Here is a 54857-nt window from a genome sequence, read left to right on the forward strand (position 1 = left end):
GGTCTCCGGTTCCGCCGCGGCGGCGCGCGCGCCGGCATCGGCGTCGCCGGCCGAACCCGGGACCGTCGGGTCGCCTTCCTGGGCGGCGGCGGCCTCGTCCGGCGTCGCCTCGAGGCTCGTCGCCTCCGGATCTTCGCCGACCTCGAGGGTGGCGGCCGGGTTCGAAACCTCCTCGGCGAGCATGTCGGCGCCGGCTGCCACCTCGATCTGGTCCGGCACCGTGCCGGCGATCTCGTCCGCCCGCGGATCGGCCAGGCGGGAGGTCTCGGGCTCGTCGGCCGCGGCCTCGATCGGCTCGTCCTGGATGCCCGGATCGGGCTCGTCGGCAGCGTCGACCACGGCCGCATCCACGTCATCCTCGCCCGCGGGCGAGCTGTCGGCCTCGGCGAGGAAACGATCCGCCGCTTCCTCGAGCGCCGGATCGACCAGGCCGGAACGCGCCGGCTCCGCAGGGTCGTCCTGGACGCCCGGATCCGGATCGTCCGCGTCGTCGATGCCCTCGGGCTCCCCTTCCGGACCGGCCGGAGGCGGCTCGATATGGGTCGTATCTTCCGTAGTCTGGTCACCCGCACCCGGCTCGACCGGGACGGTGGGAACGGGCTCGATGCCGGGGCCATCCGGGTTGGTGGGCCGTCCTGCCTCGCCCCCGGCCGCCACGACGGCGGGCGAGGTGGCGGCAGCGCGCGCAGGCACGAGCGGGACCGTAATCGCGGGGCCCGGCCGGTTCTCCGACACATAGCCGAGCGACTTCAGGATGGAGCCGAAATCCTCGCCGGACGTGCCGACGAGGGACGTCATGGCGGGCGTCTGGACGAAGGTCTCGCCATCGGCCGCCCCGGCCGGCGGCTCGCCCGGCGTCACGCCCGGCCGGTAGGCGATCGCGGGGCGGATCAGGTCGGCGAGACGCTCCAGGATGTCGACGCGCACCGCGCGGGCGCCGCAGACCCGGAACCCGGCCGCGCGATAGAGGCCGCGCGCGATCTCCGGATCCGCCGCGAAGGAGGTCCGGCCGGATCCCGCCAGATGCGCGATCTCGTCGATGCCCTTCTGGTCGAGCCCGCCGTTCCGCAGGGCCCAGAGCTGGGCGGCCAGGATACGGGGCGCCGGCTTCACGAGCGCCGGAAGATAGACGTGGTAGGCGCCGAACCGCACGCCCTTGGAGCGCAGGGCGGCGCGGCCGGTCTGGTCGAGGCTGCGCAGGTCCTGCGCGACCTTCGACCGCTCGAGGATGCCCTGCGCCTCGGCGACCTGGAACGCGATGCCGCGGGCGAGCCCGGTCAGGGTCGCGTCGTTCTCCAGCTCGATCAGGGAGCCGAGGAGGCGCGTCACATAGGCCTTCAGCCAGGCCTTCAACCGGGCGTCGACCTTGTCGCGCGCGGGGCCCGTGAGCTGCTCGTCGGCGATGATGCGGAAGCCCGGCTCGAAGAGCTTGTCGCCCGCATCGAGCTTCGCGACGGGATCGCCCGTCCAGCGGATGGTCCCGTCATTCGACAGGACGATGGTGGCGTCCGGGGCGGCCGAAAATCGCTCGGCCCGCGCCTCGATCTCGCCCGCGAGAGCCTTCTGCGCAGCATTGCGCAGCGCACGGGCTTCCTCGCCCGTCGCACCCGGGTCCGGGACGAAGTGGAACCCGTGCAGGTGTCCCACATGCTGGCCTTCGACGGTGACGTCGCCGCCAACGTTGATCTCGGCTTCCATCGTGGCGTTCTCTCTCAGGCGCCGCAGGAGGACGCTTGTGCGGCGGTCCACGAAGCGAGCCGCCAATCGTTCATGCAAGGCGTCGGACAGCGTGTCCTCTACTCGACGCGTAACGCCCTGCCAATGCTCAGGATCGGCAAGCCAGTCAGGCCGGTTCGCCACGAAGGTCCAGGTCCGCACATGCGCGATGCGGTGGGACAGGGTGTCGATGTCCCCATCCGTGCGGTCGACCATCTTGATGTGGCGGGCGAACCAGTCGGCCGGCACGCGCCCATCCGTCATCAGGAAGCGATAGAGCGCCGAGACGAGGTCGGCATGCGTGGCGGGCGAGACCTTGCGGTAATCGGGAACCTGGCAAACCTCCCACAGCCGCTCGACCGCGGCGCGCCCCCGCGCCAGATGCCGGATGTCGTCCTCGCGCGCCAGGATGTCGAGCGCCGCCACGTCCTCCCCGATCGGTGCCCGCGTCAGGCCCTTCTCGTTCGGCACCTCAGACAGGCTGCGCTGGAGAGCCCCGACGGAGCCGAACTGGAGATCCGGATTGCGCCACTGGATGACCCGGATGGGCTCGAACCGATGGGTCTGCAGCGCATCCACGATCTCGGGATCGAACGGGTCGCAGCGCCCGCTCGTGCCGAAGGTGCCGTCGCGCATGTGCCGGCCCGCCCGGCCCGCGATCTGGCCGAGTTCCGCCGGGAAGAGTTTCCGGAACCGGAACCCGTCGAACTTGCGGTCGGACGCGAAGGCGACGTGGTCGACGTCGAGATTGAGCCCCATGCCGATCGCGTCGGTGGCGATCAGGTAGTCGACGTCGCCCGACTGGTAGAGCGCCACCTGGGCGTTGCGCGTGCGCGGCGAGAGCGCGCCGAGCACGACGGCCGCGCCGCCGCGCTGGCGCCGAATCACCTCGGCGATCGCGTAGACCTCCTCGACCGAGAAGGCGACGATGGCCGAGCGCGGGGGCAGGCGCGAGATCTTCTTCTCGCCCGCATAGAACAGGTTCGACAGGCGAGGGCGCGTGACGACGTGAACGCCCGGGATGAGCGCCTCGACCAGCGGGCGCATCGTCATGGCGCCGATGAGGAGCGTCTCCTCGCGGCCGCGCTGGTTCAGGAGCCGGTCCGTGAAGACGTGGCCGCGGTCGAGATCCGACGCCACCTGGATCTCGTCGATGGCCACGAAGGCCACGTCGAGGTCGCGCGGCATCGCCTCGATCGTGCAGATCCAGTAGCGCGGGTGCGCCGGCTTGATCTTCTCCTCGCCGGTGACGAGCGCGACGGCTTCGGGACCGACCTTCTCGACGACGCGGTTGTAGACCTCGCGGGCGAGCAGCCGCAGCGGCAGCCCGATCATCCCGGAGGAATGGGCGACCAGCCGCTCGATGGCGAGGTGGGTCTTGCCCGTGTTGGTCGGCCCGAGCACGGCGGTCACGCCGCGCGCGCGCAGGTTTGGGGGAAGGGAGCGACGGGCCAGCAAAGGCGGTAACGCCTCCGTGTGCGGCGCCTGGAGCGCGCCGGGAGGAAGTTGTCGGGAGGACTACCGAGCTAGATAGGAAGTTCGAGCGCTCCTCGCCAGAGTGGCGGCGGGGAGCGGGGAGGAGCAAGCCGTAGCGGCCGAGATAGGCAAGCCGAACTCCGCTGTTCGAGATCTCGCGCTCACTCCAGCGCCCATTTCTCCGCCTCGACGACGCTCATGCCGAAATAGGTCATGAGATTGATCCGGATGGGGAGAAGAGCGCGCGTTCCCTCGACCGGGGCGAGCCAGACCGAGATGTCGCGGTTGTCCTGCATGAACTTGACGGCCCAGCGCTGCGGGCGATGCCCGGCCACCGGCACATAGCGCGCGTTGCAGATGAGGGCGTTTCCGGAAAATCCCGGTTTCTTGACCGGCGTCGTCCCGGCGTAGCTCAGGACGACGTTGAAGCGCTGCGTGCCGTCGAAGACCGGTATCGTCCGGTTGCAGGCGGCGGGATCGTCCGGCTTGCCCTTCGCGGGAGCGACCGCCAGCACGGCGGAAAGCGGATCGATGATTCCCTTCTTGTGCGTCTCGTCGAGAGGGATCCGGTCGGGCCGGAGCTCGAAGGGCGGCTCGATCCTGACCTCGGAGGCGTTGCCGGACGTGAGCCCGACCTGGACGGTACGTTCGGCGCCGCCCGACCGGCCGGTCGCCGAGAAGCCGGCCGTGAGGGGGCGGTTGCCGGCGAGCGTTCCGGTCGCCACCGCGCCTCCCCGCCCGCTCGCCGTGAACAGGCCGGCAAGGCCCGTCAGCTGCGCGTTCATGCGGAGGTCGTAGCGATCGCCGTTGAGCTTGGCTTCGAGGTCGGCCTTTCCGAGCGTCAGGCCTGCCAGCGTGATGCGGTAATCGACCTTGAGGTCCGTCGCGGCTGCCGGCGCGGTCCAAGAGGCCGCCGCGAGGCACACAATCCAGGCTTTCAGCGGCCGCATGGAGATCCTGGCGCAGGTTCGAAGCGGATTGTTGTGCCACGTTTCGCCGGAATCGACGAGGCGGCCCTTCGGCGCTCACCCTTGCGCGTGACCGAGCGGGGCGGTCATGCCGCGATCCGCGCCAGCACGGTCGCCGTCATGCGGGCGCAGCGCGGGCCTCCGAACGGGAAGGTGTCGCTGAGCGCGTTCGACAGCCGGCTGCCGAGTTCCGCCCGAAGCAGCCGCTTGGCGCGGTGCAGGCGCGTCTTGACCGTTTCCGGACGAATGCCGAGTTGCGACGCGGTCTCCTCGACGCTCATGTCCTCGACTTCGCGCATCACGAAGACCAGCCGGAACATATCCGGCAGGGTGTCGATCGCATCTTCCAGGAGAGTGCGGATCTCGGCGCGCGCGGCCGCCATCTCCGGATCCCCCGGCATGCTGATTCCGGGGAACATGATGATGCGGGCGCGGGCATCCTGGTCCTGGCTTTCGAGCACGGTCAGCTCGTCGGTCGGTCGGCGGCTCCGCATCCGGCCCGCCGCCTCGTTCAGGACGATGCGCGTCAGCCAGGTGCCGAGGCCCGCCTCGCCCCGGAAGCCGGGGAGAGCCGCGAAGGCGCGCAAATACGCAGCCTGCACTACGTCCTCCGCCTCGACGTCATCCCGGAGCATCGCCCGTGCGACCCGGTAGAGGCGTCGATTGTAGCGCTGCATGATCGTCGCGAACGCGTCGGTCGCGCCGGCCCGGACCCGCGCGACGACCTGATCGTCGGGGAGCCCGGAGATTTCCGCCACTGTGGCGCCTGGAGCGGCCATCATCGCGTCCTCACGGCTCGACCACGATCTCGGCGGTCATGTTGGGATGGTACCGGCAGATATAGGCGTAGGTGCCCACCGCCCCCATCGTGGCCGTCCCGCTACGGGCCGCTGGAGCATCCACGTCGAAGCTCCTGTCCCGGGCGCTGGCCGTATGGTCGATGATATCCTGGTTCTCCCACCGGATCGTGTCGCCGACATGCGCCCGCACGGATCTCGGCTCGAACGCGATCCCCCGCATCTCGACGACGTGCTGCTCGGAAGCGGACAGCGATGGGCCGTGCCCTGCAGGGGCAAGCAGGGCCGCCGAGGAAATGGCCAGGGCGCTGGCCGCCAACGAGAGCGCCTTCACTTGAGGCTCTCCGCGAGATGCTCGGCATGCTGCTGATGGCCTTCGAAGATCTTCAGGCCGGTCTGGAGCAGCGATCGCAGCTCGCCATTGTTCGCAGCCGGGATCAGCGTGCCCTGCAGCGCGCCATTGACCGTCCGGTGGTAGGCCACCTCGTTCTGCGCATAGGCCTTGTCGAAATCCCCGCCCTTGAGGCCGGCGAGTTCCTTGGCCTTGGCGTCCGCCTGCTTCACGAGGGCCCGGCTCGTGTCGTTGTCCTCCGGGGTGACGTTCAGCTTCTTCACCAGCGCCAGGGCCTGGTCGTTCACGGCCTTGTGGTCCCGCAGCATGTCGCGGGCGAAGGCCTGGACCTCCTTGTTCTTGGAGCGCTTGGCCGCGAGTTCGGCCGCCTTGATGTCGATGATCCCCGCCGTGTAGGCGATATGGGCGATCTGCGGGTCCGAGGGCTTCGCGAGAGCCTGGGCGGTGGCGATGCCCGGAGACATGATGAATCCGGCGGCGAGTGCGAGCCAGCTGTATCGGGACATGGCATCCCTCCTCGAGATTGCGCCGGGCCAGCAGCATCGCGGCGTTCACAAGGATTGGATGCGGGAACCGCTCTGCGGTTCCCGACGATGGGCCCGGGGCGCGACAGGCGGGCCGATCTCGGTAGCGGCGAGCCGTCAGTACCGTTCGAGGTCGCGGCCCTTCACGGCTCCGAGCGAGGCCGAGGCCGGGTCCGGCGTGTAGTAGCCGGCGGCCTTCTTGGCCTCGATCTCGACGGAGGCGTCCGGCGGGACGAGCTCGGGCGGGATCGGGACCCGCTCGGACACCTCGATCCCGGAGCCGACGATCGCGTCGTACTTCATGTTGGACATCGACATGAGCCGGTCGATGCGGCGGATCCCGAGCCAGTGGAGCACGTCCGGCATCAGCTGTTGGAAGCGCGCGTCCTGCACGCCGGCGACGCATTCGGTGCGCTCGAAATAGGTCGCGGCGGAATCGCCGCCCTCCTGGCGCTTGCGGGCGTTGTAGACGAGAAACTTCGTCACCTCGCCGAGGGCGCGGCCCTCCTTGCGGTTGTAGACGATCACGCCGGCGCCGCCGCGCTGGGCCTCCTTCACGCATTCCTCGATGCCGTGGACCAGGTAGGGCCTGCAGGTGCAGATGTCGGACCCGAAGACATCCGAGCCGTTGCACTCGTCATGGACGCGGCACGCGATCGTGCGCTTCGGATCCGCGAGGGCCGCCACTTCCCCGATGACATAGACGGTCGCGCCGCCGATCGGGGGCAGGAAAACGTTCATGTCGGGCCGGGTGACGAGCTCGGGGAACATCCCGCCCGTCTGCTCGAACAGGGTCCGGCGCAGGTCGCGCTCGCTGGTACCGAACCGCTCGGCGATGCCCGGCAGCCACCAGACCGGATCGACCGCGATCTTCGTGACGGAGATGTCGCCGTTCCCGTGCAGGATGCCGTCATCCGCGGCCAGCCGGTGCGCCGCCATGGCGGCCAGGATCTCCGGCATGTTGAGCCGCGCCTTCGTGACCGCGATGCTCGGGCGGATATCCGTGCCGGTCGCGATCTCGCGGGCGAACACCTCGCCCGCCATGTGGCCCCACGGGTCGAGCGAGACGATGCGGCCGGGCTCCGACCATTGCGGGTGCGGCCCGACGGGTACGACGGGATGGGTGTTGTGCAGGTCGGGCCGGGCCAGCGGGTTCAGGGCGCGGGCCGAGATCGCGAGGGCCCGGTACACCGAGTAGGAACCGCCATGGGAGCCGATCACGTTGCGGTCGGCCGGGTTCGTCACCGTGCCGATGATCGGGCCGCGCTCATGCGGATCGGCCGCGCCCCAGCGGACCGGGAAGCGCGTGGTCGCCTGGCCGGGCTCGGGGTGCGAGGTGAGCCGAATATGGCTGGTGCGATTTGGTGCGTTCACGGCCGAGATCCTGCCGTCGCTGTGGATCGGCGGTTTTTGGGGCCGCCGACATGGTTGCCGGATTCTGCTCGACTTGGCTGCAACTCGTCAAATCGCCGGCGCTCTCGCCGTCCGGATCGCCGATATTAACTAAAACTTGACTATATCTCCAGAAACTGGGCCGGCCAGCAGGTCAGGGGACCAGATGGGTCAGCCAGCCTTCAAGATCGAGGACGAGTTCGAGGAGACGGCGTCCGCCGAGATCATCCCGCTGAAGATCGCGGGGGCAGCATCTCCTGCCCCGCGTCCGGCGCTTGCGGCGGGGTCGGCGCGAAGCGACGTGCCCGGCCTTCTCGGGATGATCTCGCGGGCCTCGTCGCTGCTGGGGAGCTACAAGGAGCGAGCGGACACCATGGAGAGCCGGGCGGTTGCCGCCGAGGAACTCCTGAAGGCGGCAAACCGCCGCATCGCCGAATCCGAGAGCAAGCTGCGCTCAGCGCTCGAAGAGGCACGGCTCGAGCGGGAGCGCGCGACCGAAGCGCAGCAACGCTCGGGCGAGGTCGTCGAGCGAACCCGCTCGATGCTGATCGAGGCCGGCGAGCGGATGCGGGCGGCCGAAAGCCGCGCCGACCGCGCCGAGAGCAAGTTCAACACCTTGCGGAACGCGCTCGAGCAGGGCCTCGGCGCGCATCTTGGCCTGACGGCCCCTCAGGTCTGAGGGCCGCCGAGCGGGGAGGGGTTCGTCGCCGCCGACTTCGCGCGGTCGATCCCCTCGCTGATGAGGCGCTTCGCCTCTTCAGCATCGCCCCACCGGATGATCTTGACCCACTTGCCGGGCTCCAGGTCCTTGTAGTGGGCGAAGAAGTGCTCGATCTGCTCGATCGTGATCGCCGGCAGGTCCTTGTAGGTGGCCACCGTCTCGTAGCGGCGCGTCAGCTTCGTCGTGGGGACGGCCACGATCTTCTCGTCCTGGCCACCGTCGTCCTCCATCAGGAGCACGCCCACCGGCCGCACGCTGATGACGGCGCCGGGCACGATCGCCCGCGTGTTGGCCACCAGCACGTCGCAGGGGTCGCCGTCACCCGAGAGGGTGTGCGGAATGAAGCCGTAATTCCCGGGGTAGCGCATCGAGGTGTAGAGGAAGCGGTCCACGACGAGCGTGCCGGCCTCCTTGTCCATCTCGTACTTGATCGGCTCCCCGCCGATCGGCACCTCGATGACGACGTTCACGTCCTCCGGAGGATTCTTGCCGATCGGAATTGCCTCGAGACGCATCAAACCTTCTCCGAAGCCCGCTCGAACGGGCCCGAGGCGTCTAGCGGCACGGGGCCGATGGGACAAGGACCGGGCGCCGCCGCGGCCCGTGGAAGCTACTTGAAAAGGAAACAACTCTTCGTCAGCGCCGAGCCGGAGAAGCGCTCCGTGGTCTCGGCGACGACGCGGCCGCCCATGCTGCGGTAGAAGGCGCAGCCGCGCTCGTTGTCGGCCAGGCACCAGACCGCGACCCGCTTGGCGCCACGATCCTCGAGGTCGTTGCGTACCGCCTTGAACATCCGCTTGCCGAAGCCGAGGCCCTGGTATTCGGGGGCGAGATACAGCTCGTCGACCTCGCCATCGGCCGGCAGGCCGCGGTCGCGGCAGCGGCCATAGGACGCGTAGCCGACGACCTTCTCGCCCACGTCGAGCACCACGAGCGGTCGGCCCCGGCTGATGGTGGACAGCCACCAGCGCGGGCCGCGCCGGCCGATCATCCGCTCCAAGGCGAGCGCGGGAAGGATGCCCTGGTAAGCCTCGCGCCAGGTGGAATCGAACACGCTGGAGAGGGCGGCAGCGTCCTCGGAGCGTGCCCGGCGGATGCTGATCGTAAGCTCTGACATGGGCCTTTCCGACATCCTCCGCTCCGGGGCGACGAATACAGGGACCGCCTCATCGTCGAGCAAGTCCGGGGCCACGTCGAGGGCGACTCGCTCGCTGAGCCGCCTGTGTGACCGAGCCGCAACTCCGCCCGAAACCGCCCTCCAAGATTGTCGGGCCGGGTCGTGGCTGCTATCGGGCCGGCTCCGCCGGCCGGCAGGATGATGCCGCTCCGCCTTCACTGTCCCGTCATCGTGCTTAACAGATTCCTAAAGCCGGAGCGCCGGTACGCGCGTCGCATGGCGCGCATCGCAAGATGGGACCGTCCCATCGCAGGCCCGGCGGCGCGCGCCCGCGCCTGGGCGAACATGCTGTTCTCCGACCATGGCGTGTTCCGGCTGATCTATCCGAACAGGGCTCGCGTCTCGGACGTGCTCTGGCGCTCGTCGCAGCCGAGCCCCGGCCAGATCGCCTGGTTCGCGGCCCGGGGCGGGCGGACCGTCGTGAACCTGCGGGCCGGGCGGGAATACGGGTCGTGGCCGCTGCAGCGGGAGGCTTGCGAGCGGCACGGGCTGAAGCTCGTCGAGTTCGTCCTGCGGTCGCGCGAGGCGCCGAGCCGCGAGACGCTGCTCGGCGCGCGGGCCTTCTTCGAGGAGCTCGAATATCCGGTCCTGGTGCATTGCAAGTCGGGAGCGGACAGGGCCGGCCTATTCGCCGCCTTGTTCCTCCTCGTCACGCAGGGTGCCACCGTCGCCGAGGCGAGGCGGCAGCTGTCGATGCGCTTCGGGCATTTCCGCTTCGCCAAGACGGGCATCCTCGATGCCTTCCTGGATGCATACGAGCGCGAGGGCGAGCGGAAGGGCGTCGCTTTCCTCGACTGGGTCGAGCGGAGCTACGACCCGGCGGCCGTGACCGAGCAGTTCAGGCCCGGCTTCTGGTCGACGCTGGTGGCGGACAGGATCATCCGCCGGGAGTAGGGAGCGGCTCGCCCGCGAGCTGCAGGCGCTGGAGGCGGGCATAGATGCCGGTCCCCGCGCGCAGCGCGCTATGGGTTCCGGTCTCGACGACGCGGCCCGCATCCATGACCACGATGAGGTCGGCCTCGCGGATGGTCGAGAGCCGGTGCGCGATGACGAGCGTGGTCCGGCCCTCCATCAGATGCTGCAGCGCGGCCTGGACCTGCATCTCGGCTTCCGCATCGAGCGCGCTGGTCGGCTCGTCCAGCAGAAGAATGGGGGCGTTCCGCAGGAACGCGCGAGCCAGCGAGACCCGCTGACGCTCGCCGCCCGACAGCCCCGCGCCGCCCGGCCCGACCCGCGTGTCGTAGCCCTCCGGCAGGGCGATGATGAAATCATGCGCCGCCGCGGCCTTGGCGGCCGCGATGATCTCGTCCCCGGTCGCGTCGCGCCGGCCGAAGCCGATATTCGCCCGCAGCGTGTCGTCGAACAGGACGATGTCCTGGCTGACCACCGCCACGGATCGGCGGAGGCTCTCCAGCGTGACCTCGCGGATATCCTGGCCGTCGATGAGGACGCGCCCCGCGGTCGGGTCGTAGAGGCGCGGCACGAGGGACAGCAGCGTGGATTTTCCCGAGCCCGAGCGGCCAACGAGCGCGGTCGTCTGTCCGGCCGGAACGACAAGGTCGATCCCTTCGACGGCCGCCTGGCCTTCCCGATAGGCGAAGCTCACGCCCTCGAAACGGATCTCGCCGGTCCCGACCGCCAGCGGCCTCGCGCCGGGGCGGTCGTGGATGGTGGGCTTCTCGTCCAGGACGGTGAAGTAGCGCCTCAGGGCAGCCGCCGCCTCCTGCAGGATCGCGTTGAGGTTGCCGAGGGCACGCACGGGCTGGGCCGCCATGATCAGGGCGGTGACGAAGCCGGCGAAGTCGCCCACCGTCGACTGGCCGTCCAGGATGCGCCAGCCGATGAAGGAGAGCACGAGCGCGACCGCGATGCCGCCACCCGCCTCGAGGAGGGGGTCGAGGCGAGCCCGGGCATTGGCCGATTTCATCTTGAGGCGGCGGATCTCCTCGAAGGTGTCGCGCGTGCGTCCCTTGAGGTAGCCCTCCAGGCCGAAGGTCTTGGCGATGCGGGCGCCGGCCAGGCTCTCCGAGACGAGGCCCGCCATCCGTCCGACCTGCTCCTGGTTCTGCGTGGCGTTGCGGCGCAGCTTCTTTCCGATCCGCGCGACCGGGCGGGCGAAGAAGGGCGTGGCCACCGCCGCCACGAGCGTCAGAACCGGATCGATCGCGAACATCGCGATGACGAGCGCCGTGATGGTCGCGGTCTCCCGCAGGAACACGGTCGAGAGCCGGGTCAGCGCCTCGCGGATGAAGGCGAAATCGGTCGTGAAGCGCTGGGTGAGCGAGGCGGCGCTCTCGCGCCCGAGCTGGGCGAGGTCGGCATCGATGAGATGCGCATAGAGCGCACTCTGCATGTCCGCCTCGGTGCGCGTGACCACCCGGTTGGTCAGGACCGTCATGGCGTAGAGCGCGAAACCCTTGATCGAGGTGACGAACACCACGAAGACCGGCGCCAGCAGGATCGCCTGCTCCCGGTCGAGCACGAACCGCGTCACGATCAGGTTGATCTTGATGGGCGCGCCGGTGCCCGAGCGGTTGGTGAAGGCCTCGAAGGCGGCCTTGATCAGCACCGGGTAGAGCCCGGTCGAGCCGGCGACGACGACGATCAGAAGGAGCACGAGCGCGAGGGAGCCCCGGTGCGCGCTGAGCCAGTCGCGCCAGAGCCTCGCCACGAGGGCGGCAGTGTTTCCCTCGAGCAGGCCCGCTTTGGCGGGGCCTGGCGTTCGACCTAGTTTGAGTTTCACCGACCGGGGATACTATCCCGGGGATCGACGCGCAATTTTCGCAGTCGCGGCACTCGGCGATGTTGCATCGCAGTACGAAAGGGTTATCCGCCTCCCATGAAAATTGCGCTCGTTGGAACGCGCTGGTTCGGCGCCGAGGTGTTTCGTCTGCTCCAGGAGGCTGGGCACGACGTGGTCGTAACCGCCACGAATGGCGAGGATACGCTGGCCAAGGCGGCGCGGGCCGCAGGCGTTCCGCTCGTCACGCGGGAGGAGCCGCGGCGCGTCACCGGCGAGGACATCCCGGCCGATGCCGTGGACGCGATCGTCGCCGCCCACACGCACGCCTTCGTGACGGCGGATGCCCGCAAGAAGGCGCGCATCGCGTCCATCGGCTACCATCCGTCGCTTCTGCCCCGGCACCGGGGGATGGCCGCCGTCGAGTGGACCATCAAGGAGAAGGATCCGATCGCCGGAGGCAGCGTGTACCACCTGTCGGGCGGCATGGATGCCGGCGCCCTCGCGGCCCAGGATTGGTGCTTCGTGTACCCGGAAGACGACGCGCGGACCCTGTGGCAGCGCGCGCTCGCGCCCATGGGGCTGAAGCTCCTTTTGAAGGTCGTGCACGACATGGAGACCCGCGGCGTCGCGGATGCCTGGGAACAGGACCCCAGGGCCGTCACGCTCGCGCCCCCGCTGGTCTGAGGCGCGACGCGCCGTCTCAACCCGGACCCCAGGCGGAGCAACCACCAGCCCTCGGCGTTGTCCCTCACACTCAGTGAGGGAGAAACAGATGGCGAATGCCAGCAAGACGCATATGGGCCCCGGCACTCAGGGCAAGGGCTCAGGCACGGGGGCGATGACCGACCTGCCGGACGGCGTGCTCGAGGAGAACATGGTGCTCTCCAATCGCGACAAGAAGCTGCACAGCGAGGAGCGCGGCTTCGACAGCAAGGCGGTCCAGACCGAGCAGTATCACGACCACGCGGGCAATCGCCTCAACCAGGGCGAGGAGAGCGGCGAAACCGGCAACGGTAGCGGGCTTGCCGGGCCGATGAGCAACGATTCGGGCGAGCTCAGCAGCCTCAAGTCGCAATCGGGACGCTGAAACCCTTCTAGGCCGCGGGCACGACCTCTCCGGGCGACACCTGGAACAGGTCGGCCCGCGTGCCGAGCCCGGCGAAGAGGGCCGGATCGGCCCCTGTCATCCAGACCTGTCCCCCGAGCACCTCGAGCGCATCGTAGAGGGCGTCCCGCCGACGCGGGTCGAGATGCGCGGCGACCTCGTCGAGCAGCATGAGGGGCGCGATGCCGCTCATGGCGCGCACCAGCCGCGCATGGCCGAGGACCAGCCCGAGCAGCAGCGCCTTCTGCTCGCCGGTGGAGCAGATCTCGGCCGGCAGGTCCTTCGGGCCGTGCCGCACGGCGAGATCGGTCGCCTGGGGGCCCAAAAGCGTGCGGCCGGCAGCGGCGTCCCGGGGCCGATTGTCCGAGAGCATCTGCCGGTAGCGATCTTCCGCATCCACGGCCGGAAGGCTCGCGACCAGCTCGTCCAGCTCGCCGACGAGCGCCAGTCGGGCGAATGGAAACGGCGACGCGTCGTCCCGCGTCGCGAGGAGCTGCGCGTCCAGGCGTTCCGCCGTCTCCCGCCGGGCGGACGCGACCGCGACGGCGAGCTCGGCGAGTTCACGCTCGACCGCGTCCAGCCAGGCCCGGTTGCCGTGCGGGTCCTCGAGCAGCCTGTTTCGCGACCGGAGCGCGCGTTCGAGCGCGTTGACCCGTGCGCCGTGCCGGGAATCGATCGCCAGGACAAGGCGGTCCAGGAAGCGCCTGCGGTCGCCCGCCGGACCCCGGAACAACCCGTCGAGATCGGGCGTCAGCCAGACCAACCGGACGTATTCCGAGAAGGAGGCCGCCGAAGACGCATCGGCCCCATCGATCCGGCAGCGCCGGACGGCGCGCCCGCCCTCGCCGGGCTCGAGGCCCACCCCCAGGCGGTGCTCGCCCTCGGGGCCGTCCAGGGTCACGGAGACCGCGAAGCGGTCCGTCTCCCGGCGGGCCATGTCGCCGAGATCGGCGCGTCGGAGCCCGCGGCCCGCCGAGAAGAGCGACAAGGCCTCGATCAGGTTGGTCTTGCCGGCGCCGTTCTCGCCGACCAGGGCCACGAGGCCCCGACCCACCCTGAGGTCGAGCGCCGCGTAGCTGCGGAAATCCTGGAGGATGAGCCGGGTGACGCGGGGTGCGGCGGCTTCGGCGATCACACCCGCATCGGCATCAGGACATAGAGGGTCGGTGCGCCCTCACGGTCCTGGATCACGGTCGGGGAGCCCGGATCGGCCAGCTTGAACAGGGCCGTGTCGCCGTCGAGCTGCTGGGTGATGTCCAGCAGGTACCGGGCGTTAAAGCCGACATCCAGCGGCGAGGAATCGTAATCGACGTCGAGCTCCTCGACGGCATTGCCGGAATCCGGGTTGTTGACGGACAGGGTCATCCGCCCCTCCGTCAGGGCGAGTTTCACGGCGCGGCCACGCTCGGACGAGATCGTCGACACGCGATCGACCGCGCGGGCGAAGTCGCCGCGTTCGACCGTCAGGAGCTTGTCGTTCCCGGTCGGGATGACGCGCTGGTAGTCGGGGAACGTCCCGTCGATGAGCTTGGAGGTCAGGACCACGCCGCCGGTCGCCTCGCCGCCGAAGCTGAGGCGGATCTTCGCCTGCGAAAGCTCGACCTTCACGTCCTCGGCGGTGTCGTCGATCAGCTTCTGGATCTCGGCGACCGCCTTCCGGGGCACGATCACGCCAGGCATGCCGGCCGCGCCGGCCGGGGCCGGGAGCTCGATGCGGGCGAGCCGGTGTCCGTCGGTGGCGACGGCGCGCAGCATCGTCGCGCCATCCACCTCCACCGTGTGCAGGTAGATGCCGTTCAGATAGTAGCGCGTCTCCTCCGTGGAGATCGCGAATTGCGTCTTCTCGATCAGGCGCTTCAGGTCGGCCGCGCCCAGGGCGAAGGAGGTCGACATCTCGCCCGCCGCGAGATCCGGGAAGTCTCCCTCGGAAAGCGCCTGCAGCATGAAGCGGGAGCGGCCCGAGCGAAGCTGCATCTGGCCGGTGTCGCCCGTCGTCTCGAGCGAGACCTGGGCGCCGTCAGGGAGCTTGCGGACGATGTCGTAGATGACGTGGGCCGGAACCGTGGTCGCGCCGGCCTGGCTGACATCCGCGCTCACTTCCTCCGTCACCTCCATGTCGAGGTCGGTCGCCTTGAGACGCAGGCCACCATCCACGGCCCGGAGCAGGACGTTGGAGAGGATCGGAATCGTGTTGCGGCGCTCCACCACCCGGTGGACGTGGCCGAGCGCCTTCAGGAGCGCCGCGCGCTCGACTGTAACCTTCATGGCTGATGCCCGTGACTGAACTGGTCCTCGTCCGGTGCGCCTAGAAAGGGCTCGCGGCGAGGCGGGGCAGGCACATTGGCGAAGCCCGCCCCCGAAGGCAAGGGCGGGCTTCGGTCGGACCGCCTTCGCGGCCCGCTATGGCGTCAGGCGGCGCGGCGGCTGTCGCCGACGAGGCCGCGGTTGATCAGCGCCTCCGCGATCTGAACCGCGTTCAGGGCTGCGCCCTTCCGGAGGTTGTCCGACACGCACCAGAACGCGATGCCGTTATCGACCGTCGGGTCGTCGCGCAGGCGCGAGATATAGACCGCGTCCTCGCCCGCGCTCTCGTGCGGCGTCATGTATCCGCCGGGCTCGCGCTTGTCGTCGATCAGGATGCCGGGCGACGCCCGCAGGATCTCGCGCGCTTCCTCGGCCGACAGCGGCTTCTCGAACTCGACATTCACGGATTCGGAATGGCCGACGAAGACCGGCACGCGCACGCAGGTGGCGACGAGCTTGATCTTCGGGTCGAGGATCTTCTTGGTCTCGACCACCATCTTCCACTCTTCCTTGGTGAACCCGTCCTCCATGAAGACGTCGATCTGCGGGATGAGGTTGAAGGCGATCCGCTTGGGGAACTTCTTCTTCTCCATCTGGCCGAGCGAGTAGACGGTCTTGGTCTGGTTGAAGAGCTCGTCCATGCCCTCCTTCCCGGCGCCCGAGACGGACTGATAGGTCGAGACGACCACCCGCGTGATGGTGGCCGCGTCATGGAGCGGCTTCAGGGCCACGACGAGCTGCGCGGTGGAGCAGTTCGGGTTGGCGATGATGTTCTTCTTGGTGAAGCCGCGGACGGCCTCCGCGTTCACCTCCGGCACGACCAGCGGCACGTCCGGGTCGGTCCGCCAGGCGGAGGAGTTGTCGATGACGATGGCGCCCTCCGCGCCGATCTTCGGCGACCAGGTCTTGGAGACCTCTCCCCCGGCCGACATCAGGCAGATATCCGTGTCGGAGAAGTCGTAATCCTCCAGGGCCTTGCACTTGAGGGTCCGGTCGCCGAACGAGACTTCCTGGCCGACGGAGCGGCGGGAAGCGATCGCGACGACCTCATCGGCCGGGAAGGCGCGCTCGTCGAGAATGTTCAGCATCTCGCGACCGACATTGCCCGTCGCGCCGACCACGGCGACCTTGAAGCCCATCTTTGTCTCCTGATTTTCCGGCCCGTCGTCCCGACGGTGCGATCATGTCCCGCTGGCGGGACGGCAAAATGGCGACGCGTCAGCGCGTCCGCGTTTTCAGCGGAGCTTTCACCGGTTTAGGCGACGTCCTGAATGGTCGCATCGCAGCCATAGCCAAGCGGGTCTCGCCCGCGCCCGGTGAGCAACATGTAGGAAGCGCAAAAGTCAAGGAAAAGGTGCCGCCGCCCCGCAGGATCGCGCCCAACGTGGGCCCGATGCGAAGCTCCGCTCGCGCGTCATCGGTGGGCCGCGCCGTCCGCATGCCGGATCATCTCGTCGAATTCACGAGTTGAGGCATACGCCAACTCGTGCGTTTGTTTCGCACGACGTCACCGATCTGTTTCGAACCACGACATCGAAGACGTTTCCTCCAGGCTTATAGCGGGCCCATGCACGGCTTCCTTCAGGACATCGCAGTCTGCTCGATCGCGGCTTGGGCCCTGGGCGTCGTGGCCCATCTCGCCCGGCAGCCGGTCATCCTGGCCTATCTGATCGGGGGCTTCGTGGTCGGCCCGAACTGCCTGCGGCTCGTCCACTCCCAGGAGAACATCGAGGTCATCTCCGAGCTGGGTCTCATCTTCCTGCTCTTCATGATCGGGCTGGAGATCGACCTGAAGAAGGTCCTCAGCTCGGGCAAGACCATCCTGGCCACCGCGGGCGTCCAGATCCTCGGCGGCAGCGCGCTCGGCGTGCTCGTCTTCCTGATGCTGGGGGAGCGGCTCGGGGGAGGGAAATGGGACGCCCTCTATCTCGGCATCGCGGCCGCGCTCTCGTCCACGGTCATCATCGTCAAGGTGCTCTACGACAAGCGCGAGCTGGACACGCTCACCGGCCGCATCACGCTCGGCATCCTGGTGCTGCAGGACCTCGCGGTCATCCTATTTCTCGCCGTCCAGCCGAGCCTGAACGACCTGCGCATCGGCGTGCTCGCCCTGTCCCTCGTCCGCGTCGGGGTGCTGGTGGCGACCATGCTCCTCGTCTCGCGCTACGTGCTGCCGCATGTCTTCCGGGGCGTCGCGCGCGTGCCCGAGCTCGTCCTCGTCGGCGCGCTCGCCTGGTGCTTCCTCGGCGGCGAGCTGGCGCATCACCTCCAGCTCTCCCGGGAGATGGGCGCGCTGGTGGCCGGCGTCTCGCTCTCGACCTTCCCTTACGCGCTCGACGTCACCGCCAAGGTGACGAGCCTGCGAGACTTCTTCGTCACGCTGTTCTTCGTCGGGCTCGGCATGACCATCCCGATGCCGAACTGGGGAGTGCTGGAGACCGCGCTCGTCCTCGCCCTCTTCACGGTGGTGAGCCGCTTCGCCACCACGATGCCGCCGCTCTACCTCATGGGGCAGGGGATCCGGGCGAGTTTCCTGCCGGCGCTCAACCTGTCCCAGATCAGCGAATTCTCCCTCGTCCTGATGCAGCTCGGCTTCGCGGCCGGACACGTCACGGTGGAGACGAAGAACGCGACCTCCTTCGCCTTCGTCATCCTGGCCGTCGCCTCGACCTTCGCCATGACGAACTCGAACCGGATCTCGCGGCCGACCGTGCGTCTCCTCAAGCGGCTCGGGCTGCGCGACCTCGACGCTGCCACGGAGCAGGGAGGGGAGGGGCCGCCGCGGATCATCCTCTTCGGCTTCTTCCGCACGGCGAGCTCGCTGATCGCCGAGCTCGAGCGCGAGAACGATCGCGTGCTCCTGGACGAGATCAAGGTCGTCGACTTCAACCCGATCGTGTTGCGCGGCCTGCAGGAGCGCGGCATCCGCGTGCAGTACGGCGACATCAGCCAGCGCGAAACCCTGGTGCATTCCGAGATCGCGCAGGCGGAGATCCTGGTCTCGACCGTTCCGGACTACCTCCTGAAGGGCATCTCGAACGAGAAGCTGGTCCGGCAGCTGCGCTCCCTCAACCCGAAGGCGACCATCGTCGCGCATGCGGAGGTGCTGTCGGACATCGAACGTCTTTACGCGGCAGGCGCCGATCACGTCTTCGTTCCGCGCCTGATCGCGGCGGCCGAGCTGCGGCGGATACTCCACGCGGCCGGTGATGGTCTTCTCCCGCGTAAGCGCGAAGAGCTAGACCATTCTTTGGATAAACGCCGCGAGGTTCTCGGCTGATCTGCAAAGAATCGGGGCCCGCGGGGGCTGTAAGCTTTCGCAGGTCCGGCCCGGCTGCAGGCCAAGGAACCTTTTCTGCTTCTTCCGTCTTGTTTTCGCGCAGAAAGCGGGGCCGTCCGCCTCGTCTTGCCGGTGAGGTTCAAGCCATGCGTCGCACAGCACTCATAGCCGCGTCGTTTGTTGGGCTCACGCTGGCCGGCACCGCCGCAAGCGTGGCCGAGCCGCTGCGCCTGAACGTGCGCCCGCGCAGCTGGCTCGATCCCGGCAACGTGGTCCAGCCGGGCAGCAACGTGAACCCGGCGAGCCCCCTCGGGCAGACCGTCTCGTTCATGCTGAGCCCGCCCTATCAGAACATGAAGGAGCGCTTTGAGGGGAACGCGCTTCCCGATCCGATCGGCGGACCCTTCACGGGCGCCCGCAACGGTCCCATCCCGCTGCTCGGCACCTTCCCGATCGAGTAGGTCAGGCGAGGAGCGGCTTCAGGGCGTCGCGCACGGCGTTGCCCATCTCGGCCGTGCCGAGCGCGTTCTGGCCCGGGGCCGCGATGTCCCGGGTCCGGGAGCCTGAATCGAGCACATTCGTGATCGCCTGGTCCAGGCGGTCCGCCACGTCCCCGAGCCCGAGCGAATAGCGCAGCGCCATCCCGAGCGAGCCGATCATGGCAAGCGGGTTGGCGAGGCCCTGCCCGGCGATGTCGGGGGCGGAGCCGTGCACGGGCTCGTACAGGGCCGCCCGCCGTCCGGCCGCGTCCTCCGCGCCGAGGGAAGCCGAAGGCAGCATCCCGAGCGAGCCGGTCAGCATCGCGGCCGCATCGGACAGGATGTCGCCGAAGAGGTTGTCGCAGACGATCACGTCGTACTGCTTCGGGCGCCGCACGAGCTGCATGGCGCAATTGTCGGCCAGCACGTGCTCGAGCTCGACATCGGCGTAGTCGGCCGCATGCACCTGCGTGACGACCTCCTTCCAGAGGACGCCCGACTTCATGACGTTGTGCTTCTCGGCCGACGAGACCTTGTTGCGCCGCTTGCGGGCGAGCTCGAAGGCGACGCGCGCGATGCGGTCGATCTCCCCCGTCGTGTAGATCTGGGTATCGACGGCGCGCTTCTCGCCGTTGTCGAGCGTGACGATCTCCTTGGGCTCGCCGAAATAGACGCCGCCCGTCAGCTCCCGCACGATCAGGATGTCGAGCCCTTCGACGAGCTCGGGCTTGAGCGACGACGAGGAGGCGAGGGCCGGATAGCAGATCGCCGGCCGAAGGTTGGCGAACAGGCCGAGGTCCTTGCGAAGCCGCAGAAGCCCCGCCTCGGGCCGGTGCTCGTAGCGCACCCCCGCCCATTTCGGGCCGCCCACGGAGCCGAAGAGGACCGCATCCGCCTCCCGGGCGAGCTTCACGGTCGCGTCGGTCACCGGGACGCCATGCGCGTCGATGGCGGCGCCGCCCACCAGGTCCTCCTCGGTCTCGAACGTGCCGATCCCAGCCTCGCTGAGCAGGGTGAGGATCTTGCTCACCTCCCGCGCGACCTCCGGGCCGATGCCGTCGCCAGGAAGGAACAGAAGCTTGTGCGTCGTCATCAAAGAATGGCCCGAAGTTTGGACGGTCGGGTGGGTCTAATCAGGCGCTGGGCTCGTTGGCAATCTGCCGTACGCTGGTCGGGCGTACATCGCCTCAAGGGAAGTCTGGATGAGTGGACCGAAGACGTTGAAGCTGGCCGACGCGGAGGCATTCGCGGCGAGGATCCTGGTGGGCGTGGGCGTGCCGCAGGATGGCGCGAGGCTCGTTGCCCGCCACCTCGCGAGCTCCGATGCGTCCGGCTACCAGAGCCACGGGCTGAGCCTGCTTCCGCTCTATGTCGGCGAGATCGAGGCAGGCCGCGTGGACCCGGGTGCGACAGGCACGTGGCTGAAGGAGAGCGGCCCCATTCTCGTGGTCGACGGAGAGCGCGGGTTCGGTGCGCCGCTGGTCTATCCGGCGCTGGAGCGGGCGGCGGCGGTCGCACGCGAGGTCGGCGTGGCGCTGCTCGCGGTCCGCAACGTCCATCACCTCGGGCGCATCGGCGCCTTCGCCGAGCTGGCGGCGGAGCAGGGGCTCGCTTCCATGCACTTCTGCAACGTCGTCGGCCGTGAACCCGTCGTGGTTCCGGCGGGGGGCCGCGAGCCGCGCTTCGTCACCAACCCGATCGCGATCGGGATCCCGCGCCCCGGCGATTTCCCCGTCGTGCTGGACATCGCGACGAGCGGCATCGCGCTCAACAAGGCGCGGGTCGCCCATGATCGCGGCGAGCAGGTCGGGGAAGGTTTCCTGATCGACGCCGATGGGCGGCCGACCCTGGATCCGGCGGTGCTGTTCAGCGAGCCGAAAGGGGCGCTCCTGCCCTTCGGCGCCCACAAGGGCTCGGGCCTCGCGATCCTCGGCGAACTCCTCGCGGGGGCGGTCACCGGCGGGCTGACCATCGCGCCGCGGAACACCCGCGACGGTTCAACCCTGAACAACATGCTGTCCGTGCTGATCCAGCCGGACCATGTGGCAGGGGCGGGCTGGGGCAGCGAGGCGGAGACGCTGATCGAGTATCTGCACAGCTGCGCGCCGGTGGATCCGGCGCAGCCGGTCCTGGTGCCCGGGGAGCCCGAGGCCAGGGCACGGGCGGCAGCCGAGCGGGGCGGGATCACCTACCCGGCCTCGATCTGGTCCGCCCTGAACGGGCTTGCGGGCCGTCTCGGCCTGGAGGCCTGACGCCTCCCGGACTCAGCGGAAGCTGTCGTAGCTCAGGATGGTGGTGGTCGCCGCCGGCTGAGGGGCGGGGGCAGGCGCGCAGGCATCGGGCGCCTTCGCGGGCACGGGCCGACGTCGGATCGCGAGGCGCACGAGACGGGTGCGCAGCAAAATCAAAAAGTTCTGCATGAACGCCTCCTGCCCAGCCGGGCAGGAAGGTGTCATGCGGTCCCGTCAGGCCGATGTGCGCTGGCGCACATCGGCTGAGACGAGCGTTCTCAGCCCTGGCGAGCCTTGTAGCGCTTCTGGGTCTTGTTGATGATGTAGATGCGGCCCTTGCGGCGAACCATCTGGTTGTCGCGATGGCGGCCGCGGACGGATTTCAGCGAGCAGCGGATCTTCATGGCGCTTGTCTCCGGGTCGAGCCGTCGTCGACTCGGGGTGCAGGGTCCAGAAATGTCGGAAAGCGCCGGCGCCTGAGCGCCGCCGCAAGGCGCGCTACATAATCCGACTTGCCGGTTTCGACAACCCCGGTACACGGCGCCAGCCGATGGCCAAGTTCGCCGGCCAGGGCTATGGACGTCCCGTCCTGCAGCAAGGCGCCCATTTCATGACGTATGTTTTCGAGCCGCCGCCGGTGATCAGCCTCTGGATCGAGGGCGAGGCGGCACGTTTCCCCGTGCACCGGATCTATTGCGTCGGCCGGAACTACGCCGAGCATGCGCGCGAGATGGGCCATGATCCCAACCGCGAGCCGCCCTTCTTCTTCTCCAAGCCGGCGGACACGCTGGTCATCGACGGGGGCGATTTCCCGTATCCGGGCCAGAGCCAGGACGTGCATCACGAGATCGAGCTCGTGGCGGCCCTCGGCTCGGGCGGCGACAACATCGCGGAAGCGGACGCGCTGAGCCACGTGTTCGGCTATGGCGTCGGCCTCGACATGACGCGGCGCGATCTCCAGGGCGAGGCCAAGAAGATGGGCCGCCCCTGGGATACCGGAAAAGGCTTCGAGCATTCCGCGCCCTGCTCGAACCTGAAGCGGGCCGCGCAGATCGGCCACCCTTCCAGCGGCCGCATCTGGCTCGACGTGAACGGGCAGACCCGTCAGCAGGGCGACCTCGCCGACCTGATCTGGTCCATCCCGGAGATGATCGCCTACCTGTCGACGCTCTTCACCCTGCGGGCCGGCGACCTGATCATGACCGGAACGCCGGCCGGCGTCGCCGCCGTGAAGCGCGGCGACGTGCTCGAAGGCGGCGTCGAAGGCGTCGGCACCCTCAGAACCCGCGTCGTCTGATCCAGCGACCTCCCGAAGCGGGGGGCGCTCCCCCGCCGGCCATCGAGCAAGGTCTTCGGAGGGTGGCGGGGCATGCACTCCTTGCAGTTCGCGGTGCTCGCGGCGCTCGGCCTCGGGGCCGGCGCCAGCATCATCGTCCAGCAGGCGCTAGTCGCGGATCTGCGCGGCGCCCTCAACTCGGCCCTGTGGGCGGTCTTCGTCTCCTATCTGGGCGGGCTGCTCACGATGGCGCTTCTCCTCGCCGTCACCCGCCAAGGTTGGCCCAGCGCGGCGCAGATCGGCGGAAGCTCGTACCTGTCATGGGCGGGCGGCGTCTTCGGCGTGATCTACATCGCCATCGCGGTCGCGATCCTGCCGAAGCTCGGTGCCGCGACGACGCTTGCGCTGATCCTCGCCGGGCAGATGCTGGCCTCGGTCGTGATCGACCATTTTGGCCTTTTCGGCGTCCCCCGGCACGAGGTCGACCTCCGCCGCATCGGGGGCGTGCTGCTTCTCGCGGGCGGGGTCGCGCTGATCAGCCGGTGAGGCCGGCGCCGCCGGTCGTCCGCGACAGGCCGTGCTCGGTCTTGTTCCACCTCTGGGGCTGCAGCACGAATTCGAGCAGGCCCCGCCAGGCCGCGACGCTGACGAGGCAGTAATAGGCCGGCATCAGGGCCACATGGGCCAGGAGCCCGGGCCAGCGGCGCCGCCGCAGCGCCTCGATCGGCGGCAGCGTGAGGGCGAGGAGGCCAGCGGCGAACAGCGTCGAGCCGACTGCCGCGGCCGTGATGTCGAGCAGGCTTTGCGGCTGGAACAGGCGGCCCGTGAGCACGGCATCGAGGGCGAGGACCATCAGGAAGGGAAAGCCGGCCGCGGATGCGACGGACCCGAATGTGAGGGCGAGGGCGCCGAGCGCCCGGGCCGTTCCAAGCTCGCGGAACAAGGCGGCCGGGCTCCGGGAATGCGTCACGGAGACCTGGAGGAGCCCCTTCATCCAGCGCGTTCGCTGCCGCAACCATGCCCCGAGGTGAGCGGGCGCCTCCTCGCGCGTCGCGGAGGGAAGATCCGCCACCCGATAGCCCGCCGCGGCGAGCCGGATCCCGAGGTCGGCATCCTCCGTGACGTTCCAGGCATCCCAGCCGCCCAGCGCCTGCAGGACGGGGCGGCGGAAATGGTTGGAGGTGCCGCCGAGAAGCACCGGAAGGTCGAACCGCGCGAGGGCCGGGTTCAGGACGTCGAACAGCGCCGCATATTCGATCGTGAACATGCGGGTGAGCCAGCTGTCGCCCGTGTTGTCGATCACGAGCCGGGCCTGGAGGCAGGCCACCTGGGGAGCGGACCGCTCGAACACGGAGACCGCAAGCCGAAGCTGGTCCGGATCCGGCACGTCCTCCGCATCGTAGACCGTCACGAACTCGCCGCGTGCGAGAGGCAGCGCCACGTTCAGGGCGCGCGGCTTGGTCCGGGGTTCTCCCGGCGGCGCGGTGATCACCTCGATGAAGCCGGGCAGTCGCACGCCGGCGAGCGCGGCCGCCGTCTCGCGATCATCCGCCTCGATGATCAGCTTGGCGTCGAGCTTGGCGGCCGGATAGTCGATCGCCTCGAGGGCTGCCAGCAGGCGGGGGAGGACCCGGGCCTCGCGATAGAGCGCCACCAGGATCGTGTAGACCGGCAGGTCGCGATCTGCTGTCCGGGGCGGGAGCCGCGGCGGCGATACCGGCACCGGCTCCAGCACGGATGCGAGACGCAGGCTCGTGCTGCCCAGGAAGGCTATCCCGAGGAGGAGCGAGGCGGCGGTCCAGGTCGCCTCCGGGGCGAGAACGGCGCCGATCCCGGACGCGAAGCCGAACGCATAGCCCACCGCGAATTGCCGCCGGTTCGCTCCGCCCCGGTAGCTGAAGCGGGGCGAGTGGTGGGCCAGGCCGTTTGCGGCCAGCGCCGCGACCTGCTCCCCCCGGGCCGCGATCACGCTCCTGCGGATGCTCGCCGGTGTCGTGATCGCAATGCCGCCGGCGAGCCGGATGCGACGGACCAGGAGGCCAGCCACGACCTCGCCGCGCGGCGCATAGGCATACTGGGCCGCCGCGGCCGGGCCGAGCGGGACGAGGCCCGCCAGAATGGCTTCCGGGAAACGGGCCCGACAATGGACGTCGAGCAATCCATCGAGAAAGGGAAGATCAAGCTCTGCTGCGAGAAGTCGAAAGTAGCATTCCTCCGAGATCCGACCCGACCGGATCAGCGCTTCGTCTGCCGAGACGCCGCCCTCCGCGGCGAGGACCGTGGCGTCTTCGAGGGAAGGCCTCGGCATGCCGTGCCGGAGGAGGAAGGCAATCTCGAGCGGAAGCTTTCGATACGCAGTTTCCTCGGAGTGTGCTCGCGCCAAGCCGCCCTGGATGAACACGACAACTCCTGGGTTGTGATGTTCATCAAAGTCGTTTCGGGAAAACCGGGGAAGGTGTGACTTGCGAAGACTTGAACGAATCTTCGCATGTTGCAGGAAGGTTGCACTCCGGGCCGTTTGCGGACATCTGACGGGGATCCACCAGATCGACCATCATGACCTCGTCCGATCCCGACCTCCGTTCCGCCGCCGCTGCGGCAGCTGCCTGGCCCTTCGAGGAAGCGAGGAAACTCGTCGCGCGCCTGGAGAAATCGGGGAAGAAGGAGGCGCTGTTCGAGACCGGCTACGGTCCGTCGGGCCTGCCGCATATCGGCACCTTCGGCGAGGTCGCCCGCACCACCATGGTGCGCAACGCCTTCCGGGTCCTGACCGAGGACAGGATCCCGACCCGGCTCGTCGCCTTCTCGGACGACATGGACGGCCTGCGGAAGGTGCCGGACAACGTTCCGAACAAGGAGCTCCTGGCCGCGAACCTCAACAAGCCGCTGACGGCCGTGCCGGACCCGTTCGGGACCCATCCGAGCTTCGGCGAGCACAACAATGCGCGGCTGCGCGCCTTCCTGGATTCCTTCGGCTTCGAATACGAGTTCATGTCGGCGACCGAGTGCTACCGGGCCGGCCGCTTCGACGCGACGCTGCGCCTGATGCTGGAGCGCTACGACGAGGTGATGGCCATCATGCTGCCGTCGCTGCGGGCGGAGCGTTCGGCCACCTATTCGCCCTTCCTGCCGCTGCACCCGAAGACCGGGCACGTGATGCAGGTGCCGATCGACGAGGTCAGGCGCGACAGCGCAACCCTCGTGTGGCGCGACCCCGAGACGGGCGAGCGGTTCGAGACCTCCGTCCTAGGCGGGCACGCGAAGCTGCAGTGGAAGCCGGACTGGGCGATGCGCTGGGTCGCGCTCGGCGTCGATTACGAGATGGCCGGCAAGGACCTCATCGACTCGGTCAAGCTGTCCTCGCAGATCGCCCGCGCGCTCGGGGCCGAGCCGCCGGAGGGCTTCAACTACGAGCTCTTCCTCGACGAGAAGGGCCAGAAGATCTCGAAGTCGAAGGGCAACGGCCTGACGATCGAGGAATGGCTCACCTACGGCACGCCCGAGAGCCTCGCGCTCTTCATGTACAACAAGCCGCGCGAGGCGAAGCGGCTGTTCTTCGACGTCATCCCGCGGCAGGTGGACGACTACCTCACCTTCCTGGAGAAGTACGCAGGCCAGGACTGGAAGCTGCGGCTCGGCAACCCGGTCTGGCATATCCATTCCGGCCATCCGCCCGCGCCGGAGCTCGTCCAGGGCGCGGGCGAGCGCGCCGCGACCATCTCCTTCGCGATGCTGCTCAACCTCGTGGCGGTGGCGAACACCGAGGATCCGGCCGTGCTGTGGGGCTTCATCCGCCGCTACGCGCCGGGCGCCTCGCCGGAGACCCACCCGGTGCTCGACCGGCTCGTCCGGCACGCGCTCGCCTATTACCGCGACTTCGTCCGGCCCTCGAAGGCCTACAGGGCGCCGACCGAGGCCGAGCGGGCCGCCCTTGCGGACCTCTCGGAGGCGCTGTCGGCCTTCGCGGGCTCGACGGATGCCGAGGCACTGCAGGCCGCCGTCTACGAGGTCGGCCGGACGCATTTCCCGGACACGTCCGGAAAGGCGAAGAGCCCGGACGGGCGCCCGGGCGTGTCGCAGGCCTGGTTCCAGACCATCTACCAGGTCCTGCTCGGCGAGGCGCGCGGGCCGCGGTTCGGCTCCTTCGTGGCACTCTACGGCGTCGACGAGACCCGCGCCCTGATCGCGAAGGCGCTGGCCGGCGAGCTCCTTTCGGAGCACGAGGCCTTCGTGTCCGCCCGTGCTGCCGCGTGAGTGGAAATGTGCGTTGACCTTTGCGGCCGGGTAGGCTTATAAGCCCCCGATCGAGAGCCCTGGTGCAACCGCCGGGGCTCTTGCCGCTTTCACATCAGCAGCGATCGCGTCGTCGCCCGGCTCGGGCGCCCGATCCTTATTCGGCGAGGTTCTCCCATGGCCAACACCGTGTCGGCCAAGAAGATGGCGCGAAAGATCGCCCGGCGCACCGAGGTCAATCGGGCCCGTCGTTCCCGGATGCGGACCTTCCTGCGCAAGGTCGAGGAGGCGATCGCCGCCGGCGACCGCACCACTGCCACGCAGGTTCTCCGGACGGCCGAGCCCGAGATCATGCGGGCGGCCCAGAAGGGCGTCCTGCACAAGAACACCGCCTCCCGGAAGATCTCGCGCCTCGCGCACCGGATCACGACGCTCAGCGCCTGATCCGACGGCTCATCGTTTCCAAAAAGCCCGGCCCTAGCGCCGGGCTTTTTTGATTCCGAACGAAGTGTGGATGCCGGGCCACAAATGCGCGGCTCCACGAATGTTCTTATTTCGTTCAAGTTGACTGGTTCGAACTGTCCCGGGGTGGTTCGCGCGGGGGCGCCGCGCAGATAAACCTATGACAGTCGAGTGACTTAGGCCCCAAAGCGCGAGACTCAGCCCGCGCCAACGCGCGAATCCCCTCCGAGGGTGGCTCCGGCCGAGGATTTTTCAGCGATCCGGCGAGGGATCGCTCGGCGCCCCTCGGGCCGACGAAATCCAGTGAATCCTTGGGTTTGCGAGGGGAAAGGGGGCTCGACAGCGCCGAGCGGATCCCGTCTCCGCCCTTCGACTCACGTTTAGGCTGTTGCGCCTCGGGGAGCCCCCGGCTACGTTCCGCTGGCCTCGCCACTTTCTTGCGGTGAGGCGCTCCCAGCGTGTAGTGCACAGAACAGCTCACTTTTTGCGGAGTAGAGCGTTGTCGGTCGCGAGAAGCGAGAAAGACAGGATAAGGCGATCGATCTTTGAACTGGCGAGTTTTGCTGGTCTGTTCTGACGCGTTCGGTTTTCGGTAGTTCTGGCGACTTCAACCCCGGTCTGGAGGGGCGTGCTTGCGTGCGCTCCTTGCCTGCCGGGACGGGAGACCTGTGCCCGGGAAGAAGCCTGAAGTGATGCGTAGCGTGACCGCCGGTTTGAGGCAGCCGGCGGATGAGTGTGACAGGAGGCGGGGTTGGGCGAGGATTCTTGGACGCGCGTCAAACGGCGGTTGCGCGCGGAACTGGGCGAAGACGTCTTCATGAGCTGGCTCGCCCGACTCGAGATGGAGGAGGTCACGGATAACGCCGCCCGCCTCAGCGTGCCCACGCGCTTCCTCAAGAGCTGGATCGAGGCTCACTACCTGGAGCGGGTGCTCACCGCCTACCGGAGCGAGACCTCCTCGACGGCGAACATCTCCATCGTGGTGCGCAGCGGCTCGCGGGATGGCGTTGCGTTCAAGGGGTCGGATATCGCGCGCCGCAACGCGGCCGCGGCGGCAAAGCCGAACGGGATCCATGTGAACGGCAGCCAGCCGGAGATTCTGCCCGCCCCGAGCGCGGCGGCGCCCGCATCTCCGGCGGTCCCCCGCGCAGACGGGGAGATCGCCGGCGCACCGCTCGACACGCGCCTCACCTTCGAGAGCTTCGTCGTGGGCCGGTCCAACGCGCTCGCCCAGGCGGCGGCCGAGCGCATCGCGCGCCATGACGGCCCGCAGGCGCTCTACAACCCGCTCTACATCCAGGCCGGCGTCGGCCTCGGCAAGACGCATCTCCTGCACGCCATCGGCAACGAGACGCGCCTTGCGGGCCGGCGGGTGATCTACCTGACGGCCGACCGCTTCATGTACGGCTTCGTCGCCTCCCTGAAGGCGCAGACCTCGCTCGCCTTCAAGGAGCGCCTGCGCGGGATCGACCTCCTGATCCTGGACGACGTGCAGTTCATCCAGGGGCGGACGATCCAGCAGGAATTCGGCCATACGCTGAACGCCCTGATCGACGCGGGCCGGCAGGTCGTGGTGGCGGCGGATCGGCCGCCGGCAGAGCTCGAGAGCCTCGACGAGCGGGTGCGCTCACGGCTCGGCGGCGGCCTTGTGGTCGAGATCTCGGCCCTGGACGAGAAGCTGCGCGCCGGGATCCTCAACCAGCGGATCGCGGCCGTGAAGACGGCCCATCCGGGCTTCGACGTGAGCCCGGCCGTCGTTCAGTATGTCGCCAATTCCATCAGCACCAACGGGCGGGACCTCGAGGGCGCCGTGAACCGGCTCCTGGCGCATGCCACCCTGTCGGGCACCGCCGTGACGCTGGAGACCGCGGAGGTCGCCATCCGGGACCTCGTCCGCTCGCGCGAGCCGAAGCGCGTGAAGATCGAGGACATCCAGAAGCTGGTCGCGTCCCGCTACAACGTCTCGCGGTCCGACATCCTGTCCGAGCGGCGCACGGCAGCCGTCGTGAAGCCGCGCCAGATCGCCATGTACCTGTCCAAGGTGCTGACGCTCCGGTCCCTGCCGGAGATCGGGCGGCGCTTCGGCGGCCGCGACCACACGACGGTGCTCCACGCCGTGCGCAAGATCGAGAAGGCGCTCGGGGCCGACACGTCCCTGTCGGAAGAGGTCGAACTCCTGAAGCGCATGCTCCAGGAGTGAGATAGGACATCCCGCGCGCCGGCCCGGCGCGCGGCGCGGTCCTCAGATGCGGCGGAGAAGATCCTGGGCCGCCTCCGCCGGAGGCCGGTCCAGGTTGAAGGCGCCGATGAAGTTCCCGTCCTTGCCCATCAGGTAGACGAGCGAGGTGTGCTCCATCGTGTAGTCGCCGTCCTTGGTCGGAGCCTTCTTGGCATAGGCGCGGAAATCGCGGACGACCTTGTCGATGGCCTCCTGCGAGCCCGTCAGGCCGATGATGCGGTCGTCGAAGCTCGAGACGTAGCTCTTCATGATGTCGGGCGTGTCACGCTCCGGATCCACCGTGATGAAGAGCGCCCGGACATTCTTTCCCTTGTCGCCCATCTCCCGGAATACCTCGGAGAGCTGGAACAGCTTGGTCGGGCAGACGTCGGGGCAGTGGGTGAAGCCGAAGAACACCAGGTAGGGGCTGCCGCGCAGGTCGCGGTCCGTCACCGTCCTGCCGTCGCCCGCGGCCAGCGAGAAGGGGCCGCCGATCGAGACGGTCGAACCGCCGCGCGGAAGCAGCGTGAAGTAGATCGCGGTGCCAAGGGCGACGAGGCCGATCGCGAGAGCGAGGACCGGGAGCGCCAGGCGGCGCGTGCGAGGGGACATCAGCGAGCCTATTGGTTGCGCCGCCCAGCTAGAGGGGCGCCGCCTGCTTGCCAAGGCGGCCAAGCGACGCCGCATCGACCGGTGCGACGACGGCCAGGCGAGCCGGTGTCCCTAGCCGGCGGCCCTCCGGGCCGCAGGCGCCTCGCTCAGGAGCGGGCGCTGATGACCGACGGGGTCCGGTAGGTGGGGCAGCGATACGCGACGCCCTCGACCCAGGACCAGTCGCGATAGGGACGGCGGATCAGGAGGAGGTCCGTCGCGCCGCGGCGGAGCGCCTCGTCGCGGAGCGGCTCCAGGCGGACGGCGAAATTGTCGGCCTTCTGCAGGACGCCCCACCCGCCGGGCGGCGGCACGGCGTCGGGGCTCGATGCCGGCACGGGGGTCGTCAGCGCGCCATAGACATAGGGGCCGCGCCCATCGGTCCTGATCGGGCCGCCCACTTTGCCGAGCGAGCGGCAGGTGGCCACGTCCGCCGGCGAGTCGACGAGCCGCAGCGGGTCGGGCGGCACCGGAAAATAGCCGCACCCCGCAAGAAGGGACGCAACGAGCACCGCCGCAGCAAGGGGCTTCCGCATCTGGTCGTCCTGTCGAGGGCACCCGGGCCCGATCGCGAATCGGTAGTAGCCGGCCCTCGCAAGCTTCACAATCCGGCGTTGCGCACCATTCGGGCCGCTCAGCGCGGCGCCGGGCGGCGAAGATCGAGCGTCAGGGGATATTCCAGGTTCACCTCCTCGGGCGGGATCGGGACCCGGCCGGGCGTGTGCCCGTGATCGTGGAAGCGGGCGAGCCGGCGGCCTTCCGCCTCCAGGCCGTTGACCGGGAAGGTGTCGTAGACGCGCCCGCCCGGATGGACGACATGGTACATGCAGCCGCCGAGCGATCGCTCGCTCCAGCCGTCCAGGACATCGAAGGTCAGGGGCGCATGCACCGGAATGGTGGGATGGAGGCCGGAGCTCGGCTGCCAGACCTTGAAGCGGAGCCCCGCGACCGCCTCGCCCGAGACGCCCGTCGGCGTCATCGGCAGCCGCCGGCCGTTGCAGGTGATGACGTGCCGGCCCGGGACGAAGCCGGACGCCTTGACCTGCAGGCGCTCGACCGAGCTGTCGACATAGCGGACCGTGCCGCCGCCGCCGTTCTCCTCCCCGAGCACGTGCCAGGGCTCGAGCGCCTGGCGGAGTTCGAGGCGCACGCCGCCATGTTCCGCGGTCCCGAACAGCGGGAAGCGAAACTCGCGCTGCGCCTCGTACCACGCCGGGTCAAACGCATAGCCGGCCCCGTTCAGGTCCCGCAGGACGTCGAGAAAATCCGCCCAGAGAAAATGCGGGAGCATGAAGCGGTCGTGCAGCGCCGTCCCCCAGCGGACGAAGCCGCCGTCCTGCGGCTGCCGCCACAGCCAGGCGATGATCGCCCGCAGCAGCAATTGCTGCGCGAGGCTCATCCGGGCATCCGGCGGCATCTCGAAGGAGCGGAACTCCAGCAGGCCGAGGCGGCCGGTCGGGCTGTCCGGCGAATAGAGCTTGTCGATGCAGATCTCGGCCCGGTGCGTGTTGCCCGTCACGTCCACGAGCACGTTCCGGAACACCCGGTCCACGAGCCAGAGCGGCGGCTTCTCCACCTCCGGGCCGGGGATCTGCGCAAGCGCGATCTCGAGCTCGTACAGCCCCTCGTGCCGCGCCTCGTCCGAGCGCGGCGCCTGGCTCGTCGGGCCGATATAGAGGCCGGCGAAGAGGTACGAGAGGGCAGGGTGCCGCTGCCAGTACAGGACGAGGCTCTTCAGCAGGTCCGGCCGGCGGAGGAAGGGTGAATCGGCCGGTGTCGTGCCGCCCAGCACGACATGGTTGCCGCCGCCCGTCCCGGTATGGCGGCCGTCGATCATGAACTTTTCCGCGGCAAGTCCGAGCGCGCGGGCATCCTCGTACACGCCCGTCGTGATGGCGACCGCTTCCTGCCAGCCCTTCGCGGGGTGGACATTGACCTCGATCACGCCGGGATCGGGCGTCACCTTGATGTTGTCGAGCCGCGGATCGAAGGGCGGCGGGTAGCCTTCCACATGGAGGGCATGGCCGATCTCGGCGGCCGAATCCTCCAGCTTGGCGAGAAGTTCGAGATAGTCCTCGATCCGCTCCAGGGGCGGCATGAACACGCGCAGCGTGCCGTCGCGCGCCTCGACGGCGAGTGCCGTGCGCACCGCAACGCGGCGCCGGCCCCTGCTCCTGACATGCCCGGCAAGCTCGTCGGGGAGGGCCTCCCTCTCCTCCAGGGGATCCTGGGGCGAGTAGTAGGGGTAGTGTTCCGGCGGCACGTGGGGGAGCGAGGCGAGCGGCAGCCGGGAGCCGAGCGGGGAATCGCCGGGCAGGACGAACATCTCACCCCGCCGGAACTCCCATGGCTCGGAAACCCAGCTCCGGCCGGGCCCCTCTTCCAGGCTCATGAGGGGCAGCACATAGCCGACGGGATCGCCGAGCCCGCCGGTGAAGACCCTCACCATGCGGGCGCGGGCCTCGGGATCGCCGAGCCTCGGGTCCGCCGGCGAAACATTGGCCGGGAGCCTGGCTTCCTCCCCCATCCAATGGACGGGGTCCTCGTAGGCGGGCAGGACGTACTCAGCCATGTCGAGGCGCGTCGCGAGCGCCTCGACCAGTCGCTTCGCCTCCGCGACGCCGGCGCCGGACGGCGCATCCTCGCGGGCGATCAGTTCCGGGTCCCGCCAGACCGGGCGCCCGTCCCGGCGCCAATAGAGGGCGAAGGCCCAGCGCGGGAGGCTCTCGCCCGGGTACCATTTCCCCTGGCCGTAATGCAGGAGCCCGCCCGGCGCGAACCGGTCCCGGTATCGCCTGATCAGCTTGTCCGCGAAGGCGCGCTTCGTCGGCCCGGTTGCGGCGGCGTTCCATTCCGGAGCCCCGAGGTCGGCGAGGTTCACGAAGGTCGGCTCGCCGCCGATCGTCAACCGCACGTCCTGCGCGGCGAGATCCGCATCGACGGCCTCGCCGAGCCTGTCCAGAGACGTCCAGGCTTCATCCGAGAACGGCTTCGTGGTCCGGGGCGCTTCGGCGACCCGCGTGACCCTCATCTCGAACCCGAACTCCACTCCGGCCGGCTCGTTGGAGCCGGAGATCGGCGCGGCCGAGCGGTAATGCGGCGCGGCGGCGAGCGGGATGTGCCCCTCGCCGCAGAGCAGGCCGGAGGTGGCGTCCAGGCCGAGCCAGCCGGCGCCGGGGAGATAGGCCTCCGCCCAGGCGTGAAGGTCGGTGAAGTCGCGCTCGGGGCCGGGCGGACCCTCGACGGCGCCGCCGTCCGGCGTGAGCTGGATCAGGTACCCGGAGACGAACCGGGCCGCGAAACCGAGCCGCCGGAGGAGGTGCACCAGCAGCCAGGCGGAGTCGCGGCAGGAGCCCGTCTTCAGGCGGAGCGTCTCGTCCGGGCTCTGCACCCCGGGCTGGAGGCGCGTCTCGTAGCGGATCTCCTGCGCCAGCATGCCGTTCAGGGTGGTGAGAAGCTGGACCGTCCCCAGCCCCTGGGGAGCGCGCGCGAGAAACGCCTCGAAATGCTCCCCGGCGCCTTCCTGGACGAGATAGGGCGAAAGCTCGGCCCTGAGATCGTCCGGATAGGCGAAGGGCCAGGCGGCCGCATAATCCTCGATGAAGAAATCGAAGGGATTGCGGGCGGCGAGCTCCGCCGTCAGGTCCACCTCGATCCGGAGTTCGGCCGTCCGCTCCGGAAAGACCACGCGCGCGTTCCAATTCCCGCCCGGGTCGAGGTGCCAGTTGAGGAAGTGCTTCGAGGGCGTGACCTTGAGCGAGTAGCTCGGGATCGGCGTGCGGCCCGATGGCGAGGGCCGGAGCCGGATCGTCTGCGGTCCGAGCTGGATCGCCAGGTCGTAGCGATAGGTCGTGACGTGATGGAGCGCGACGAGGATCGACACGGCAGATCCGGGCTGTCGGGGCCGGAGGACGGTCCCTGATGGACGAATGTTGCACCGGCCTGACCCGCGTGCCAGCACCCGGCCTGCAAGAGGCGCGCCGGGCCGAGGAGCCGGATGGGGCAACCCACGCAGAACGCGCGGGGGAGCTTGCCGATCCCGGTCCGGCCGGGATACCCGGCCCTGGTCCGCCAGACCGGCGGCGATAAGGCGGCAAGGATGCCCTGGACAGGTGCGCGCGATCGCGGGCGGGCGGCCATCGGTGCGGCGATCGCCGCGGTTTGCATCTTCGCGGTCCTGCTCGCCCGGGCCGAGTTCAGCGTCTGGGTGCTGCTCGCCGGGCTCGTCGCGGTCGCGCTCGCGTGGCTATGGCCGAGCGCCTCGTCGCGCGAGGATCGCCGCGAAGGCAAGCCGCCGGCCACGCCGCCGCTCCTCCCGTCTGCCTCCGTGTTCCCCGATCCCGTGATCCTGGTGGACCGGCGCCTGGTCGTGACCGGAGCGAACGAGGCTGCCCGGGCGATCCTCCCCGGCCTCAAGGAACGGCAGCCCCTTGCCTTCGCGCTGCGCTCCCCAGAGATCCTTGACGCCATCCCGGCGGTGGCAGCCTCCGGCGAGCCGGCCCGGGTCGAAGTTCCGGGGCGCTCGGGCCACGAGCAGACCTGGGAGGTACGGATCAGGCGGCTCGCATCCGGCGGCGCGACGACGCTGGGGGAGCCGGCGGTCGCGCTCTTCTTTCGCGATCTGACCGACCATCGCCGCCTCGAGACGATGCGCGTCGATTTCATCGCGAATGTCAGCCACGAGCTCCGGACGCCGCTCGCCTCGCTCTCCGGCTTCATCGACACCCTGAAGGGCCCCGCCAGGGACGATCCGAAGGCGCGCGAGCGCTTCCTCGACATCATGCAGGTCCAGGCGCAGCGGATGACGCGGCTGATCGACGACCTGCTCCAGCTCTCCCGGGTGGAGCTGAAGGAGCATGTGCCGCCGACGAGCCTGGTCGATCTCGGACAGACCGTCGCCCACATGGTCGAGGTGATGGCCCCGCTCGCGCGCGAACGGGGTGTCGAACTGGCGCTCGATCTTCCCGCCGAGCCGATCCTCATCCTGGGCGATCGGGACGAGCTGTTGAGGCTGGTGGAAAACCTGGTCGAGAACGCCATCAAGTATGGCGGCCCCGGCAAGGCCGTGGAGATCGTCGTCGGGCGCTCGTCCGCGGCCGGGTCCGAGGGCGAGCGCGTGGAGCTCTCGGTCCGGGATCATGGCCCGGGCATCCCGCCCGAGCACCTCCCGCGTCTCACCGAGCGCTTCTACCGGGTCGACGTCGCCGAGAGCCGGACGCAGGGCGGCACGGGCCTCGGCCTCGCGATCGTCAAGCACATCGTCGGGCGCCATCGCGGCCGGCTCGCCATCGAGAGCACGCCCGGCCAGGGCGCGACCTTCCGGGCACTCTTTCCACCCGCCCCCTGAACCCGGAACCGGGCGCTGTCATTGAAGTGTCATGCAGCCGTCATAGGGGTGCGGCCGTCGGGCGCCAAACAGCGGGCACCGAGCCTGCCGGCCCGGCGACGAAGATCGGAAACCCCGGCGCTGCCAGGCGGCGCTGAGCGGCCGATCAGTGGAGATGCAGATGAAACCTCGCTTTTTCGCGGCCGCCATCGGCGTCGCCGCCCTGATGTCCGGCGCGGCCTTCGCACAGGAGATCACCGGGGCCGGTGCGAGCTTCCCTTTCCCGGTCTACGCCAAGTGGGCGGAGGCCTATAAGGCCGCGACCGGCGCGACCGTGAACTACCAGTCCATCGGCTCGGGGGGCGGCATCCGCCAGATCAAGGCCCGCACGGTCGATTTCGGCGCCACCGATGCGCCCCTGAAGGGTGCCGACCTCGAGAAGGACGGGCTCGTCCAGTTCCCGACGGTGCTCGGCGGCGTCGTCCCGGTGGTGAACATCCAGGGCGTCGAGCCCGGCCAGATCAAGCTGACGGGCGAGCTGCTGGCCGACATCTATCGCGGCGACGTGAAGAAGTGGAGCGATCGCAGGATCGCCGAGCTCAACCAGGGCGTGAAGCTGCCCGACGCCAACATCACGCCGGTCTACCGGTCGGATGCGTCCGGGACGACATCGATCTTCTCGACGTACCTTTCCGAGACCTCCCCCCAGTTCAAGAGCGAGCTCGGCGCCAACACGGCCGTGAACTGGCCCATCGGCCAGGGCGGCAAGGGCAACGAGGGCGTCGCCGCGGCCGTCAAGCAGATCCCGAACTCGATCGGCTATGTCGAGTACGCCTACGCGAAGCAGAACAAGCTCCCCTACACGCAGCTCCGCAACAAGGACGGCAAGTTCGTGAGCCCGGATGCCGCTTCCTTCGAGGCAGCTGCCGCCAATGCCGATTGGCGCTCTCAGCCCGGCATGGGCATCTCGCTCACCAGCCAGGCTGGCCCGACCGCGTGGCCGATCACAGCGCCGACCTTCGTGCTCGTGCCGAAGGAGCCGAAGGACCCCAAGCGCGCCGCCGAGGTGGTGAAGTTCTTCGACTGGGCATTCAAGAGCGGCGGCAAGCTCGCGGCGGATCTCGACTACGTCGCGCTTCCCGAGAAGGTCACGACGGAAATCCGGGCCGAGGCGTTCAAGAGCATCAAGACGCAGTAGCCCTGGGCTCATCGACCCTTCGCTCCTGACTCAGTAAGGGAGGGCGGCTTGTCCCTGGTCGCAACATCCGAGCACGTCTTGGCTTCTACGAGCACCGGCTCACGCCGCCTCTCCCATGCCGGTTTCGACCGGATCTTCAGGGCCGCCGCGATCGGCTGCGCGGCCCTGGTCCTCCTGGTCCTTCTCGGCATCCTCGCCTCGATGGTCTATGGCGGCTGGCCCGCCTTCCGGGAGTTCGGCTTCTTCGGCTTCGTGTCGGGGTCGATCTGGAACGTGGGCGCGGACCAGTACGGCGCCTGGCCGGCGATCGCCGGGACCCTGTCGTCCGCCCTCATCGCCCTGGTGATCGGAGTGCCGGTCTCGCTCGGGATCGCGATCTTCCTGACCCAGCTCTCCCCGCCCTGGCTGAAGACGCCCGTCGGAACCGCGGTCGAGCTTTTGGCGGCCGTGCCGTCCATCATCTACGGCATGTGGGGCCTCTTCGTCTTCGCGCCGCTGGTGGCGAACTACATCCAGATCCCGCTGAACTCCGTGGTGGAAGGCCTGCCGATCGTCGGCACGATCATCTACTCGCGGGTTCCCTCGGGGACGGGCATCTTCACCGCCGGGATCATCCTGGCCCTGATGATCATCCCCTTCATCGCGTCCGTCACGCGCGACATGCTCGACCAGATCCCGCCCGTGCTTCGGGAGAGCGCCTACGGGATCGGCTGCACGACCTGGGAGGTCATCCGCCACGTCCTCGTTCCGCAGGCCGGGGTCTCGATCATCGGCGCGATCATGCTCGGCCTTGGCCGCGCGCTCGGCGAGACGATGGCGGTTACCTTCGTGATCGGCAACGCGAACCGTCTCGGCTCCTCGATCTTCGATCCTGGATCGACCATCGCGTCCCGCATCGCCAACGAGTTCAACGAGGCGGGCGACCTGCAGCTCAACGCGCTGATCGCCCTCGGCTGCATCCTGTTCCTGGTCACCTTCGCGGTCCTGATTTCGGCCCGCCTGCTGATCGCCCGCGTGCAGAGGATCTGAGCGATGGCGACCCAAACCTCCGTGCTTCCGGCTGCCGCCATGAACAAGCCCGCGATGCCGGCGCGCCGCGTCCGGCCGGCCCGCCGCGTGGCGGACCGCGCCCTGAAGATCGCGAGCGCGCTGTTTACGGCCATCGGCGTCTTCGCGCTGGGCTGGATCCTGCTGATGCTGCTCTGGCGCGGCTTTGCGGCGCTCGGCCCCTCGGTCTTCACCAGCATCACGCCGGGGCCGGGCAGTGCCGGCGGCGGCCTCGCCAATGCCATGGTGGGCTCGCTCGTCCTGACCTTCCTCGGCATCGTGGTGGCGACGCCGATCGGGGTCCTGGCGGGCACCTATCTCGGCGAATACGCGCGCACCTCGAAGCTCGCCGCCGTGATCCGCTTCATCAACGACGTGCTGCTTTCGGCGCCGTCGATCCTGATCGGCCTGTTCGTCTACATGCTGCTCGTCGCGCCCTTCGGGTCGTATTCGGGCTGGGCCGGCGGCGTGGCGCTCGCCATCATTGCGGTGCCCGTGATCGTGCGCACCACGGAGGACATGCTCCGCCTGGTGCCGAACGGGCTGCGCGAGGCGGCGGCCGCGCTCGGTGCGCCGCAATCCAAGGTCATCACGCTCGTGAGCTGGCGGGCCGCCCGCTCCGGCATCGTCACGGGCATCATCCTGGCGACCGCCCGCATCGCGGGCGAGACGGCGCCGCTCCTCTTCACGGCGCTGAACAACAATTTCTGGTTCAGCCCCACGCTGGTCGGCGGCGTCTCGAACCTGCCGGTCACGATCTACCAATTCGCGCTGTCGCCCTACACGAACTGGCAGGAACTCGCCTGGGCGGGCGCGCTCATCATCACCATCACGATCCTCGGGCTCTCGGTTGTCGCCCGCTTCGTCATCAGGAAGGACGCAGTCCGATGAACGCCGTGAGTTCCATGGTGCATCTCGACCGGGGCGGGCGGGCGCCGGTCGCGGACAGCCCGACCCGGATCGCCGTGCGGGACCTGAACTTCTATTACGGGGACTTCCACAGCCTGAAGTCGATCTCGCTCGACTTCAAGGACCGGCACGTGACGGCCCTGATCGGCCCCTCGGGCTGCGGGAAGTCGACGCTGCTGCGCTGCTTCAACCGGATCTACAGCCTGTATCCGGACCAGCGGGCGACCGGCGAGGTGCTGCTGGACGGGCGCAACATCCTGTCGCCGTCCATCGACGTGAACGAGCTTCGCTCCCGCGTCGGCATGGTGTTCCAGAAGCCGACGCCCTTCCCGATGTCGATCTACGACAACGTCGCCTTCGGCATCCGGCTCTACGAGAAGCTGCCGAGGGCGGAGGTGGACCTGCGGGTCGAGAGCGCGCTGCGGAAGGCGGCGCTCTGGGACGAGGTGAAGGACAAGCTGAAGGGTTCGGGCATGGGGCTGTCCGGCGGGCAGCAGCAGCGGCTCTGCATCGCGCGGACCATCGCCCAGAAGCCGGAAGTCATCCTCTTCGACGAGCCGACCTCGGCGCTCGACCCGATCTCGACCGGCAAGGTGGAGGAGCTGATCGAGCAGCTCCGCTCCGAGTTCACCATCGTGATCGTCACGCACAACATGCAGCAGGCCGCGCGCATCTCGCAGTACACGGCCTTCATGTATCTCGGCGAACTCGTCGAGTTCGGGGCCACGAACAACCTGTTCATGAACCCGACCAAGAAGCAGACGCACGACTACGTCACCGGCCGGTTCGGCTGACATCCGGACCAGGCAAGGAGGCCGCCATGCCCGATCATATCGTTTCCTCGTTCGACGCCGAGCTCGAGGGCCTTCGCTCCTCGATCGCCGAGATGGGCGGCATCGCCGAGAAGCAGCTCGCCGACGCGGTCCAGGCCCTGGTCCGCCGCGACACCGCGCTCGCCCAGTCGGTGATCGCCATGGACCAGCGGATGGATGCGCTCCAGCGCGACATCGAGGAGCGCGCGGTGCTGACCATCGCGCGCCGGCAGCCGCTCGCGATCGACCTGCGCGAAGTCATCGCGGCCATCCGCATCTCGGGCGACCTCGAGCGCATCGGCGACATGTCGAAGAACTGCGCCAAGCGCGTCCTGGCGATCGCCGACGGCTTCCAGGCGCAGAAGATCGTCATCGGCGTCCAGAACATCGCCGACCTCGTGATGGAGCAGCTGAAGGACGTGCTCGACGCCTATGCCCAGCACGACCTCACGCGGGCGCTGGACGTCTGGCAGCGGGATGGCCAGATCGACGCGCTGTACACGTCGCTGTTCCGCGAGCTCCTGACCTACATGATGGAGGACCCGCGCAACATCTCGTTCTGCGCCCACCTTCTCTTCGTGGCGAAGAACGTCGAGCGCATCGGGGACCACTCCACGAATATCGCCGAGACGATCAACTACCTGATCACTGGCCGCAACCTGACGACCGAGCGCCCCAAGGACGATCGCACGACGGTGCCGGACAGCGCGGCTGCCGAGTGAGGAGCCGGGCATCATGAGCGCCAAGCCGCGCATCCTGATCGCCGAGGACGAAGAGCCGCTCTCCCTGCTGCTGCGCTACAACCTCGAGGCCGAGGGTTGCGACGTGGAGGTCGCCGCGCGTGGCGACGAAGCGGAGCTGATGATCCGCGAGGACGTCCCGGACCTGCTCCTCCTGGACTGGATGCTGCCCGGCATTTCCGGGATCGAGCTGTGCCGCCGCCTGCGGCTCCGTCGCGAGACGGAGCGCCTGCCGATCATCATGCTCACGGCCCGGGGCGAAGAGGGGGACCGGGTCCGCGGCTTGGCGACGGGCGCGGACGACTACGTCGTCAAGCCTTTCTCGGTCCCGGAGCTCTTGGCCCGCGTCCGCGCGCTCCTGCGCCGGGCGAAGCCGAGCGAGACGGCGGAGCTCCTTGTCTTCGGCGATATCGAGCTCGACCGCTCGCAGCACCGCGTCCGCCGGGCCGGCAAGCCGCTCCGCCTCGGCCCGACCGAGTTCCGGCTGCTCGAATTCCTGATGACCAATCCCGGCCGCGTCTTCTCGCGCGAGCAACTGCTCGACCGCGTGTGGGGACGGGACGTCTATATCGACGAGCGCACCGTGGACGTCCATGTCGGCCGCTTGCGGAAGGCGCTCGGGGAAAGCGATCCCGATCCGATCCGCACGGTGCGGGGCGCCGGCTACTCGCTCGACGAGACCTACGCGGCGCGTTAGCTCGCGAGGCCGCTCGCACGCGGCATCGCGAAGACGGTCATCCGACGGCCTGCCAGGTTCCGATCGGGCGCAAGGTCGCGCAGGCCGGCCCCCCGTCGGGGGCTCTTCCGGGAAGCTCGGCCTCGATGACCAGGCCGGCCAGAGCCTTCTCGAGCAGTTCGGCGGGCAGTTGGTGGATGTCGATCTTGGCCCGTCGGCTCCAGGCGGATGGGCGCTGCCCGGCCTGCTCGCCGATCGCGATGTAGATGAAGCGCCGCGTCGCCCCTTCGCTGCGGACGAAGTCCCCAAGAAATCTCGGCCCGGGCGCGACCCGCACCGGCACGTCGAAGGAGACGGCCTCGTCGCCGGCCGTGACTTGGCCGACCGGCTCGTTCTTCTTGTTCTGAAGGCTGTAGGCGACGCCCGGGAGCGGATCCCGGATCCTGAGTCTCAGGGTGACGACCTGACCCGCCGCCATCGCGGTCCCCGTTGGAAGCGCCAGCATCCCAGTATGCCGACACCGCGGGCGCCCGCAACGGTCGCGCGCCCGCTGCCAAAACGAAAAAGCCCGCTCGTGCGGAGCGGGCTCTTGCTGGCGCGATGAAAGGCCGGGCTTCAGGCCCGGAGCCTCCGGCGCTCGGCCGCCGGCTGGTAGGCGATCCGGCAATGGTGCCCGCAATAGGGCAGGCCCGTGACGGCCCGGCCGCCGCAGAACGAGAAGTCCGGCTTGGACGGATCGCCGAGCGGCCAGCGGCAGGTGCTCTCGCGCAGCTCCATGATGGAGACGCGCTGAGATTCCGGGATCTCCGCCTGCTCGTCGTCACCCCAGCGCGCGTCGGCCACGAGCGTCGGGCCGGCAGGCTGCTCCGGCGCCCGCGCCAGCAGCGAGGTCCGCCCGGCGTCGAGCTGCGTCGCTGCCGGAGCGGCAGGGCGCGCCTTGGCGGGCCGCACCGCCGCGGCCGCTCCCGGCTTGGCCCGACCTGAAAGGCCGAGCCGATGCACTTTTCCGATCACTGCATTGCGGGTCACCCCGCCGCCGAGCGCCGCCGCGATTTGGCTGGCGCTCAGGCCCTCGCCCCACAGCTTGGTCAATAACTCGACGCGGTCGTCACTCCACCCGGTCGCCGCATCATTCATCCGTCGCCTCCACCGGACGCTTCAAATCCGAATCCCTCATCGATCGCGGACGGAGATCCGTCCGACCGCGCTGCCGCGAGCTCGTCGTTGATGAGATTTTCGTGCCGAACGAGAGAAGCCGTTCGACCGCCGGGACCCTACTCGACCGCCTGACTCGGGCGCAAGAGTCCCCCAAAACGCCCTCCGCTTATCCCCAGACAATGTCCGCGGGGTGTGGCAAGCTTGCCCGACGGGCCGGGCCCGGCGTCACTCGGAATAGAGCCGCCCCCGCGCTCGTCTGGAGGGTATGTACAGGGAGAGGCGCCATGAAACGGGTTGTTCTCGCTTCCGCGATCGGTCTCGCTGCGTCCTTGGCACTGGCGCAGGCGCCGGAGCCGGCGAAGGTCGCCGACACCGCGAAGGGCAAGGTGCTGGCGGATGCGCGCGGCATGACGCTGTACACCTTCGACCGCGACATCGGCGAAGCGTCGAACTGCACCGGGCAATGCGCCCAGAACTGGCCCCCGCTTCTCGCGCCCGCGGATGCGCGACCCTCGGGCAACTGGACGATCGTCACGCGCCAGGACGGCGGCAAGCAATGGGCCTACAAGGGCAAGCCGCTCTACGGCTGGGCCAAAGACGGCAAGCCCGGCGACACGACTGGCGACGGCGTGAACAACGTCTGGCATGTCGCGACGCCCTGAGGCATCGGGGACGCATGGACGAAATCGCCGCTCTGATCGAGCCGCACATTCCCGCGCTCAGGCGTTATGCCTGGGCGCTGCTGCGCGATCGCGAGGCGGCCGATGATCTCGTCCAGGACTGCCTGGAGCGGGCGGTGGCGCGGTGGCGGCTGCGTCGGCGCGACGGGGATCTGAAGGCCTGGCTCTTCGCTATCCAGCACAACCTGTTCATCGACGGGCTGCGCCGGAAGCGACGCGAGCTCCTCCGGGCCGAGGTGGAGGACCTGTCCGGCATAGCCGAGCACGGGATCGAGCAGGATTCCCGGGCCGCGATGCGCGACATCCTCGCCTGCCTCGACGCGCTCCCGCCGGAGCAGCGCGCCGTGATCCTGCTCGTGGGCGTGGAGGACCTGTCCTACGAGGCTGCTGCGCGGGTCCTGGGCGTCCCGATCGGGACGGTGATGTCGCGGCTGAGCCGCGGTCGCGAGAAGCTGCGGCGCCAGCTCGACGGAGCGGCGCAGCCGGTGCTGAGGAGGGTCAAGTGACGGGCTCCGAGCGCCCTGTCGGCGAGGATGATCTGAGCGCCCTGGTCGACGGGCGGCTTCCGGCCGACCGTAGCGACGTGGTGGATGCCTATCTGGCTGCCCAGCCGGAGGTGTCCGCCCGCGTGCAGGCCGACCGGGCGATCAGGGCCGCTCTCCGGGAGCGATTGGCGACGAAGGCCGACGAGCCGATCCCCGCGCGCCTGCGCACGGCGGCCTTGCTGGCCGAACACCGTCGTATCCGGAACGGGCGGCTGCTCCAGGCGCTCGCGGCCTGCCTCGTCCTGCTGGTCGGCGGCGCGGGCGGATGGTTCATGCGCGACATCGCGGACCGGACGCTCGGGATGCCGGCGCGGCTCGCGCCGCTGCCCCAGGAGGCCCTGGCTGCGCACCGCATCTACACGGTGGAGGCCGTGCATCCCGTCGAGGTCAAGGCAGACCAGGAAACCCATCTGGCGAACTGGCTGTCGAAACGGCTCGGCCGGCGCCTCGCCATCCCGGACCTCGAGAGCGTGGGCTTTCGCCTGATCGGGGGACGCCTCCTTCCTGCCGGCCGAAGCGACGTTGCCGCGCAGCTGATGTATGGCGCGGACGACGGCTCTCGCCTGACGCTCTATGTCCGGTGCGGCGAGGTGGGACGCTGGGATCTGCGGGTCACCCGGCAGGGCGAGTTCGCCTCGGCGACCTGGGCCACCGGAGGCTACGGCTACGCCCTCTCGGGCTCGCTCGATCCCGACCGGTTGATGATGGTCGCGCGCGCGGCCCACAGCGAGATGACGACGGGCGGCTAGGCCGGGACGGAGCGCCGGTGCCTATTCGACGGTGACCTCGCCCCTGATCCGGGCGAAGGTCGCCCGCGTGACGATGCGCTTCTCGAGCAGGTCCTCCGGCGAAGCATAGGGCCGTCCACGCGCGACAGCCTTCCCGATGCGGCCGGCGCCCGGGATGGAGTTCAGGGCCTCGATCGAGGCCGTGTTGAGGTCGAGCTTGGGGCTTCCGGCCGGGACGGGCGGCGCGCTCCGCTCCCCCTCCGGTTCCGCGTAGGCAACGCGTGTCGGCGGCAGTGGCGCCGGCGCGATCGATCCGGTGACGTCCACCACGGCCGGCTCGCTTGCCGGCCTCGCCGGGCGGGCCTCGGGCCGCAGGACCGGAACGGCGTCGCCGTCCGAGGCGGAACTCACCAGCGGACCGGCATACACCACCCGGACCTGACGGGCGGCCTGCGGCGGCTGTCGCGTCTGGAGCAGGTCGGGCGCGGCCTGGGCCGCCTCGATCGGAAGCGGGACCGCGCTGCGCGGACTGGCGTCGGCCTGCGCGTCGCCCGAGCCTTCCACAAGGCCCGCGATGGTCAGCCCGGAGGCGACCACGATCCCGACAAGCCCGAAAACCCGGTACGTGTCATCAAGGCGGCGCATGGATTGTTCCCGATTGTCCGGTGGAGGGTTCTGGTCGTCGGGGATCAGTCCGACGCGCTCGCGACCGTCGTCCGCGGCGGCGTGACGGGCTTGAGCCCCGCCATGTGCGAGAGACGCTCCCGCTCCGCCTTCGGCAGGTCCGACTGGGCGAGGGACGCGAAGTTCTGGCGCGAATACGGCATGCGGCCGCCCCGGAACACGAGGACCTCGTCCTTCAGGACGACAATGTCCCCGCGGCGGAGGGTCGGATCCTGCAGGTACCACTCGGGGTTCTTGACGGGATCGATCGGGACTTGCGCGGTCTTTTTCGTTTCCCTGTGCTCTCTCCTGACGGATCTCGGCTTGGCCTTCTTGCGCACCGTGAACCCGAGCGGCTCGTCCGCATCGATCCCCTGATACCGGTTCAGGGCCGGTGCGGGCTGGTAGTAGTATTGCTGAGGCTGCGGGTCGGACTCGATCCCGAATAGCCGTTCGAAGAAGCCGGCCTGCGCGGCCGTGACGCCTCCGAGAAGCAGCGCCCCGCCGGCCGCAAGACGCATAGATGAACCGAGTCCGATGATGCGCATCGCTGACCGCCGAGTGCCATTGAGTAGTCGCAAAGTTCGTCCGATTGCTGGTCGGAATACTCCTTGCGAGCATTTCCGAACACGACGAAACTTGCTTGGTTGCGACGAGAACTGATCAGGCGCGCCGAGGGTTCCGCGCCTGCCGATGCTTCCTGCGGCTCCGCTTGCACGTCTCGCCACGTGGCTTATCTGGGGATGTGCTGAGCGTGTCGGAGAGGGGATGAGCGGGTCTGGTATCAGCCGCAGGACGGTGGTCGCTTCCTCCCTCGCGGCCGCTTTCGCCAGCGTCGCGGCCCTGCCGGTTCTGGCCCAGACGGCGGCGCCGCGATTCTCCGGGATCATCGTCGACGTGCGGCCGCTCTACGCGAAGGGCCTGGGCCCCTTCGCCGACACTCTCCGGGCGGCCCTGGAAGCGGAGCTCGCGCGCAATTTCGGCGATCGTCTCGGCGGAGGCCGCAATGCGCCCCGGCTGGTCGTGCGCATCACTGGCGTGTCGATGGCGTCCTATGTCGGGCGGGACGGAGGGCGCTTCTTCGGGGGCGGCGTTCCGAACGACTATCTGGAGGGCGAAGCGCTCGTCGTCGCCCCGAACGGCCAGATCCTCGTCCGCCATCCGCAGCTCTCGGCCCTGCCGGCCAATTCGGGCGGCGCCTGGTACGATCCCGCATCCGAGCAGCGCCGCGTGGTCGCTCTGGCGGCTCACTATGCAGGATGGCTCCGACGCAGCCCGATCTGAAACCCGCGCCGGCGATAGGCTCCGGGATGGCCGGCCTTCGCGCCTGGGTCCTGACCGACGGCAAGGCCGGCGACGAGGCACAATGCCTGGGCGTCGCCGAGGCGCTCGGCCTCGAGCCCGAAATCCGCACGGTCGCGCCGCGTCCGCCCTGGGTCTGGCTGATGCCATGGGGCCCGGTCGACCCGCGCGAGCGTCCGGGCCGGCCGGCCAGCCCGGTCTCGCCGCCCTTTCCCGATCTCGTCATCGCCTCGGGCCGGCGGACGGTTCCGTATCTTCGCGAGATCCGCCGGCGATCGGGGGGGCGCAGCTATACCGTTTTCCTGAAGGATCCCCGGACCGGGCCCGGCACGGCCGATCTGATCTGGGCGCCGATCTATGATCCCATCCGCGGCCCGAACGTGCTCAACACCCTGACGTCTCCGCACCGGCTTTCGGCCGACAGGCTGGAGCAGGCGCGGCGTGCGCCCGACCCGCGCCTGTCGGGGCTGCCTTCGCCTCGTGTCGCGGTCCTGGTCGGCGGCGACAGCCGCCACGGCAGCTTCTCGGAGGAGGACGGCGGGCGCCTGCTTGCCGGGCTGCGCTCGGTCGCGGCCGACGGCGCCTCGCTGATGATCACCGCCTCGCGCCGCACGCCGCCGACATTGCGGGCGGCGCTGCCGGCCCTGGCCGCGGAGACCGGCGGCTTCTTCTGGACCGGGGAGGGCGAGAACCCCCTGGTCGCGATGCTCGCCCTCGCGGACGCGATCGTGGTCACGGCGGATTCCGCGAACATGCTGTCCGAGGCCCTCGGCACCGGGGCGCCTGTCCTCGTCTTCGAGCCCGCGGCCTGGCGCGGGCGCCTGTCGCGCCTGATGGCGGAGCTCAAATCACGCGGACTCGTGAAAAGCTTCAGTGGCAAACTCGAACTCTTCAACTACGAGAAGCTGGACTCGACACCCGTGATCGCACAAGCAGTTGCCCGAGGTATTGCAGCGCATCGCGCCGCGCGGGCGCGCGGTCCAGGGCGCAGCGGAGGTTTTTAGATGGCGCATCTCCACGCCAAGCTCATCATCATCGGGTCCGGACCGGCGGGCTACACGACGGCCATCTATGCGGCGCGCGCGATGCTGGAGCCGGTGATCATCTCAGGCATCCAGCCCGGCGGCCAGCTGATGATCACGACGGACGTCGAGAACTATCCGGGCTTCGCCGACGTCATCCAGGGCCCCTGGCTGATGGAGCAGATGCGGCTCCAGGCGGAGCATGTCGGGACCCGCATGATCTCCGACACGATCGTGAAGGCCGAGCTCGACCGCCGTCCCTTCCGTCTCACGGGGGATTCCGGCGACGTCTACGAGGCGGACGTCGTGGTGATCGCCACGGGCGCGCAGGCCAAGTGGCTCGGCCTGCCCTCCGAGGCGAAGTTCGGCGGCTTCGGCGTCTCCGCCTGCGCGACCTGCGACGGCTTCTTCTACCGCAACAAGGAAGTGGCGGTGGTGGGCGGCGGCAATACGGCCGTCGAGGAGGCGCTCTACCTCGCGAACCTCGCCTCGAAGGTGACGCTGATCCACCGGCGGTCCTCGCTGCGTGCCGAGCGCATCCTGCAGGATCGCCTGTTCCGGCACCCGAACGTGCGGGTGATCTGGGATTCGGCCGTCGAGGAGATCTGCGGCACCGAAGGGCCTCCGCCCTCCGTCACGCATCTGCGGCTTCGCAACGTGAAGACGGGGACGGTCGAGGAACTCCCCGTACATGGCGTGTTCATCGCGATTGGCCACAAGCCCGCGACGGAGATCTTCGCTGGCCAGCTCGACATGAAGCCAGGCGGCTATCTCCGGACGGCGCCGGATTCCACCGCGACCAACATCCCGGGTGTTTTCGCAGCCGGTGACGTGACGGACGACGTGTACCGTCAGGCCGTCACGGCGGCAGGGCTCGGCTGCATGGCCGCGCTCGAGGCCGAGCGGTACCTGGAAGCTGCAAACCTCCTCGCCGAGGCGGCCGAATAGAAGGTCCCGGTCGGCCGGGGACGCAACGGGCCTGGGGGCCGCCTTGGACTGGGACAAAATCCGAATCTTCTACACCGTTGCGGAAGCAGGGAGCTTTACCCGCGCGGGTGACGACCTGGGGCTGAGCCAGTCGGCCGTGAGCCGACAGGTCTCGGCGCTCGAGCGCGAGCTGAAGGCTCCGCTCTTCCACCGGCACGCCCGCGGCCTGATCCTGACGGAGCAGGGTGACCTGCTCTTCCGGGCCGCCAAGGACATGCGGCTGCGGCTCGAGAATACCCGCGCGAGGCTCGAGGAAACGAGCGAGCGACCCTCGGGCGAGCTGAAGATCACGACGACCGTGGGCCTCGGCTCGCTCTGGCTGACCCAGCGCATCGCCGAATTCCTCGACACCTATCCCGACGTGCGGGTCTCGCTCATCCTCACCAACGAGGAGCTGGACCTCGCCATGCGCGAGGCGGATGTCGCGCTCCGGCTGCGCCGGCCCGCGCAGCCCGACCTCATCCAGCGCCGCCTCTTCACGGTTCACTTCCACGTCTACGCGTCGCACGACTACGTGAAGCGGTTCGGCGAGCCGAAGACGGTCGACGACCTCGACGAGCACCGTCTCCTGTCGTTCGGGGGCGACCAGCCGTCCTACCTGTTGTCGGTCCACTGGCTGGCGACGATCGGGCGCGACGGGCGGCAGCCGCGCGAATACCACATGGTGGTCAACAACATCCCGGCTTTGCGCTCCGCCGTCGAGACCGGCGCCGGGATCGCGGTTCTTCCCGATTACGCGGTGGACGGGAACTCGAACCTGGTGCAACTTCTGCGTGATATCGAGATGCCGGCGCTCGATACGTACCTCGTCTACGCCGAGGAGATGCGGAACGTGGCCCGCGTCCAGGCTTTCCGCGACTTCCTCGTCGCGAAAGCCCAGCGCTGGTCCTATTGAAGACGGTTCCATGTAGCGGCTGCATGGCTTCCATGAGCCTGCCCGCCTGCCATGCACCGTACGACGTGCCAGAGTAGTGGAGGCTGAGACCTGCGGAACCGGATGACCTCCCGTTTCCGTTCAGCCGTTCCCCTCTGGAGACGCTCCTGTCGCGTCTCAACTTTCGGCCGGATCCTCGCGGGTCCGGCCTTTTTCGTGGCCGGCTAGGCCCAGAGGCGCTCGCCCTTCAGGTTCTTGTAGAGGTCGGCCACGTACTCGCCGTAGCCATTGAACAGCAGGGTGGGGCGCATCTCGCCAGTGCCGAGCACGCGCTCTTCCGCCTGGCTCCAGCGCGGATGCGAGACCTCGGGGTTCACGTTGGCCCAGAATCCATATTCCGACGATTGCAGGGCCTCCCAGAACGTCTTCGGCCGCTCGTTCGTGAAGGTAATCCGGTCGATCGCCTTCACGGATTTGAAACCGTATTTCCAGGGGACCGCGAGGCGGAGAGGCGCGCCGAACTGGTTTGCGAGCGGCTTGCCGTAGACGCCCGTCACCATGAAGGCGAGATCGTTGCCGGCCTCCTCGACCGTCAGGCCCTCCGTGTAGGGCCAGGGATACCAGAACTGCTTCTGTCCGGGCGCCTGGCCGGGGTCCTTGAACGTCTGCATCACGATGTAGCGCGCATCGGCCTTGGGGCTCGCCATGGCGACCAGGGAGGCGAGCGGGAAACCCGTCCAGGGCACGGCCATCGACCAGGCTTCGACGCAGCGGTGGCGATAGAGCCGCTCCTCCAGGGGCATCTTCCGGATGAGATCGTCGATCGCGATCTCCACCGGCTTGTCGACCAGCCCGTCGATCTTCACGGTCCAGGGCCGGGTCTTCAGCTTGGCGGCAGCGCCGGTGACGGACTTGGACGTCCCGAACTCGTAGTAGTTGTTGTAGTCGCCCGAGAACTTCTCGTCCGTGAGGGCCCTGTCGAGCTTGTAGCGATCGTTGCGCTTGGCCGGATAGAGATCCGCCGTCGGGTCGGCCGGGGAGGCCGCCTGGGCGCCGCCGATCACGGATGCGCCGATGAGGCCGGCGCCGCCCGCCATCAGGGCCCGCCGGTTCAGGAATGCCGATTCAGGTGTTGCCTCGCTCTCGGGGATCTCCCAGCCGCGGCGGTTCTTGATCAGCATCGGTGCTCTCCTCCGACAAGGCTCGTCCGGTTCGCGGGGCAGGGTCGTTCCGCGCCCGGATCCTCGGGGCGCGCGCTCAGGACCTACGGCCGCCTCGGCAAAAGGTTGCGGCTGCGACACCGCAGCCAAGCCCGCCCCTGCCTCGATGGCATGTACGAAATCGGCGTCCGTTTCATTCCGGCACTCACGCGAGCGTGACCGCGCCGTGCCGGGTCAGGCGGCCCGGTCCGTCTCCTCGGCGACCTCGTCCTTGAGGACGCGCCGCAGGACCTTTCCGACATTGGATTTCGGCAGCGACGCGCGGAACTGGATCAGGCGCGGCCGCTTGTAGCCGGTCAGCCGCTCGCGGCACCAATCCTTGACGTCCTCCTCCGTGAGCGCCGGGTCGGCCTTCACGATATAGGCGGCCACGACCTCCCCGGAGCTCGCCTCGGACAAGCCGATGACGGCCACCTCGGCCACGCCCGGATGGGCGGCGATCACGTCCTCGACCTCGTTCGGATAGACGTTGAAGCCGGATACGAGGACCATGTCCTTCATCCGGTCGACGATCTTGAGCGCTCCGTCCGGCCCGAGGGTCGCGACGTCCCCGGTGCGGAAGAAGCCGTCCGGCGTCATCGCTTTCGCGGTCTCGTCCGGCCGGCTCCAATAGCCGCGCATCACCTGAGGCCCGCGCACGCAGAGCTCCCCGGGCTCGCCGAGCGGGACGGGGCGGCCCGCCGCGTTGCGGACCGAGACTTCCGTCGAGGGCAGCGGGTAGCCGATCGTGCCGGTGAATTCCGGGATGTCGAGGCGATTGACCGTGACGACGGGCGAGGTTTCGGACAGGCCGTAGCCCTCGACGATCGGCCGGCCCGTGAGCTCCTTCCAGGCCTTCGCGACGGCGGCCTGCGTGGCCATCCCGCCGGAGACGCAGAAGTGGAGCTTCGAGAAATCCACCTTCCGGATCTCGGGATGGCGGGCGAGGGCGTTGTAGAGCGTGTTCACGCCCGACATCACCGTGAAGGGCCTCGTCCTGAGGGTCTTCACGAAGCCGTTCAGGTCGCGCGGATTGGCGATCAGCAGCAGGCAGGAGCCCATCCGCACCATTACCAGGCAGCAGGCCGTCAGCGCGAAGATGTGGTAGAGCGGCAGCGCCGTCACGGCGATCTCGGCGCTCCGGCCGAGGCCGCCCGCCCGCATCCAGGCCTCGCACTGCATGACGTTCGCGGCGACGTTGCGATGGGTGAGCGTCGCGCCCTTGGCTATGCCCGTCGTGCCGCCCGTGTACTGCAGGAAGGCGATGTCCTCGGAGCGGACCTCGATCTGGTCCGGGGGGCGCGCCGCGCCCTGCCGAAGGACCTCCGCGAAGGAGATGCCGTTGTCCAGCCTGAAGGCCGGCACGGACCTCTTCACATGGCGGGATACCAGGTTGACGATCGTGCCCTTGAGCCCGAGGAGGTCGCCCGGCGTGACGACCACCACCCGTTCCAGCGCGACCTCGCCCCGAACGGCTTCGACGGTCGCGCCGAAATTCTCGAGGACGAACAGGACGCGAACCCCGGCATCCTTCAGCTGGAAGGCGAGCTCGCGCGGGGTGTAGAGCGGGTTCACGTTGACGACCGTGGCACCCGCCATCAGCGTGCCGAACAGGATCGGCGTATACGCCATGACGTTCGGCAGCATGATGGCGACGCGGTCGCCGCGGCCGATGCCCTGGATCTGCAGCCAGGAGGCCACCGCCCCGGCGCGTGCGCCGAGCTCGCCGTAGGTCAGGCGCTTGCCGAAGCTCTCGAGAGCGGGCCGTTCGGGATAGCGCGAGACGCTCTCGTCGAAGATGTCGACCAGGGTGCCGACCGCATCGAGATCGATCTCGGCGGGAACACCGGCCGGGTACGATGCGAGCCAGGGGCGCGCCGCCGCTGGATCGCCTGTCTCGGCCTGTATCGCCGCACTTCCCTCCATGGTCACGCGTTCTCCCGGCGCACTCTCTTGCGGAGCTGCTTGTCTATGCTCCCATCCCCCTGGGGACGAAGCAAGGGTTCCCGCTCGGGGGACATCCATCGGGCCGAGGCGGGCCCGCGCCGTTCGGCGCGGCGGAGGGCTGGCTAGAAGAGGTTGAACTTGTAGTTTAGGCCGGCGCGGGCGACGACCCCCGCGCTGTCGAAGCGCGCGCCCCGGACGAGCCCGGTCGGCGGCGTGGCGCCTCCCGCCAGCGAGCGGCGGCCGAGATCGTAATAGAGCGCCTCGGCCTTTCCGGTCAGGTTCGGCGTGAAGCCGTATTCGATGCCGGCTCCAGCCGCGTACCCGACCTCGGTGCGGGTCGACGCGACCGCGTAGGACGCCCCCGGGAAGACGATGCTCTGCGCGTTGCGCACGTCCCCATAGGCCAAGCCACCCGTCGCGTAGACGAGGACCCGGTCCATCACGAGGCCCACGCGGGCCCGCAGCGTGCCGAGGAATTCCAGCCGCTGCGCGGCGTTGTAGGAGATCGCGCCGGGGAACGTCCCGCCGACATTGCGGCCGATATCGGTGTACTGGATGTCGGTCTCGATGCCGCCGAGGAAGCGGCCGATCTGCTGGTTGTAGCCGGCCTGGCCGCCGCCCACGAAACCGTCGCCATCGGTGTCGAGAACGGGCGTCGGGGCGCAGGCGGGTCCGCAGGTCGGGCGATGCCGGTTGTCCGAAAAGCCATAGCCGGCATTCACGCCGACATAGAAGCCCGACCAGGAATAGGGGATTTCCAGCGTTGCGGGTGCCGCCCGCGAGGTCAGGTCCGCCGCGGGTGCAAGCACCGTCAGCCCAAGTAGTCCGGCTGCCGCCAGCGCGAGGGAACGCAGCATCGAATCAAGCTCTCCAGAGATGTGGAGAATCTACGTGAATCGGGGCGTAGCGACTGTCGCTGGCGTGCAACAAAGCCGGGTCGTCGGCGGCGGAGCTCAGCCGCTCCCGCGGTCGTCGAACCAGCTCACGACCAGGCGCCTGGTGCCCGGCACGTCATACCCGGTCGCGAGTGCGCCGGCGAACTCGGACAGCCGCATGGCGGCCGTCAGCAGGAAGATGCGCCGGCGGTTCACCGGGATGCCCGTGAACCGCTCGTAGGCGGCGGCCGCGCGGCGGGGCAGTTCGGGGTGGATGAGGGAGGGCTGCACGAATTCCCGGTGCCGCGGGCCGAAGCCGGAATCCGCAAAGTCGAAGATGCCGGACAGGGACCCTCTCTTCGGATCGAAGACCATGTTCCAGCCATGGGCGTCGAAGAACCCGTAAATCTCGCCGCCGGGATCGGGGCCGAGCGACCGGTATTCGCGGATCGCCGCTTGCGCGCGCTCGCGCACGCCGCGCGGCAGCGCCCGCCAGGCGGGCTCCAGGGTCGCATCGTCCGTGGCCCAAGGCGCGATCGGACGGGCTCCGGCCGCATGCATGGTCTCGCGATCGAGCGCATGGAGCTCTGCGAAGAAGCGCGCCAGGTCCCAGGCGACCGCGTCCCGCTCCGCCTCCGTGAGGCCCGCATAGGCGCGTGTGACGAGAAGCGTCCCGGGCAGCGTCTCGTGCCGGGAGAACAGGCGGGGCCCCTCGTTCAGGATCATGTCCGGGACCGGCATCGTGAGCCGGGGCCGCAGGATCCGGAGCAGGCCGGCCTCGCGGCGCAGGGCGGCTTCCGCCTCCGCACCGTTCGGGAACTTGAAGATCAGTCGATGGTCGGCCTCGACGGCGAGGCTGTGCCAGCCGCGTCCCGCGACCGTGAAGCGGGCGCGGGCGAGGTCCGGATAGACGGACAGAATCGCGTCGATGCAGCCGGCGAGCTCCGCGTCGCCGGCCGTGGCCTGCGGCATTGCCGCGGCAGCGCCGCGAGGGGCCTCTCCGGCCCTCGCGGCCTCCTGGATTTCCGACCGGCTCAGCGCAGCTCGCCGCAGAAGCGCTGGATGCGCCGGCAGGCTTCCTCGAGCGCCTCGTTCGAGGTGGCGTAGGAGATGCGCAGGTTCGGGCCGAGGCCGAAGGCGGAGCCGTGGACGGCCGCGACGCCCTCCTGCTCGAGGAGCTCCGTCACGAAATCCTCGTCCGTCTCGATCCGCTTGCCCGATTTCGTCGTCTTCCCGATCGTGCCCTCGCAGGACGGGTAGACGTAGAAGGCGCCCTCCGGCTTCGGGCATTTCAGGCCCGACGCCTGGTTGAGCATCGACACGACGAGGTCCCGCCGCTCCTCGAAGGCCTTCCTGAAGACCTTGAGGTGGTCCTGCGGACCGTCGAGCGCCTCGACCGACGCCCACTGGGCGATCGAGCAGGCCCCGGAGGTCTGCTGGCCCTGGACGAAGTCCATCGCCTTGATGAGCTTCTCGGGGCCGGCCGCGTAGCCGATGCGCCAGCCCGTCATGGCATAGGCCTTCGAGACGCCGTTCATCGTCAGCGTGCGCTCGTAGAGGTTCGGCTCGACCTGCGCGGGGGTGACGAACTTGAAGTCGCCGTAGGTCAGGTGCTCGTACATGTCGTCCGTGAGCACCCACACATGCGGGTGCCGGACGAGCACGTCCGTGATCTTCTTCATCTCGTCCCAGCTATAGGCGGCCCCCGAGGGGTTGGAGGGCGAGTTGAGGATGATCCACTTCGTCTTCGGCGTGATGGCGCGCTCGAGCACCTCCGGCTGGAGCTTGAAATCGTGCTCCATCGAGGCCTCGATGATGACCGGGGTGCCGCTGCAGAGGCCGACCATCTCCGGGTAGGACACCCAGTAGGGCGCCACGACGATCACCTCGTCGCCCGGGTTGAGCGTCGCCATGAGGGCGTTGAAGATGACGTGCTTGCCGCCCGTGCCGACGATCGTCTGCGAGGGCTTGTAGTCGAGCTCGTTCTCGCGCTTGAACTTGCGGGCGATCGCCTCGCGGAGCTGCGGGATGCCGGAGACCGGCGTGTACTTCGTCTCGCCGCGC

General features: G+C 69.0%; 54 protein-coding genes (1 of these 54 running past the window's edge). 26 read left to right on the forward strand and 28 right to left on the reverse strand.

Annotated features, from left to right (window positions below; genetic code table 11):
• The 6 genes from ACO2SS_RS20175 to ACO2SS_RS20200 form a co-directional block, all read right to left on the reverse strand.
• Positions 1–3129: helicase-related protein (locus ACO2SS_RS20175; protein WP_423279578.1), on the reverse strand; the 3129-nt coding region annotated here is incomplete at its 3' end.
• Positions 3130–3353: 224 nt separating this feature from the next.
• On the reverse strand, positions 3354–4142 hold the full coding sequence (locus tag ACO2SS_RS20180; protein ID WP_423279579.1) for a DUF3108 domain-containing protein: 789 nt from the start codon (positions 4140–4142) through the stop codon (positions 3354–3356).
• A gap of 104 nt (positions 4143–4246) precedes the next feature.
• Entirely contained in the window at positions 4247–4942 is a 696-nt protein-coding gene (locus ACO2SS_RS20185; protein WP_423279580.1) for an RNA polymerase sigma factor, read from the reverse strand.
• 7 nt (positions 4943–4949) lie between these two features.
• Positions 4950–5291, reverse strand: a complete 342-nt coding sequence (locus ACO2SS_RS20190) for a cupredoxin domain-containing protein (protein WP_423279581.1) — start codon at positions 5289–5291, stop codon at positions 4950–4952.
• The gene (locus tag ACO2SS_RS20195) at positions 5288–5773 is read right to left on the reverse strand and encodes a DUF4142 domain-containing protein (RefSeq protein WP_423279747.1); all 486 of its coding nucleotides are present in this window, start codon (positions 5771–5773) and stop codon (positions 5288–5290) included. Before ACO2SS_RS20195 ends, ACO2SS_RS20190 begins: the two co-directional genes overlap by 4 nt.
• Positions 5774–5950: 177 nt before the next feature.
• Positions 5951–7207 carry a GTP cyclohydrolase II gene (locus ACO2SS_RS20200; protein ID WP_423279582.1) on the reverse strand — a complete coding sequence of 419 codons (1257 nt, stop codon included), beginning with the start codon at positions 7205–7207 and terminating at the stop codon, positions 5951–5953.
• Positions 7208–7391: 184 nt separating this feature from the next.
• Between ACO2SS_RS20200 and ACO2SS_RS20205 the strand changes: the two genes are divergently transcribed.
• Positions 7392–7904 carry a hypothetical protein gene (locus tag ACO2SS_RS20205; RefSeq protein WP_423279583.1) on the forward strand — a complete coding sequence of 171 codons (513 nt, stop codon included), beginning with the start codon at positions 7392–7394 and terminating at the stop codon, positions 7902–7904.
• Here ACO2SS_RS20205 and ppa read toward each other — a convergent pair.
• A complete protein-coding gene (gene ppa, locus ACO2SS_RS20210) occupies positions 7895–8461 on the reverse strand; it encodes an inorganic diphosphatase (protein ID WP_423279584.1) in 567 nt (188 codons plus the stop codon). The genes ACO2SS_RS20205 and ppa overlap by 10 nt on opposite strands.
• A gap of 95 nt (positions 8462–8556) precedes the next feature.
• Positions 8557–9063 carry a GNAT family N-acetyltransferase gene (locus ACO2SS_RS20215; protein WP_423279585.1) on the reverse strand — a complete coding sequence of 169 codons (507 nt, stop codon included), beginning with the start codon at positions 9061–9063 and terminating at the stop codon, positions 8557–8559.
• Positions 9064–9294: 231 nt separating this feature from the next.
• On the opposite strand from ACO2SS_RS20215, the gene ACO2SS_RS20220 reads away from it, so the two are divergent.
• Positions 9295–10017 carry a fused DSP-PTPase phosphatase/NAD kinase-like protein gene (locus ACO2SS_RS20220; RefSeq protein WP_423279586.1) on the forward strand — a complete coding sequence of 241 codons (723 nt, stop codon included), beginning with the start codon at positions 9295–9297 and terminating at the stop codon, positions 10015–10017.
• Here ACO2SS_RS20220 and ACO2SS_RS20225 read toward each other — a convergent pair.
• Entirely contained in the window at positions 10001–11794 is a 1794-nt protein-coding gene (locus tag ACO2SS_RS20225) for an ABC transporter ATP-binding protein (protein ID WP_423279587.1), read from the reverse strand. The genes ACO2SS_RS20220 and ACO2SS_RS20225 overlap by 17 nt on opposite strands.
• Before the next feature lie 168 nt (positions 11795–11962).
• Between ACO2SS_RS20225 and ACO2SS_RS20230 the strand changes: the two genes are divergently transcribed.
• Positions 11963–12550 carry a formyltransferase family protein gene (locus ACO2SS_RS20230; RefSeq protein WP_423279588.1) on the forward strand — a complete coding sequence of 196 codons (588 nt, stop codon included), beginning with the start codon at positions 11963–11965 and terminating at the stop codon, positions 12548–12550.
• An 88-nt stretch (positions 12551–12638) separates the two neighbouring features.
• Complete coding sequence (locus ACO2SS_RS20235; protein ID WP_423279589.1) at positions 12639–12953, forward strand: hypothetical protein; 315 nt, start codon at positions 12639–12641, stop codon at positions 12951–12953.
• A gap of 7 nt (positions 12954–12960) precedes the next feature.
• Here the strand turns inward: ACO2SS_RS20235 and recF are convergent, their stop codons facing one another.
• From recF to ACO2SS_RS20250, 3 genes are all read right to left on the reverse strand, one after another.
• Positions 12961–14106, reverse strand: a complete 1146-nt coding sequence (gene recF, locus ACO2SS_RS20240; protein ID WP_423279590.1) for a DNA replication/repair protein RecF — start codon at positions 14104–14106, stop codon at positions 12961–12963.
• Positions 14103–15236 carry a DNA polymerase III subunit beta gene (gene dnaN, locus ACO2SS_RS20245; protein WP_423279591.1) on the reverse strand — a complete coding sequence of 378 codons (1134 nt, stop codon included), beginning with the start codon at positions 15234–15236 and terminating at the stop codon, positions 14103–14105. Before dnaN ends, recF begins: the two co-directional genes overlap by 4 nt.
• 143 nt (positions 15237–15379) lie before the next feature.
• Positions 15380–16414: an aspartate-semialdehyde dehydrogenase gene (locus tag ACO2SS_RS20250; RefSeq protein ID WP_423279592.1), complete on the reverse strand. Its 1035-nt coding sequence runs from the start codon at positions 16412–16414 to the stop codon at positions 15380–15382.
• A gap of 428 nt (positions 16415–16842) precedes the next feature.
• On the opposite strand from ACO2SS_RS20250, the gene ACO2SS_RS20255 reads away from it, so the two are divergent.
• Positions 16843–18555, forward strand: a complete 1713-nt coding sequence (locus tag ACO2SS_RS20255; RefSeq protein ID WP_423279593.1) for a cation:proton antiporter — start codon at positions 16843–16845, stop codon at positions 18553–18555.
• 146 nt (positions 18556–18701) lie between these two features.
• Positions 18702–19016, forward strand: coding sequence for a hypothetical protein (locus ACO2SS_RS20260; RefSeq protein WP_423279594.1), 315 nt, complete (start codon positions 18702–18704; stop codon positions 19014–19016).
• Between the two features lies 1 nt (position 19017).
• Here ACO2SS_RS20260 and leuB read toward each other — a convergent pair whose 3' ends face one another.
• Entirely contained in the window at positions 19018–20127 is a 1110-nt protein-coding gene (gene leuB / locus ACO2SS_RS20265) for a 3-isopropylmalate dehydrogenase (protein WP_423279595.1), read from the reverse strand.
• A 109-nt stretch (positions 20128–20236) separates the two neighbouring features.
• Between leuB and ACO2SS_RS20270 the strand changes: the two genes are divergently transcribed.
• On the forward strand, positions 20237–21286 hold the full coding sequence (locus ACO2SS_RS20270) for an Ldh family oxidoreductase (RefSeq protein ID WP_423279596.1): 1050 nt from the start codon (positions 20237–20239) through the stop codon (positions 21284–21286).
• A 12-nt stretch (positions 21287–21298) separates the two neighbouring features.
• Here the strand turns inward: ACO2SS_RS20270 and ACO2SS_RS20275 are convergent, their stop codons facing one another.
• Positions 21299–21454, reverse strand: coding sequence for a hypothetical protein (locus ACO2SS_RS20275; protein ID WP_423279597.1), 156 nt, complete (start codon positions 21452–21454; stop codon positions 21299–21301).
• Positions 21455–21543: 89 nt separating this feature from the next.
• Positions 21544–21669, reverse strand: coding sequence for a type B 50S ribosomal protein L36 (gene ykgO / locus ACO2SS_RS20280; protein WP_171217119.1), 126 nt, complete (start codon positions 21667–21669; stop codon positions 21544–21546).
• Positions 21670–21875: 206 nt separating this feature from the next.
• Between ykgO and ACO2SS_RS20285 the strand changes: the two genes are divergently transcribed.
• Positions 21876–22562 carry a fumarylacetoacetate hydrolase family protein gene (locus tag ACO2SS_RS20285; RefSeq protein WP_423279748.1) on the forward strand — a complete coding sequence of 229 codons (687 nt, stop codon included), beginning with the start codon at positions 21876–21878 and terminating at the stop codon, positions 22560–22562.
• A 72-nt stretch (positions 22563–22634) separates the two neighbouring features.
• On the forward strand, positions 22635–23087 hold the full coding sequence (locus tag ACO2SS_RS20290) for a DMT family transporter (protein ID WP_423279598.1): 453 nt from the start codon (positions 22635–22637) through the stop codon (positions 23085–23087).
• On the opposite strand, the gene ACO2SS_RS20295 is transcribed toward ACO2SS_RS20290, so the two are convergent.
• On the reverse strand, positions 23077–24849 hold the full coding sequence (locus ACO2SS_RS20295; RefSeq protein ID WP_423279599.1) for a glycosyltransferase: 1773 nt from the start codon (positions 24847–24849) through the stop codon (positions 23077–23079). The two genes, ACO2SS_RS20290 and ACO2SS_RS20295, sit on opposite strands and share 11 nt — an antisense overlap.
• A 248-nt stretch (positions 24850–25097) precedes the next feature.
• On the opposite strand from ACO2SS_RS20295, the gene ACO2SS_RS20300 reads away from it, so the two are divergent.
• The 3 genes from ACO2SS_RS20300 (at position 25098) to dnaA (ending at position 29436) form a co-directional block, all read left to right on the forward strand.
• The gene (locus tag ACO2SS_RS20300; RefSeq protein WP_423279600.1) at positions 25098–26795 is read left to right on the forward strand and encodes a lysine--tRNA ligase; all 1698 of its coding nucleotides are present in this window, start codon (positions 25098–25100) and stop codon (positions 26793–26795) included.
• Positions 26796–26951: 156 nt separating this feature from the next.
• The gene (rpsT, locus tag ACO2SS_RS20305) at positions 26952–27218 is read left to right on the forward strand and encodes a 30S ribosomal protein S20 (RefSeq protein ID WP_423279601.1); all 267 of its coding nucleotides are present in this window, start codon (positions 26952–26954) and stop codon (positions 27216–27218) included.
• Between the two features lie 769 nt (positions 27219–27987).
• A complete protein-coding gene (gene dnaA, locus ACO2SS_RS20310; RefSeq protein WP_423279602.1) occupies positions 27988–29436 on the forward strand; it encodes a chromosomal replication initiator protein DnaA in 1449 nt (482 codons plus the stop codon).
• A gap of 42 nt (positions 29437–29478) precedes the next feature.
• On the opposite strand, the gene ACO2SS_RS20315 is transcribed toward dnaA, so the two are convergent.
• The 3 genes from ACO2SS_RS20315 to ACO2SS_RS20325 form a co-directional block, all read right to left on the reverse strand.
• Complete coding sequence (locus tag ACO2SS_RS20315; RefSeq protein WP_423279603.1) at positions 29479–30066, reverse strand: SCO family protein; 588 nt, start codon at positions 30064–30066, stop codon at positions 29479–29481.
• Positions 30067–30212: 146 nt separating this feature from the next.
• On the reverse strand, positions 30213–30641 hold the full coding sequence (locus ACO2SS_RS20320) for a hypothetical protein (protein WP_423279604.1): 429 nt from the start codon (positions 30639–30641) through the stop codon (positions 30213–30215).
• A gap of 98 nt (positions 30642–30739) precedes the next feature.
• Positions 30740–33988 (reverse strand): DUF2126 domain-containing protein, encoded by a 3249-nt coding sequence (locus ACO2SS_RS20325; protein ID WP_423279605.1) that lies wholly within the window; start codon positions 33986–33988, stop codon positions 30740–30742.
• 216 nt (positions 33989–34204) lie between these two features.
• On the opposite strand from ACO2SS_RS20325, the gene ACO2SS_RS20330 reads away from it, so the two are divergent.
• From ACO2SS_RS20330 to phoB, 7 genes are all read left to right on the forward strand, one after another.
• Positions 34205–35452, forward strand: a complete 1248-nt coding sequence (locus tag ACO2SS_RS20330; protein ID WP_423279749.1) for an ATP-binding protein — start codon at positions 34205–34207, stop codon at positions 35450–35452.
• 160 nt (positions 35453–35612) lie between these two features.
• Positions 35613–36629, forward strand: coding sequence for a phosphate ABC transporter substrate-binding protein PstS (gene pstS, locus ACO2SS_RS20335; protein ID WP_423279606.1), 1017 nt, complete (start codon positions 35613–35615; stop codon positions 36627–36629).
• Between the two features lie 78 nt (positions 36630–36707).
• A complete protein-coding gene (gene pstC / locus ACO2SS_RS20340) occupies positions 36708–37658 on the forward strand; it encodes a phosphate ABC transporter permease subunit PstC (protein ID WP_423279607.1) in 951 nt (316 codons plus the stop codon).
• Between the two features lie 3 nt (positions 37659–37661).
• Positions 37662–38567, forward strand: a complete 906-nt coding sequence (pstA, locus tag ACO2SS_RS20345) for a phosphate ABC transporter permease PstA (RefSeq protein ID WP_423279608.1) — start codon at positions 37662–37664, stop codon at positions 38565–38567.
• A gap of 14 nt (positions 38568–38581) precedes the next feature.
• Positions 38582–39379, forward strand: coding sequence for a phosphate ABC transporter ATP-binding protein PstB (pstB, locus tag ACO2SS_RS20350; RefSeq protein WP_423279750.1), 798 nt, complete (start codon positions 38582–38584; stop codon positions 39377–39379).
• A 26-nt stretch (positions 39380–39405) separates the two neighbouring features.
• Positions 39406–40119, forward strand: coding sequence for a phosphate signaling complex protein PhoU (gene phoU, locus ACO2SS_RS20355; RefSeq protein WP_423279609.1), 714 nt, complete (start codon positions 39406–39408; stop codon positions 40117–40119).
• Between the two features lie 13 nt (positions 40120–40132).
• A complete protein-coding gene (phoB, locus tag ACO2SS_RS20360) occupies positions 40133–40834 on the forward strand; it encodes a phosphate regulon transcriptional regulator PhoB (protein ID WP_423279610.1) in 702 nt (233 codons plus the stop codon).
• Between the two features lie 37 nt (positions 40835–40871).
• Here phoB and ACO2SS_RS20365 read toward each other — a convergent pair whose 3' ends face one another.
• Positions 40872–41318 carry a DUF5990 family protein gene (locus ACO2SS_RS20365; protein WP_423279611.1) on the reverse strand — a complete coding sequence of 149 codons (447 nt, stop codon included), beginning with the start codon at positions 41316–41318 and terminating at the stop codon, positions 40872–40874.
• Between the two features lie 110 nt (positions 41319–41428).
• Positions 41429–41950 (reverse strand): GcrA family cell cycle regulator, encoded by a 522-nt coding sequence (locus ACO2SS_RS20370; protein ID WP_423279612.1) that lies wholly within the window; start codon positions 41948–41950, stop codon positions 41429–41431.
• A 305-nt stretch (positions 41951–42255) separates the two neighbouring features.
• Between ACO2SS_RS20370 and ACO2SS_RS20375 the strand changes: the two genes are divergently transcribed.
• The 3 genes from ACO2SS_RS20375 to ACO2SS_RS20385 are packed head-to-tail and all read left to right on the forward strand — an operon-like array spanning position 42256 to position 43945.
• Positions 42256–42633 (forward strand): hypothetical protein, encoded by a 378-nt coding sequence (locus tag ACO2SS_RS20375; protein ID WP_423279613.1) that lies wholly within the window; start codon positions 42256–42258, stop codon positions 42631–42633.
• Between the two features lie 14 nt (positions 42634–42647).
• Positions 42648–43157 carry an RNA polymerase sigma factor gene (locus ACO2SS_RS20380; protein ID WP_423279614.1) on the forward strand — a complete coding sequence of 170 codons (510 nt, stop codon included), beginning with the start codon at positions 42648–42650 and terminating at the stop codon, positions 43155–43157.
• Positions 43154–43945: an anti-sigma factor family protein gene (locus tag ACO2SS_RS20385; protein WP_423279615.1), complete on the forward strand. Its 792-nt coding sequence runs from the start codon at positions 43154–43156 to the stop codon at positions 43943–43945. The genes ACO2SS_RS20380 and ACO2SS_RS20385 overlap by 4 nt, the downstream gene beginning before the upstream one ends.
• Positions 43946–43966: 21 nt before the next feature.
• Here the strand turns inward: ACO2SS_RS20385 and ACO2SS_RS20390 are convergent, their stop codons facing one another.
• Together ACO2SS_RS20390 and ACO2SS_RS20395 are read right to left on the reverse strand one after the other, a co-directional pair.
• A complete protein-coding gene (locus tag ACO2SS_RS20390) occupies positions 43967–44569 on the reverse strand; it encodes a helix-hairpin-helix domain-containing protein (protein ID WP_423279616.1) in 603 nt (200 codons plus the stop codon).
• Positions 44570–44613: 44 nt separating this feature from the next.
• Positions 44614–45135, reverse strand: coding sequence for a hypothetical protein (locus tag ACO2SS_RS20395; protein ID WP_423279617.1), 522 nt, complete (start codon positions 45133–45135; stop codon positions 44614–44616).
• Positions 45136–45355: 220 nt separating this feature from the next.
• On the opposite strand from ACO2SS_RS20395, the gene ACO2SS_RS20400 reads away from it, so the two are divergent.
• From ACO2SS_RS20400 to ACO2SS_RS20415, 4 genes are read left to right on the forward strand one after another with little or no spacing between them, the layout of a single operon-like run.
• Positions 45356–45871, forward strand: coding sequence for a hypothetical protein (locus tag ACO2SS_RS20400; RefSeq protein ID WP_423279618.1), 516 nt, complete (start codon positions 45356–45358; stop codon positions 45869–45871).
• A 26-nt stretch (positions 45872–45897) separates the two neighbouring features.
• On the forward strand, positions 45898–46893 hold the full coding sequence (locus tag ACO2SS_RS20405; RefSeq protein WP_423279619.1) for a mitochondrial fission ELM1 family protein: 996 nt from the start codon (positions 45898–45900) through the stop codon (positions 46891–46893).
• Positions 46894–47859, forward strand: a complete 966-nt coding sequence (trxB, locus tag ACO2SS_RS20410) for a thioredoxin-disulfide reductase (protein ID WP_423279620.1) — start codon at positions 46894–46896, stop codon at positions 47857–47859.
• A gap of 43 nt (positions 47860–47902) precedes the next feature.
• A complete protein-coding gene (locus ACO2SS_RS20415) occupies positions 47903–48793 on the forward strand; it encodes a LysR family transcriptional regulator (protein ID WP_423279621.1) in 891 nt (296 codons plus the stop codon).
• Positions 48794–48996: 203 nt separating this feature from the next.
• Here the strand turns inward: ACO2SS_RS20415 and msrP are convergent, their stop codons facing one another.
• From msrP to ACO2SS_RS20440, 5 genes are all read right to left on the reverse strand, one after another.
• Positions 48997–49953 (reverse strand): protein-methionine-sulfoxide reductase catalytic subunit MsrP, encoded by a 957-nt coding sequence (msrP, locus tag ACO2SS_RS20420; protein ID WP_423279622.1) that lies wholly within the window; start codon positions 49951–49953, stop codon positions 48997–48999.
• Positions 49954–50166: 213 nt separating this feature from the next.
• Positions 50167–51897 carry an AMP-binding protein gene (locus ACO2SS_RS20425; protein WP_423279751.1) on the reverse strand — a complete coding sequence of 577 codons (1731 nt, stop codon included), beginning with the start codon at positions 51895–51897 and terminating at the stop codon, positions 50167–50169.
• Positions 51898–52040: 143 nt separating this feature from the next.
• Positions 52041–52775 carry an outer membrane protein gene (locus ACO2SS_RS20430; RefSeq protein ID WP_423279623.1) on the reverse strand — a complete coding sequence of 245 codons (735 nt, stop codon included), beginning with the start codon at positions 52773–52775 and terminating at the stop codon, positions 52041–52043.
• Positions 52776–52871: 96 nt separating this feature from the next.
• The gene (locus ACO2SS_RS20435) at positions 52872–53765 is read right to left on the reverse strand and encodes a phosphotransferase family protein (RefSeq protein WP_423279624.1); all 894 of its coding nucleotides are present in this window, start codon (positions 53763–53765) and stop codon (positions 52872–52874) included.
• Between the two features lie 62 nt (positions 53766–53827).
• Positions 53828–54857: the 3' portion of a pyridoxal phosphate-dependent aminotransferase gene (locus ACO2SS_RS20440; protein WP_423279625.1), read on the reverse strand. It continues 173 nt past the right edge of the window; only the last 1030 of its 1203 coding nucleotides appear in the window; its start codon lies beyond the right edge, outside the window; its stop codon occupies positions 53828–53830.

The organism is Enterovirga sp. CN4-39 (assembly GCF_049446235.1).
Taxonomy (GTDB): domain Bacteria; phylum Pseudomonadota; class Alphaproteobacteria; order Rhizobiales; family Beijerinckiaceae; genus Enterovirga.

Excerpts from the sequence above, each read along its gene's own strand:
- ACO2SS_RS20180 (WP_423279579.1), bottom strand. The coding sequence starts at position 4,142 with ATGCGGCCGCTGAAAGCCTGGATTGTGTGCCTCGCGGCGGCCTCTTGG.
- ACO2SS_RS20185 (WP_423279580.1), bottom strand. The coding sequence starts at position 4,942 with ATGATGGCCGCTCCAGGCGCCACAGTGGCGGAAATCTCCGGGCTCCCC.
- ACO2SS_RS20195 (WP_423279747.1), bottom strand. The coding sequence starts at position 5,773 with ATGTCTCCGGGCATCGCCACCGCCCAGGCTCTCGCGAAGCCCTCGGAC.
- ACO2SS_RS20205 (WP_423279583.1), top strand. The coding sequence starts at position 7,392 with ATGGGTCAGCCAGCCTTCAAGATCGAGGACGAGTTCGAGGAGACGGCG.
- ppa (WP_423279584.1), bottom strand. The coding sequence starts at position 8,461 with ATGCGTCTCGAGGCAATTCCGATCGGCAAGAATCCTCCGGAGGACGTG.
- ACO2SS_RS20215 (WP_423279585.1), bottom strand. The coding sequence starts at position 9,063 with ATGTCAGAGCTTACGATCAGCATCCGCCGGGCACGCTCCGAGGACGCT.
- ACO2SS_RS20230 (WP_423279588.1), top strand. The coding sequence starts at position 11,963 with ATGAAAATTGCGCTCGTTGGAACGCGCTGGTTCGGCGCCGAGGTGTTT.
- ACO2SS_RS20235 (WP_423279589.1), top strand. The coding sequence starts at position 12,639 with ATGGCGAATGCCAGCAAGACGCATATGGGCCCCGGCACTCAGGGCAAG.
- dnaN (WP_423279591.1), bottom strand. The coding sequence starts at position 15,236 with ATGAAGGTTACAGTCGAGCGCGCGGCGCTCCTGAAGGCGCTCGGCCAC.
- ACO2SS_RS20250 (WP_423279592.1), bottom strand. The coding sequence starts at position 16,414 with ATGGGCTTCAAGGTCGCCGTGGTCGGCGCGACGGGCAATGTCGGTCGC.
- ACO2SS_RS20255 (WP_423279593.1), top strand. The coding sequence starts at position 16,843 with ATGCACGGCTTCCTTCAGGACATCGCAGTCTGCTCGATCGCGGCTTGG.
- ACO2SS_RS20260 (WP_423279594.1), top strand. The coding sequence starts at position 18,702 with ATGCGTCGCACAGCACTCATAGCCGCGTCGTTTGTTGGGCTCACGCTG.
- leuB (WP_423279595.1), bottom strand. The coding sequence starts at position 20,127 with ATGACGACGCACAAGCTTCTGTTCCTTCCTGGCGACGGCATCGGCCCG.
- ACO2SS_RS20270 (WP_423279596.1), top strand. The coding sequence starts at position 20,237 with ATGAGTGGACCGAAGACGTTGAAGCTGGCCGACGCGGAGGCATTCGCG.
- ACO2SS_RS20275 (WP_423279597.1), bottom strand. The coding sequence starts at position 21,454 with ATGCAGAACTTTTTGATTTTGCTGCGCACCCGTCTCGTGCGCCTCGCG.
- ykgO (WP_171217119.1), bottom strand. The coding sequence starts at position 21,669 with ATGAAGATCCGCTGCTCGCTGAAATCCGTCCGCGGCCGCCATCGCGAC.
- ACO2SS_RS20285 (WP_423279748.1), top strand. The coding sequence starts at position 21,876 with ATGACGTATGTTTTCGAGCCGCCGCCGGTGATCAGCCTCTGGATCGAG.
- ACO2SS_RS20290 (WP_423279598.1), top strand. The coding sequence starts at position 22,635 with ATGCACTCCTTGCAGTTCGCGGTGCTCGCGGCGCTCGGCCTCGGGGCC.
- ACO2SS_RS20295 (WP_423279599.1), bottom strand. The coding sequence starts at position 24,849 with ATGCCGAGGCCTTCCCTCGAAGACGCCACGGTCCTCGCCGCGGAGGGC.
- ACO2SS_RS20300 (WP_423279600.1), top strand. The coding sequence starts at position 25,098 with ATGACCTCGTCCGATCCCGACCTCCGTTCCGCCGCCGCTGCGGCAGCT.
- rpsT (WP_423279601.1), top strand. The coding sequence starts at position 26,952 with ATGGCCAACACCGTGTCGGCCAAGAAGATGGCGCGAAAGATCGCCCGG.
- ACO2SS_RS20315 (WP_423279603.1), bottom strand. The coding sequence starts at position 30,066 with ATGTCCCCTCGCACGCGCCGCCTGGCGCTCCCGGTCCTCGCTCTCGCG.
- ACO2SS_RS20320 (WP_423279604.1), bottom strand. The coding sequence starts at position 30,641 with ATGCGGAAGCCCCTTGCTGCGGCGGTGCTCGTTGCGTCCCTTCTTGCG.
- ACO2SS_RS20330 (WP_423279749.1), top strand. The coding sequence starts at position 34,205 with ATGCCCTGGACAGGTGCGCGCGATCGCGGGCGGGCGGCCATCGGTGCG.
- pstS (WP_423279606.1), top strand. The coding sequence starts at position 35,613 with ATGAAACCTCGCTTTTTCGCGGCCGCCATCGGCGTCGCCGCCCTGATG.
- pstA (WP_423279608.1), top strand. The coding sequence starts at position 37,662 with ATGGCGACCCAAACCTCCGTGCTTCCGGCTGCCGCCATGAACAAGCCC.
- pstB (WP_423279750.1), top strand. The coding sequence starts at position 38,582 with ATGGTGCATCTCGACCGGGGCGGGCGGGCGCCGGTCGCGGACAGCCCG.
- phoU (WP_423279609.1), top strand. The coding sequence starts at position 39,406 with ATGCCCGATCATATCGTTTCCTCGTTCGACGCCGAGCTCGAGGGCCTT.
- phoB (WP_423279610.1), top strand. The coding sequence starts at position 40,133 with ATGAGCGCCAAGCCGCGCATCCTGATCGCCGAGGACGAAGAGCCGCTC.
- ACO2SS_RS20365 (WP_423279611.1), bottom strand. The coding sequence starts at position 41,318 with ATGCTGGCGCTTCCAACGGGGACCGCGATGGCGGCGGGTCAGGTCGTC.
- ACO2SS_RS20370 (WP_423279612.1), bottom strand. The coding sequence starts at position 41,950 with ATGAATGATGCGGCGACCGGGTGGAGTGACGACCGCGTCGAGTTATTG.
- ACO2SS_RS20375 (WP_423279613.1), top strand. The coding sequence starts at position 42,256 with ATGAAACGGGTTGTTCTCGCTTCCGCGATCGGTCTCGCTGCGTCCTTG.
- ACO2SS_RS20380 (WP_423279614.1), top strand. The coding sequence starts at position 42,648 with ATGGACGAAATCGCCGCTCTGATCGAGCCGCACATTCCCGCGCTCAGG.
- ACO2SS_RS20390 (WP_423279616.1), bottom strand. The coding sequence starts at position 44,569 with ATGCGCCGCCTTGATGACACGTACCGGGTTTTCGGGCTTGTCGGGATC.
- ACO2SS_RS20395 (WP_423279617.1), bottom strand. The coding sequence starts at position 45,135 with ATGCGCATCATCGGACTCGGTTCATCTATGCGTCTTGCGGCCGGCGGG.
- ACO2SS_RS20400 (WP_423279618.1), top strand. The coding sequence starts at position 45,356 with ATGAGCGGGTCTGGTATCAGCCGCAGGACGGTGGTCGCTTCCTCCCTC.
- ACO2SS_RS20405 (WP_423279619.1), top strand. The coding sequence starts at position 45,898 with ATGGCCGGCCTTCGCGCCTGGGTCCTGACCGACGGCAAGGCCGGCGAC.
- trxB (WP_423279620.1), top strand. The coding sequence starts at position 46,894 with ATGGCGCATCTCCACGCCAAGCTCATCATCATCGGGTCCGGACCGGCG.
- msrP (WP_423279622.1), bottom strand. The coding sequence starts at position 49,953 with ATGCTGATCAAGAACCGCCGCGGCTGGGAGATCCCCGAGAGCGAGGCA.
- ACO2SS_RS20425 (WP_423279751.1), bottom strand. The coding sequence starts at position 51,897 with ATGGAGGGAAGTGCGGCGATACAGGCCGAGACAGGCGATCCAGCGGCG.
- ACO2SS_RS20430 (WP_423279623.1), bottom strand. The coding sequence starts at position 52,775 with ATGCTGCGTTCCCTCGCGCTGGCGGCAGCCGGACTACTTGGGCTGACG.
- ACO2SS_RS20435 (WP_423279624.1), bottom strand. The coding sequence starts at position 53,765 with ATGCCGCAGGCCACGGCCGGCGACGCGGAGCTCGCCGGCTGCATCGAC.